The organism is Natrialba asiatica DSM 12278 (assembly GCF_000337555.1).
In the GTDB taxonomy this organism is placed as follows: Archaea; Halobacteriota; Halobacteria; order Halobacteriales; family Natrialbaceae; genus Natrialba; species Natrialba asiatica.
The window spans coordinates 115,344-173,014 of the sequence record NZ_AOIO01000007.1 but is presented as its reverse complement, the minus strand read 5'-3'; the positions used below and the strand labels follow the sequence as shown (position 1 = coordinate 173,014).

44 protein-coding genes and 1 pseudogene (1 of these 45 only partly in view) are annotated in these 57,671 nt (G+C 59.5%); 19 read left to right on the top strand and 26 right to left on the bottom strand.

Going from position 1 to position 57,671, the window contains the following annotated elements; translation table 11 throughout:
* The first annotated feature begins 1,529 nt into the window (after positions 1–1,529).
* Positions 1,530–2,630, top strand: coding sequence for a S1C family serine protease (locus C481_RS02365; protein ID WP_083860873.1), 1,101 nt, complete (start codon positions 1,530–1,532; stop codon positions 2,628–2,630).
* Here the strand turns inward: C481_RS02365 and C481_RS02360 are convergent.
* Positions 2,623–3,420, bottom strand: a complete 798-nt coding sequence (locus C481_RS02360) for a ZIP family metal transporter (RefSeq protein WP_006107275.1) — start codon at positions 3,418–3,420, stop codon at positions 2,623–2,625. The two genes, C481_RS02365 and C481_RS02360, sit on opposite strands and share 8 nt — an antisense overlap.
* A 256-nt stretch (positions 3,421–3,676) precedes the next feature.
* Between C481_RS02360 and C481_RS02355 the strand changes: the two genes are divergently transcribed.
* Together C481_RS02355 and C481_RS02350 are read left to right on the top strand one after the other, a co-directional pair.
* Positions 3,677–4,264 (top strand): AsnC family transcriptional regulator, encoded by a 588-nt coding sequence (locus tag C481_RS02355; RefSeq protein ID WP_006107273.1) that lies wholly within the window; start codon positions 3,677–3,679, stop codon positions 4,262–4,264.
* Between the two features lie 87 nt (positions 4,265–4,351).
* Complete coding sequence (locus tag C481_RS02350) at positions 4,352–7,084, top strand: heavy metal translocating P-type ATPase (protein WP_006107272.1); 2,733 nt, start codon at positions 4,352–4,354, stop codon at positions 7,082–7,084.
* Positions 7,085–7,137: 53 nt separating this feature from the next.
* On the opposite strand, the gene C481_RS02345 is transcribed toward C481_RS02350, so the two are convergent.
* Entirely contained in the window at positions 7,138–8,295 is a 1,158-nt protein-coding gene (locus C481_RS02345; protein WP_006107270.1) for an MFS transporter, read from the bottom strand.
* A 358-nt stretch (positions 8,296–8,653) separates the two neighbouring features.
* Between C481_RS02345 and C481_RS02340 the strand changes: the two genes are divergently transcribed.
* Positions 8,654–10,360 carry a nitrite/sulfite reductase gene (locus C481_RS02340; RefSeq protein WP_006107269.1) on the top strand — a complete coding sequence of 569 codons (1,707 nt, stop codon included), beginning with the start codon at positions 8,654–8,656 and terminating at the stop codon, positions 10,358–10,360.
* Positions 10,353–11,948: a Coenzyme F420 hydrogenase/dehydrogenase, beta subunit C-terminal domain gene (locus C481_RS02335; protein ID WP_006107268.1), complete on the top strand. Its 1,596-nt coding sequence runs from the start codon at positions 10,353–10,355 to the stop codon at positions 11,946–11,948. Before C481_RS02340 ends, C481_RS02335 begins: the two co-directional genes overlap by 8 nt.
* A gap of 155 nt (positions 11,949–12,103) precedes the next feature.
* Here C481_RS02335 and C481_RS02330 read toward each other — a convergent pair whose 3' ends face one another.
* Positions 12,104–12,373, bottom strand: coding sequence for a hypothetical protein (locus tag C481_RS02330; RefSeq protein WP_006107266.1), 270 nt, complete (start codon positions 12,371–12,373; stop codon positions 12,104–12,106).
* 262 nt (positions 12,374–12,635) lie between these two features.
* Between C481_RS02330 and C481_RS02325 the strand changes: the two genes are divergently transcribed.
* A complete protein-coding gene (locus C481_RS02325) occupies positions 12,636–13,868 on the top strand; it encodes a cation:proton antiporter (protein WP_006107264.1) in 1,233 nt (410 codons plus the stop codon).
* Positions 13,869–13,940: 72 nt separating this feature from the next.
* On the opposite strand, the gene C481_RS02320 is transcribed toward C481_RS02325, so the two are convergent.
* A complete protein-coding gene (locus C481_RS02320) occupies positions 13,941–14,552 on the bottom strand; it encodes a TetR/AcrR family transcriptional regulator (protein ID WP_049904354.1) in 612 nt (203 codons plus the stop codon).
* A 540-nt stretch (positions 14,553–15,092) separates the two neighbouring features.
* Here C481_RS02320 and C481_RS02315 point away from each other — a divergent pair.
* Entirely contained in the window at positions 15,093–18,119 is a 3,027-nt protein-coding gene (locus C481_RS02315) for an MMPL family transporter (protein WP_006107262.1), read from the top strand.
* A 138-nt stretch (positions 18,120–18,257) separates the two neighbouring features.
* Here C481_RS02315 and C481_RS02310 read toward each other — a convergent pair whose 3' ends face one another.
* The gene (locus C481_RS02310; RefSeq protein ID WP_006107261.1) at positions 18,258–18,683 is read right to left on the bottom strand and encodes a zinc ribbon domain-containing protein; all 426 of its coding nucleotides are present in this window, start codon (positions 18,681–18,683) and stop codon (positions 18,258–18,260) included.
* 727 nt (positions 18,684–19,410) lie between these two features.
* Between C481_RS02310 and C481_RS02305 the strand changes: the two genes are divergently transcribed.
* Both C481_RS02305 and C481_RS23275 read left to right on the top strand, forming a co-directional pair.
* Positions 19,411–20,019 (top strand): trimeric intracellular cation channel family protein, encoded by a 609-nt coding sequence (locus C481_RS02305; protein ID WP_006107259.1) that lies wholly within the window; start codon positions 19,411–19,413, stop codon positions 20,017–20,019.
* Positions 20,020–20,271: 252 nt separating this feature from the next.
* Positions 20,272–20,523 (top strand): DUF7539 family protein, encoded by a 252-nt coding sequence (locus tag C481_RS23275; protein WP_006107258.1) that lies wholly within the window; start codon positions 20,272–20,274, stop codon positions 20,521–20,523.
* An 875-nt stretch (positions 20,524–21,398) separates the two neighbouring features.
* On the opposite strand, the gene C481_RS02295 is transcribed toward C481_RS23275, so the two are convergent.
* The 5 genes from C481_RS02295 to C481_RS02275 all read right to left on the bottom strand — a co-directional run bounded on the left by C481_RS02295 (position 21,399) and on the right by C481_RS02275 (position 26,351).
* The gene (locus C481_RS02295; protein ID WP_006107256.1) at positions 21,399–22,409 is read right to left on the bottom strand and encodes an alpha/beta hydrolase; all 1,011 of its coding nucleotides are present in this window, start codon (positions 22,407–22,409) and stop codon (positions 21,399–21,401) included.
* 789 nt (positions 22,410–23,198) lie between these two features.
* The gene (locus tag C481_RS20970; protein ID WP_152422131.1) at positions 23,199–24,689 is read right to left on the bottom strand and encodes a formate/nitrite transporter family protein; all 1,491 of its coding nucleotides are present in this window, start codon (positions 24,687–24,689) and stop codon (positions 23,199–23,201) included.
* Between the two features lie 97 nt (positions 24,690–24,786).
* Positions 24,787–25,353: a DsbA family protein gene (locus C481_RS02285; protein WP_006107253.1), complete on the bottom strand. Its 567-nt coding sequence runs from the start codon at positions 25,351–25,353 to the stop codon at positions 24,787–24,789.
* Positions 25,350–25,880 carry a redoxin domain-containing protein gene (locus tag C481_RS02280; RefSeq protein ID WP_006107251.1) on the bottom strand — a complete coding sequence of 177 codons (531 nt, stop codon included), beginning with the start codon at positions 25,878–25,880 and terminating at the stop codon, positions 25,350–25,352. The genes C481_RS02285 and C481_RS02280 overlap by 4 nt, the downstream gene beginning before the upstream one ends.
* A gap of 216 nt (positions 25,881–26,096) precedes the next feature.
* The gene (locus tag C481_RS02275) at positions 26,097–26,351 is read right to left on the bottom strand and encodes a hypothetical protein (RefSeq protein ID WP_006107249.1); all 255 of its coding nucleotides are present in this window, start codon (positions 26,349–26,351) and stop codon (positions 26,097–26,099) included.
* 130 nt (positions 26,352–26,481) lie between these two features.
* Between C481_RS02275 and C481_RS02270 the strand changes: the two genes are divergently transcribed.
* Complete coding sequence (locus C481_RS02270) at positions 26,482–27,084, top strand: sulfite oxidase-like oxidoreductase (RefSeq protein ID WP_006107247.1); 603 nt, start codon at positions 26,482–26,484, stop codon at positions 27,082–27,084.
* Positions 27,085–27,896: 812 nt separating this feature from the next.
* Here C481_RS02270 and C481_RS02265 read toward each other — a convergent pair.
* The 3 genes and pseudogenes from C481_RS02265 to C481_RS02255 all read right to left on the bottom strand — a co-directional run bounded on the left by C481_RS02265 (position 27,897) and on the right by C481_RS02255 (position 31,676).
* A complete protein-coding gene (locus C481_RS02265; protein WP_006107246.1) occupies positions 27,897–29,387 on the bottom strand; it encodes an aldehyde dehydrogenase family protein in 1,491 nt (496 codons plus the stop codon).
* A gap of 658 nt (positions 29,388–30,045) precedes the next feature.
* Positions 30,046–30,504, bottom strand: a pseudogene (locus C481_RS02260) (sporulation protein); the annotation flags it as partial.
* 80 nt (positions 30,505–30,584) lie between these two features.
* Positions 30,585–31,676, bottom strand: a complete 1,092-nt coding sequence (locus C481_RS02255) for a glycerol dehydrogenase (RefSeq protein ID WP_083860874.1) — start codon at positions 31,674–31,676, stop codon at positions 30,585–30,587.
* A 469-nt stretch (positions 31,677–32,145) separates the two neighbouring features.
* Here C481_RS02255 and C481_RS02250 point away from each other — a divergent pair, with 469 nt between their 5' ends.
* From C481_RS02250 to C481_RS02240, 3 genes are all read left to right on the top strand, one after another.
* Entirely contained in the window at positions 32,146–32,901 is a 756-nt protein-coding gene (locus C481_RS02250; protein WP_006107243.1) for a hypothetical protein, read from the top strand.
* 207 nt (positions 32,902–33,108) lie between these two features.
* Positions 33,109–34,224, top strand: a complete 1,116-nt coding sequence (locus tag C481_RS02245) for an MFS transporter (RefSeq protein WP_006107242.1) — start codon at positions 33,109–33,111, stop codon at positions 34,222–34,224.
* Positions 34,225–34,442: 218 nt separating this feature from the next.
* Complete coding sequence (locus C481_RS02240) at positions 34,443–35,870, top strand: sodium-dependent transporter (RefSeq protein WP_049904351.1); 1,428 nt, start codon at positions 34,443–34,445, stop codon at positions 35,868–35,870.
* A gap of 230 nt (positions 35,871–36,100) precedes the next feature.
* Here the strand turns inward: C481_RS02240 and C481_RS02235 are convergent, their stop codons facing one another.
* Entirely contained in the window at positions 36,101–36,823 is a 723-nt protein-coding gene (locus tag C481_RS02235; RefSeq protein WP_049904350.1) for a class I SAM-dependent methyltransferase, read from the bottom strand.
* A gap of 713 nt (positions 36,824–37,536) precedes the next feature.
* Between C481_RS02235 and pdhA the strand changes: the two genes are divergently transcribed.
* From pdhA to C481_RS02220, 3 genes are all read left to right on the top strand, one after another.
* Positions 37,537–38,685 carry a pyruvate dehydrogenase (acetyl-transferring) E1 component subunit alpha gene (pdhA, locus tag C481_RS02230; RefSeq protein WP_006107237.1) on the top strand — a complete coding sequence of 383 codons (1,149 nt, stop codon included), beginning with the start codon at positions 37,537–37,539 and terminating at the stop codon, positions 38,683–38,685.
* Positions 38,682–39,731: an alpha-ketoacid dehydrogenase subunit beta gene (locus C481_RS02225; RefSeq protein ID WP_006107236.1), complete on the top strand. Its 1,050-nt coding sequence runs from the start codon at positions 38,682–38,684 to the stop codon at positions 39,729–39,731. The genes pdhA and C481_RS02225 overlap by 4 nt, the downstream gene beginning before the upstream one ends.
* A 264-nt stretch (positions 39,732–39,995) precedes the next feature.
* Positions 39,996–40,427, top strand: a complete 432-nt coding sequence (locus tag C481_RS02220) for an MOSC domain-containing protein (RefSeq protein ID WP_006107235.1) — start codon at positions 39,996–39,998, stop codon at positions 40,425–40,427.
* 573 nt (positions 40,428–41,000) lie between these two features.
* Here the strand turns inward: C481_RS02220 and C481_RS02210 are convergent.
* From C481_RS02210 to C481_RS02185, 6 genes are all read right to left on the bottom strand, one after another.
* On the bottom strand, positions 41,001–41,801 hold the full coding sequence (locus C481_RS02210; protein ID WP_006107232.1) for a hypothetical protein: 801 nt from the start codon (positions 41,799–41,801) through the stop codon (positions 41,001–41,003).
* Positions 41,802–42,728: 927 nt separating this feature from the next.
* Positions 42,729–43,514 (bottom strand): inositol monophosphatase family protein, encoded by a 786-nt coding sequence (locus C481_RS02205; RefSeq protein WP_006107231.1) that lies wholly within the window; start codon positions 43,512–43,514, stop codon positions 42,729–42,731.
* Between the two features lie 61 nt (positions 43,515–43,575).
* Complete coding sequence (locus tag C481_RS02200; RefSeq protein WP_006107229.1) at positions 43,576–44,757, bottom strand: ABC transporter ATP-binding protein; 1,182 nt, start codon at positions 44,755–44,757, stop codon at positions 43,576–43,578.
* Between the two features lie 11 nt (positions 44,758–44,768).
* Entirely contained in the window at positions 44,769–45,602 is an 834-nt protein-coding gene (locus C481_RS02195; RefSeq protein WP_006107227.1) for a carbohydrate ABC transporter permease, read from the bottom strand.
* Positions 45,599–46,528 (bottom strand): carbohydrate ABC transporter permease, encoded by a 930-nt coding sequence (locus tag C481_RS02190; RefSeq protein WP_006107226.1) that lies wholly within the window; start codon positions 46,526–46,528, stop codon positions 45,599–45,601. The genes C481_RS02195 and C481_RS02190 overlap by 4 nt, the downstream gene beginning before the upstream one ends.
* Position 46,529: 1 nt before the next feature.
* On the bottom strand, positions 46,530–47,915 hold the full coding sequence (locus C481_RS02185) for an ABC transporter substrate-binding protein (RefSeq protein ID WP_006107224.1): 1,386 nt from the start codon (positions 47,913–47,915) through the stop codon (positions 46,530–46,532).
* Between the two features lie 171 nt (positions 47,916–48,086).
* On the opposite strand from C481_RS02185, the gene C481_RS02180 reads away from it, so the two are divergent.
* Both C481_RS02180 and C481_RS02175 read left to right on the top strand, forming a co-directional pair.
* The gene (locus C481_RS02180) at positions 48,087–49,052 is read left to right on the top strand and encodes a D-2-hydroxyacid dehydrogenase (RefSeq protein WP_006107223.1); all 966 of its coding nucleotides are present in this window, start codon (positions 48,087–48,089) and stop codon (positions 49,050–49,052) included.
* 119 nt (positions 49,053–49,171) lie between these two features.
* A complete protein-coding gene (locus tag C481_RS02175) occupies positions 49,172–49,951 on the top strand; it encodes an IclR family transcriptional regulator (protein ID WP_006107222.1) in 780 nt (259 codons plus the stop codon).
* A 928-nt stretch (positions 49,952–50,879) separates the two neighbouring features.
* On the opposite strand, the gene C481_RS02170 is transcribed toward C481_RS02175, so the two are convergent.
* Both C481_RS02170 and C481_RS02165 read right to left on the bottom strand, forming a co-directional pair.
* The gene (locus C481_RS02170; protein WP_006107220.1) at positions 50,880–52,385 is read right to left on the bottom strand and encodes a glycosyl hydrolase family 28-related protein; all 1,506 of its coding nucleotides are present in this window, start codon (positions 52,383–52,385) and stop codon (positions 50,880–50,882) included.
* Between the two features lie 344 nt (positions 52,386–52,729).
* On the bottom strand, positions 52,730–54,004 hold the full coding sequence (locus C481_RS02165) for a M24 family metallopeptidase (RefSeq protein ID WP_006107218.1): 1,275 nt from the start codon (positions 54,002–54,004) through the stop codon (positions 52,730–52,732).
* A gap of 418 nt (positions 54,005–54,422) precedes the next feature.
* On the opposite strand from C481_RS02165, the gene C481_RS22055 reads away from it, so the two are divergent.
* Entirely contained in the window at positions 54,423–54,581 is a 159-nt protein-coding gene (locus tag C481_RS22055) for a hypothetical protein (protein ID WP_006107217.1), read from the top strand.
* 113 nt (positions 54,582–54,694) lie between these two features.
* On the opposite strand, the gene C481_RS02160 is transcribed toward C481_RS22055, so the two are convergent.
* The 4 genes in view from C481_RS02160 to urtB are tightly spaced (each overlapping or abutting the next) and all read right to left on the bottom strand, a layout consistent with a single transcriptional unit that may run on beyond the window.
* On the bottom strand, positions 54,695–55,393 hold the full coding sequence (locus C481_RS02160; RefSeq protein ID WP_006107215.1) for an ABC transporter ATP-binding protein: 699 nt from the start codon (positions 55,391–55,393) through the stop codon (positions 54,695–54,697).
* Positions 55,393–56,172, bottom strand: coding sequence for an ABC transporter ATP-binding protein (locus tag C481_RS02155; RefSeq protein WP_006107214.1), 780 nt, complete (start codon positions 56,170–56,172; stop codon positions 55,393–55,395). The genes C481_RS02160 and C481_RS02155 overlap by 1 nt, the downstream gene beginning before the upstream one ends.
* Positions 56,172–57,266 carry an ABC transporter permease subunit gene (locus C481_RS02150; protein ID WP_006107212.1) on the bottom strand — a complete coding sequence of 365 codons (1,095 nt, stop codon included), beginning with the start codon at positions 57,264–57,266 and terminating at the stop codon, positions 56,172–56,174. The genes C481_RS02155 and C481_RS02150 overlap by 1 nt, the downstream gene beginning before the upstream one ends.
* Positions 57,263–57,671, bottom strand: the 3' portion of a protein-coding gene (urtB, locus tag C481_RS02145) for an urea ABC transporter, permease protein UrtB (protein WP_006107210.1). It continues 482 nt past the right edge of the window; only the last 409 of its 891 coding nucleotides appear in the window; its start codon lies off the right edge, out of view — the gene reads right to left on this strand; its stop codon occupies positions 57,263–57,265. Before urtB ends, C481_RS02150 begins: the two co-directional genes overlap by 4 nt.

Here is a 57,671-nt window from a genome sequence, read left to right as displayed (position 1 = left end):
TCACGTCCCGGCACTGCTGAATCGACGGTCGTTCTACAGCTGCCGCACCACTATGCGCTATTACCATAGGTTCACCCGAGATCTATTATATTTTTCCACTACTTATGAACACAACGACATGATCGAGAGCGAAGCGCACCGTGGATCGTTCGAGCGATGAGGGCAATGAGAGAATAGATCGATGGCTATCAGACTGCCGAGCCGACGACGGTAACTGAGATGACCCTTGATGCGTCGCATAAGTACAGCCATCACAGAGATAGTCTCTATTATGTGTTATTTTTCCATGGGACTCTTCGGAGAAACACCCGGAGTGAGCGGGGCATAAATAACAATAAATCGACGTGTACTCGAGCAACAGACAGATTTCCAACAGTTGGTCGTTTACGTCTCAGGCGGCTTTACGAACGGCCACTCATTTCGTGCCGGTAGCCAGCGGGAGAGTTCAACCTCGGAAGCGGCCGGGGAACCGACGGAACCAGGTCGGGAGTTACTGCCACGCCACGAACTGGCGGCCATACACCAAAACAGCGCTGCGTATGCTTTTACCCATGTACTATTGTAAACCGAATCGGACTCCTTCAAGACCCGTAGTCCGCCGTCACTGGCAGGTCTAGCGCATTCCTCACTCGGGCCTGCGCTGAACTCGTGGTATTGGAACGAAAGCGAGGCCCCGATCCGCTGGAGCGTTGCAGCGTTACCGGTGATCACGAAATTACAAACGCCCCGCTTCTTGTCGCTTCGGAGAACTCGGAGATCCATGGAGAGACGTTCACTATCCGCAGTCGCGATTACGAAGCGTTCAGCGAATGTTTTTAGACCATGATTGTACATAACTCACAATACTATAGTGGGACAACATCAGGGAAGATCGGTCAGCAACTGCGAGATGATTACCGTACCTCTATAGTTCTGTAGTGAATGGGTGGAAGACTAACTATTTTCCAGAGAGAGGAATTATTTATTGTACCCATTCCGTACGGTATAAACTAGCATATGTGGTATGATTTGCTGTTAGTATATTTATCTACTCGGAAAACATCTACTGTATCCAGGGAATGGGGAGACACCGTTTAGTATACACAGATTGATGTCAGATCTCGGCGTAGTATTGTTAATTATATACAATATAGCTGGCAACGAGTCGACTACTCCCTCCGTGAGACGACAGGAAGGCACTGTCTAGTTGAGGATGTTTGAGAAGCGAGCAGATCGTCGTAAATGGAACCCGTGTCACTCACAGGCCACCTACAAATTTGCTCAGAGAAACTGGAGGCGGGGATTGACTCCGCAGGGCGTTCCGTCACTAACTCGACGAAAAACACGCTCCTGTCGAAACAGCGTTTCTCGTCGGTGCTAGCAGCTATCTGACCGTCCTCGTTCTGTAGCGACGGTTTAGACACCACAAGACCGGCACTACCGTCGCACACCCACCTAACGGCTGTTTCAGCAACGTGTCGAATCAAGTGAGTTTCAACAGAGCCTAATATATACAACGAACGGGACCGTAGTTCGAGATTGAGATGTCCATGCAGACATCCACACGTCGGAGATTTCTCGCGTTCAGTAGCGTGTCGCTCGCAACCGGGCTTTCGGGCTGTAGTTCGTCGCTCTTTCGCGCCGACGACGACCCGTCACAATCCGATCCCTCGACGGAGTCAACTAAATCGGAGACCCAACCGCAGGCCGCTGGAAACGATTACACGGCGGTCTACCGAGAAACGATTTCCTCGATCGTGCTAGTTCAGACGAAGACCGGACGGGGAACGGGATTCCAGTACGACGAAGACCACGTCGTCACGAACGCCCACGTCGTCGGAAACGCGGAGACGGCTCAACTCCGGTATTCCAACGGGGAATGGAGCGACGGGAGCGTACGAGGCACGGACCCACACAGCGACCTCGCCGTTATTCGGGTCGAGTCCATCCCGGATTCGGCACGCCCCCTGTCATTCGTAGCGAAAACCCCGGTGGTCGGGCAGGAAGCCGTCTCCATCGGAAACCCGTACAACCTCGACGGAACGGTGACGACGGGGATCATCAGCGGCGCCGATCGATTGATCCCGTCTCCCTCCGGCTATCGAATCCCCGACTCGATTCAGACGGATGCTGCGGTGAACCCGGGCAACAGCGGCGGACCCCTGATGTCGCTGGACGGAACCGTTCTCGGCGTCGTGAACTCGAAACAAGGCGATAACATCGCGTTCGGCATCTCGGCCGCGCTCACCCAACGCGTCGTTCCGAAACTTATCGACTCGGGAACGTACGACCACGCCTACATGGGCGTCGCGCTCGAAAACGTGACGCCGTCGATCGCCGAGGCGAACGGTATGCGCGACTCTCGTGGGCAGTTAGTCGTCCAGACGACTCGAGGCGGGCCGGCGGACGGCGTGTTGCGACCGAGTTCGATCCGCTCCGTCAACGGAACTCGCATCCCCGTCGGCGGCGACGTTATCCTCGAAATCGAAGGAACAGCGATGGACACGTTCGAGGACCTGGCGGGACACCTCGCCCTGGAAACGCGTCCCGAGGACTCGATCCAGGTGACAGTCCTGCGGGACGGAGCCGAACAGACGGTCGACCTGACGCTCGCCGCTCGGCCCGAGCGATCGCAGTCGCCGCTCAGATGAGCGCGAGTGGAATCATGAGCACCACTCCGAGCACGATTCCGCCGACGAGTTCAGGTTTGCCGCCGTTCGGGAGTCGGGTGCCGATCGACAGCGCCTCGGGGACGAACTGCGAGAGCACGAGGTAGATCATCGCCCCGGCGGCAAAGCCGAAGCCGACGGCGAGGAACTCGCGGGCGACGCGAACGAAAGCGAAGGCTAGCACGGCTCCGATCGGCTGGGGCAGACTCGAAAAGACCGCCCACCAGACCAGTTTCCAGTTCGGGACACCCAGCGACGTGAGCGGAATCGAGATCGCCGTTCCTTCGGGCACGTTATGGATGGAGATTGCAACGGTCATGAACACTGCCAGCAGCGGGATCGTTATGCCGAGGATCTCGAACCCGCCGTCGAGGCCGAGGTCGGCGAACGAAACGCCGATGGCGACGCCCTCGGGAAAGCTGTGGACGGTGAGCACGCCTAGAATGAGAACGAGACGTCTGAAATCCGCCTCCTCGTACTCCCGGGGGTCGATATCGGCGTCGACGATGAACTCGTGAGCGACGACGACGAGTACGACGCCGGCGGCTAGGCCGACGAGGATTTCGACGAGACTTCCCTCGGCGAGTCCCTCATCGACGAGGCCGAACACGGAAGCTGCGAGCATGATTCCCGAGGCGAGTCCCCAGAGGATGATGTTTTGGCGGTCGCTGACCGACCCGAAGAAGAAAAACGGAAGGGCGCCGATGCCCGTCGCCAGCGCCGTGATCAACCCGGCGGCGAAGACGAGCGCGAGGTTCTCGAACAGGCCCATTACTCACACTGCTACCGAGTGACCCATATACGTCGGCCCGTCGTGAGCGCGGGTCTGCAGTCTCCTCGTCTCGAGGGTCCCTCTTTCTCTCCCTCCCTTTCTCGGGGACCGAGTCCCGCGATCCCTCGGCGGGCGAGCGGACTGCAGTCCGACCGAAGGAGCAGAAGGAATTAGAATCCAAAGTGAAATGGCGTATCGAATTTGCCTTCGAAAGTCTAACCGACGGCGTATTGAATCTCGAGGCCGAACTCGAGCTATGCGAACGCTCGACGAAACCGACATCGAGATCCTACAGCTCCTCGGCGAGGACGCCAGGCGCCCGTTCAGCGACATCGCCGCCGAAGTCGGTCTGTCCGGGCCTGCGGTGTCGGATCGCGTCCAGCGGCTCCAGGAGGCAGGGGTGATCAATCGCTTTACCGTCGACGTCGACCGCTCTCAGTTACAGGCTGGCGTTCCGGTATTCGTCCAGGCGACGGTTGCCAGCGGCGACGTCGATGACTGCAAAGATCGGGTTGGCGAAGCCGACGCGGTCGAACACGTGTTCGTCACCGCCGACGGTGAACTCTGGTTTTACGCCCGCGCACAGGTTCAAAACGTCCGACGGTGGCTCGATGGCCTGTTCGACGGCCACGATGTTGACTACACGGTGACGTTGATCGACGACGCCGAATGGCACCCCTCCCACGGCGGAACCGAGTTCGCGCTTACGTGCGCGGAGTGTGGCAACACCGTCGACAGCGAGGGGGAATCGACTCGAATCGACGAGCAGGTGTATCACTTCTGTTGTCCGTCCTGCCGAAGCCAGTTCGTAGAGCGCTACGACCGGCTCGAGGAGGGCGTCTAGCTGCTTAGGATTCCAAAGAATCCCTAGGTGTCACCTTTGGATTGCTATCAGAAAAGCGGGTAAGTACGGCACCCGTCTAGTCTGATAATGGACACCCGAACCACGCACCTCGAAATCCAGGGCATGAGCTGTTCGAACTGCTCGCAGGCGATCACCGACGCCCTGGAAGAACTCGACGGGGTTTCGACGGCGAACGTCAACTTCGCCACCGACGAAGGAACCGTCGAATACGATCCCGACGCGGTGTCGCTCGGCGCGCTATACGACGCGATCGACGACGCCGGCTACCACGCCGAGCGTGCGACCGCTTCGGTCGGGATTTCGGACATGACGTGCGCGAACTGCGCCGCCACTAACGAGGACGCACTCGAAGCCGTTCCCGGCGTGATCAGCGCGGAGGCGAACTACGCGACCGACGAGGCGCAAGTCGAGTTCAACCCGGCGGACGTATCCAGAGGGGCGCTCTACGATGCAGTCGACGACGCTGGATACACGCCCGTCCGCGACGACGACGGGGAGCAGTCGGACCAGAAGCGCCGCGACGACGCGCGACAGGCGGAGATACGGCGCCAGCTCCGGTTGACCCTCTTCGGAGCCGTGCTCTCGGCACCGCTGCTCTTTTTCATCGCCGAGAAGTTCCTGCTCGGCGGCGGGGTGCTCCCGAACGAGGTGTTCGGCGTCGAGTTCGGGTGGATCGAGTTCCTGCTCGCGACGCCGGTGCAGATCGTGCTCGGGCGGGAGTTCTACGAGAACTCGTACACGGCGCTCGTGAAGAATCGGCGGGCGAACATGGACGTGCTGATCGCGCTGGGGTCGTCGACGGCGTACGTGTACAGCGTCGTCGTCCTGCTCGGGTTGTTAGCCGGGAGTCTGTACTTCGACACCGCAGCGTTGATCCTGGTGTTCATCACGCTCGGAAACTATCTCGAGGCTCGCTCGAAGGGCCGGGCCAGCGACGCGCTCCGGGCGCTGCTGGAACTGGAAGCCGAGACGGCGACGGTCGTCGACGAGAACGGCGAGGAATCCGAGGTGCCGCTCGACGCGGTGACGGTCGGCGACCGGATGAAGGTCCGACCAGGTGAGAAGATTCCGACCGACGGCGTGGTGGTCGATGGACAGTCGGCGGTCGACGAGTCGATGGTGACCGGCGAGTCGGTCCCCGTCGAGAAGGAAGCCGGCGACGAGGTGGTCGGCTCGACGATCAACGAGAACGGGGTGCTCGTCGTGGAGGCGACGAAAGTCGGCAGCGAGACGGCGCTCCAGCAGATCGTACAGACGGTCAAGGAAGCCCAGTCCCGCCAGCCGGACATTCAAAATCTCGCCGACAGGATCTCGGCGTACTTCGTCCCGACGGTCATCGCGAACGCCCTGTTCTGGGGATTCGTCTGGTTCCTGTTCCCCGAGACGCTGGCGGGGGTCGTCGACTGGCTCCCGCTGTGGGGGCAGGTCGCCGGCGGACCGGCACCGGCCGGTGGAAGCGTCTCGGTCTTCGAGTTCGCGATCGTCGTGTTCGCATCGTCGGTGCTCATCGCCTGCCCCTGTGCGCTCGGGCTTGCGACGCCCGCGGCGACGATGGTCGGAACGACTATCGGAGCGAAAAACGGCGTCCTGTTTACGGGCGGCGACATCCTCGAGCGGACGAAAGACGTCGATACGGTCGTCTTCGACAAGACGGGAACGCTCACCGAGGGTGAGATGGAGCTGACCGATGTCGTCGCGGTAGACGGGGACGGCCGGCCCGCGACTGATGGGGGTGAAGCGGCGGCAGACGGCGGTTTCGCGAGTGACGCGAGTGATGCAAGCGAGACGAGCAGTCCGAACGACCCGTCGGCGGATCGGGTAATGGGGGAGGACCGACTCACCGAAGACGACGTGCTCCGGCTCGCGGCGGCGGCCGAACGCGGCAGCGAACACCCGCTCGCCCAAGCTATCGTCGACGGGGCGAACGAACGCGGCCTCGAGCTCGCAGAGCCCGACGCGTTCGAGAACGTCCCGGGGCAGGGCGTTCGCGCAACCGTCGGCTCCGACGAGGTACTCGTCGGCAACCGCACCCTCCTGCGAAACAACGGCATCGACCCTTCGCCGGCCGTCGAGACGATGGAGCGACTCGAGAACGAGGGCAAGACCGCGATGCTCGTCGCTCGCGTGCCGGCCGGAGCCGACGATGGCAAACCCGAAAGCAACGACGGCAGCGAGAACGACAACGACAGCGACGGTGAACTCGTCGGCGTCGTCGCCGATGCCGACACCGTCAAAGACAGCGCGAGGGCGGCAGTCACTGAACTCTCCGAGCGCGGGACCGAGGTGATGATGATCACCGGCGACAACGAACGGACCGCTCGGTCGGTCGCCGAACGGGTCGGGATCAAGCCGGAGAACGTTCGGGCCGAGGTGCTCCCCGAGGACAAGTCCGACGCGGTCGCGGCAATTCAAGCCGACGGCCGGCAGGCGATGATGGTCGGCGACGGGGTCAACGACGCTCCCGCCCTGGCCGTCGCGCACGTCGGGACGGCTATCGGCTCCGGGACCGACGTCGCCATCGAGGCCGCCGACGTGATGCTGATGCGCGACGACCCACTCGACGTCGTGAAGGCGATTCGCATCTCCGATGCGACGATCCAGAAGATCAAACAGAACCTCGTGTGGGCGCTCGGTTACAACACGACGCTCATTCCGCTTGCCTCGCTCGGATTATTGCAACCGGTCCTGGCTGCGGCGGCGATGGCGTTTTCGAGCGTCTCCGTGCTGTCGAACAGCCTGCTGTTCCGGCGGTATACCCCCGATCACGACTACGAACTGCTCGGAAGAGTTCGGCGCTGATTTCGAGTTCAAGAGTCGAGTTCAGGAGCCGAGTGCTGGAGGTGAAAACCGCGTTAATTCGGGAGTCGGTCCGTCCGCTCTAAGAGGACGAGAGCGAGGATCGTCGCGCCGAGAAAGATCGCAGCGCCGCTGAACACCGTATCGTAGGCGTAGCCTCGTTCGAGGAGGATGCCCAGGGCCGACGAGCCGAGCGCCTGCGAGAACATCCAGATCGAACTGAACACGGCGTAGGCGCTCCCTCGCGTCGAGTCCGGAAGCGTGTCGAGAAGGTACGTGTCGACGGCCGGGTACAACATGTGGACGACGAAGCCGATGAACGCGGAACTCACGACGAGCGCGGGGAGACTCTCGAGTCGCGTCAACACGAGCAGCGTCGCGGAAAACGTCCCGACGATACCGAGCAGATACGGGACGTGGGGGAGGCGGTCGGCCAGATCGCCGCCGAAGTAAAACGCCGGAACGCCAGCGGCGAAGACGATCGTGAGCATCGCCCCTGACGCCTGATCGGAAAGCCCCTTCGACTGCATGTACAGTTCGTAGAAGTTGAACACTCCCTGCCAGACGAAGACGGCCAGCCCGACGATAGCCAGTGCCGTCACGATGATCCGCCACTCCGAAAGCGCGCCGGCGACGAAATTACGGTCGGCCTGTCCCGCGCCCGGCATCTCGGTTCGACTCGCGGCGATCCACGTGTAGACCGTGATCACCGCAGCGCCGACGGCGATGGCCCACAGCGAGAGCCGCCAGTCGACGAGCAGCGTCAGCGCGACGAACGGCGCAGCGATCACCGCGGCGAGCTGATTGGCGGCCCCGTGGACGCCCATGACACGGCCGATGCGCTCCGGATACAACTCGCTCAAAAGCGGGTTTGCCGAGACGAAATACACGCCGGAAGCCATCCCCATGAAGAACGCACCGACCATGAGATGCGGAAGCGTCGTCGCCGTCGCAGCGATAGTGGCGGAGACCGCAAGAATCGCACCGGACGCGATGACGACGTAGTGTCTCGGCACCTTCGTGAGAAGCCACCCCGTCGGAAGGCGGAGCGACGCGCTGCCGACCCACGCGAGCGTCACGATGAGCCCAGCAGTTGCCTCCCCGATCGGAAATTCGGTGATGAAAACGTCCAGAAGCGGGGCGAAGATGATTCTGGCGAGATTAACGAGAAAGACGAGTCCACAGAGAGAGGCAAAGAGCCGAGAGCGAGCCATGGAGTACATTTCTAACGGTGATTCTCAAGGGTTCCGAAACCGGAATTTCTCAGCCAGTTGAGAAGATGTCCCTAGACGTACAGTTGGTATCGGAACAGCCGACGAACGATGTGGATAATGCCCACGGGGCGAAGACGGCCATATCCAGCCGGACAGTGGCAAGCACCATACAGTATCGATGTGGAGGGCTGTCGTCATCTCGTAGTCAGCAGCAATTTCAACCGCAATCGACGAGTATCGTCAGGTCTCGCCGTATCCCGAGAGACAATCACACCCAAGCCCTTCTATCCTGTGCTAGTTCGCTGGGAGAGCCGTTCCCAGGGATTCGTCGGTAGCTAGTAGCGAGAGGGGAATACCAATGAATACAGTCGAACGCTGGAAACAAGAAAAACACCCGCTCGACGTTATCGAGGACGTCAAGGAGTACGCGAACGAGGGCCTCTCGTTCGACGAGATCGAAGACCGCGCCGGCGACGGCGAGTGGGAGCGCCTCAAGTGGGCCGGGATGTACAGCCACGGCAAGCAACGCGGCTATTTCATGGTCCGCACGAAGGTCCCCGGAGGAGCGTTGCGGCCCGAGCAAGCTGCGGTCGTGGGCAACGTTGTTGACGAATACGCCACCGCACCCGAGGAGTACGGCGGCGCACAGCAGAATGACCGCTGGGGCGACGCGTTCGTGGACATCACCACGCGACAAGACTTCCAGATGCACTGGATAGAACTCGAGGATATGCCCGCAATCTGGGAGAAGTACGATGACGTCGGACTGACGACGATTCAGGGGTGCGGCGATTCCGCGCGCAACGTCCTGGGATGTCCAGCGGCGGGTCTCGACCACCACGAGGTCTTCGACGCGCAACCGGTTATCGATGCGGTGTCCGAGTTCTTCACCGAAAACCGGGAGTACGCGAACCTCCCGCGGAAATTCAAGATAACGATCACGGGGTGTCGGGAGGATTGCGCCCAGTCCCAGATCAACGACGTGGGTCTCACCCCCGCCAGAAAAGAACTCGACGGCGAGCCCTACTACGGCTTCCACGCTCGCGTCGGCGGCGGGCTCTCGGACGGGCCTCGGATGGCCTCTCCCCTCGACGTGTTCGTCCGTCCGGAAGACGCAGTCGAGTTCTGTCGCGCCGTCGCCCAGGTGTTCAAGGAGGTCGGCGACCGGCACAACCGCGGCGTCTGCCGGATGCGCTACCTCGTGGAGGAGATGGGTCCCGAAAACTTCGAGCGCGCGATTCGGGACCGCGCTACCGTGCCCCTCCGGTCGCGTGGCGAGGATCTCACCGACGGGTACACCGGCGACCACGTCGGTGTCCACGAGCAGCGCGATGACGACCTCCGCTATGTGGGATTCAACGTCGTCGCGGGCCGGATGGGGGGCGACGAGTTGGTCGAGGCTGCCCGCGCAGCCAACAAGTACGGCACGGACGACACCACGATTCGCCTCGCGACCGATCAGAACTTCCTCATCACCCACGTGCCCGAAGAGAACGTCGACGACCTGCTCGCCGAGCCGTTCGCCGCGGATTACCAGCCCGACCCCGGACCGTTCTCACGCGGCGCGGTGGGCTGCACCGGCAGCGAGTTCTGCAACTACGGGATCATCGAGACGAAAAAGCGCGTCAAGACGTGGGCACGTGAACTCGACAACCGCATCGACACCCCCGACGACCTCGACGTGGTGCGGATGCACATGTCGGGCTGTTCGGCCTCGTGCGCCCAGCCCCAGATTGCCGATATCGGGTTCCGCGGTGAGACCGTTCAGGTTGGCGACGACGAGAACAGCGCCAACGAGGAAGGTGACACCATCGTCGAGGGCATGGACGTCGGGCTCGGCGGGTCGCTGGGCGTCGACAACGAGTTCATCGACTGGGTCGAGACTGCCGTCCCAGCCGACGCCGTCATTCCGGCTCTCGAGCGATTGTTCGCGACCTACGCCGACGAACGCCGCGACGGCGAGCGCTTCTACGAGTGGTGTCGACGTGTCGACAACGACCGGCTTCAGACGGTCATGCGACGGGCTGATGCGAACGTTTCCGGAGGTGTCGCTGCCAATGACTGAGCGAGAGCACGAGAGCGACCGGTCGCTGCCGGGAGTCCCCGACGTGAGCGACGATGGCACGAACGTTCCGCCGGTCAACGGGAGCGGTAACCACCACACGAGCCGACGGACCGGGCGCACCACGAACGAGGCCGATGCCACAGACGGTGACGGACGCTGCACCGACGGGCAGTGTACCTGCGGTGCGCACGGGTCGGACGGCATGGCGAGTGGCCAATGGGCCATCGCTGACGGTGGTGCATCGGCGGCGAACGTCGACGAGAACGGCAGCCTCGGCGATATCGAGTTCACTCGACCCGCCGACGGCGTGAGTCAAGACGTGGAACACGGGGATTCGCCGGACGAGCGCGTCAACGTGCCCGACGGGGTAGCCGTCGATACACCGGCGTATTCGATCCGTTCGGAGATGAACGACATCGAGACGCCCGACGACAAGACGTGGTTCATGGAACTCGATACGGCAGTCATCGACGAGGGCCGGTGCATCCAGTGTGGCACCTGCGTCGCCGCGTGTCCCTCCGATTCCATCGGTATCGGCGACGACGGCCTGCCGGAACTCGTCAAGATGTGCACCGGCTGTTCGCTCTGCTGGGACTTCTGTCCGCGCGGCGGGCTGCGCTACGAGCGCCAGTGGAAGATCACCGGCGGGGAGGACAACGTCTCGGGCGCTGGCGACCCGATCACGGAGTTTTCCGCGCGTGTCGAAGCGAACTGGCGCGAGGGCGCACAGGACGGCGGCGTGGTTTCCTCGCTGCTGATTCACCTGCTCGAAGCCGGCGAGATCGACGGCGCGCTCATCGCCACCGAGAGCGACGAGGAGGCCTGGAAGGCGGAGAGTTTCCTCGCCACCACCCCCGAGGAAGTCACCGACAACGCGGGAAGTTTCTACAACCAGACGATGGCGCTCGGAAACTTGGACCTCGCCCAGTGGGAGCACAAACTCCCGGACAAGGATCACGAGGATCTCTCGCTCGCGCTCGTGGGGACGCCGTGTGAAATCGAGGGCGTGCGTGCTCTCCAGGACTTCGAGTGGGAGTATCAGTCCCAGAACGCGGGCGTGCGCGACGTCGAGTACACGATCGCCCTGATGTGTACGAAGAACTTCAACTACCAGAAACTCATCGGCGAGCAATTAGAAGCAAAACGCGACATCAGTCCCGACGAAATCGGCAAACTCGACGTGCTCGACGGAAACATGTACGTCTACGACGAGGACGGCGAGCGTCTCCTCGCGGAGGACATCGAGAACTTCCACGGGGCTGCGCTGAAGGGGTGCGACGAATGTGCGGACTTCACCGGGTACGCCGCCGATGTGACGATCGGCTCGGTCGGGAGTGCGGACGAGTATTCGAGCGTCATCGTCCGCACCGAGCACGGTCTCGACGCGTGGAAGCACGCAGAGCCCGACCTCGACTACCACGACCTCGAAGACCGCTCAGCAGTCGGCGGACTCCAGTCGTGGGACAAAAAGAAGGCGTTTGAGGCGCTGGAACGGCCGTTCGACCCGGACGCACCGCGCTTCATCGACTACACCGACCATGTCGAAAACTACGGGACGGAACTCAATCCTCACGAGGGCGACCACTGACGCAGCGAAATTCTCACATCGTCAACTTTGGACGGATATTTTGGAGTCACTCTCCAAGTCGTCCGTCCGACCTGCACCGTCTCAGACGGTCTGTTGTACTGATTCCCGGCATAACTGCAGTTCGACGCCTCCGTAAATACGGCAAACAGTAGCGTTCACGACTCTATCTTTTCGACGATTTCACGCGCCTGCTCTTTGGCTTTCTCCTCGCCAACGGACTTCTTGATTAGGACGCTCGTGACTTCCCACTCGTCCTCTCCGTCGATTTTCCCGGTTCGGACCTCACTTCCCTCGGAAACGGATTCTGCTGGATTATCCGCCCAGTCGGGTGTTCGGATCTCGTCGTATCGATCAGGGTCGCGAAAGCGGACGTGAATGTATTCGTCTTCCGTGTCCACCATCTCGATGTCCGGTACGGATGCCATAGGTATTCTATCCAAGGTGGATGCCTAAAGGAACGGCCTGAATGCGCCCAGCGGCTAAAGTAGCAGCAGAGCGTATCCGTACCGACCCAGCTAGCCGAAGCAACGTACTCGAGTTCACCGTCGAAACTTCGACGGAAACAAGAGTTGCTGTGATGTCGGGAGAAAGACCTGAAGTGTTCGAAAGCAATGGGTTGGATATGACTGACGCTCCCGGACGGTATCGATCACGGACTTCACAGTCGATCGAACGGAGAGGCGGATAATGGTCGAAACCGTTAGCATCGATGTTCTCGGGCTCTTGCTCGTGCTTACAGTCGCCTGGATCTTTGGTGGGGTAGCCGAACGAATCGGCTACCCGACGATGATGGGCGAGTTGTTCGCCGGAATCGTCTTCGGCCCGCCGCTTCTCGGGCTGTTACACCCATCGAACCTCCTGGATGTCCTCGCTGAACTCGGCGTGTTTCTCCTGATGGTGTACGTCGGGATGGAGGTCGATCTTCGGGAGTTGTTCAGGCTGGGGCCACAATCACTGTTGATCGCGTTCGGTGCGTTCGTGATCCCGTTCGGATTCGGATACGGCGCGGGCGTCTGGCTTGGAGTATCGACCGGAGCAGCACTCTTCCTGGGCCTTGCGATGGCTGCAACCTCGCTCGCAACGAAATCCCGAATTCTCGCCGATCTCGAGCTACTCGATACCCGTATCGCGAACGTACTACTCGGGGGCGCACTCGCCTCCGATGTCGGCGTCCTAATCGCCTTTGCCGCCGTCGATAGCTACGTCACGGCAGGCGCACTCAACCTGCTGGAAATCGGTGTGATAGTGGCGAAAGCGCTGGGCTTTTTCGTGATTACGATCGTCCTGGGCTATCGGTTCCTCCCGCTCGCCTGGGCGTACATCGAGAACCGCCGCGAACGGTACGGGTTCGTCGATAAAACGACCGCCTTCATGTTCGCACTACTCGTCTCTCTCCTGTTCGCTCAATTAGCGACTCTCGCGGATCTCCACATGATTATCGGCGGGTTTGTCGCCGGCATGTTCCTCCGGCAATCGGATGTCGAGCCGTCTCTGTACGAGCACATACATACGGTCATCTACGATCTCGCGATGGGTTTTTTCGCCCCGGTGTTTTTCGTGATCGTCGGGTTCGATATCACCTTCGACGTCTTCTTCGAGTCGTTCGGGATTCTCGTCGTCCTCGTTGCCATCGCATTCATCGGCAAAATAATCGGGTCGTGGCTCTTTGCACTGCCAACAATGCTCACCTCGCGAGAAGGGCTCGTCGTCGGATTCGGGATGAACGGCCGCGGAACCGTCGAGATCATCATCGCGTCAGTCGCACTTTCGGCCGGCGTCATCGATTCGCAGTTGTTCTCGATCCTGGTCTTTATCGCAATCTTCACGACCGCGTTGGTCCCGATCACCGTCACCTGGGGAGTGCGGCTGCTCGAGAGCGCTGACGAACTCGTCTATGTTGACGCTGAAGAGCCGAGTTAGTCGCTACACCCGCACCTGAGACGCGTTCGACGAACACAGGTGCTGGCGGTCACTGGCGATCCGATCCGCTCGTCACTCCGGACGGAGAAGACGCGCCCGAAGACACTGATCGAACATGGCGCGGCCCTCTCTCAACACGTCGTCGTCATCGCTGGTTACGCGCTGTGTCATTGTGCCGACGAACACGATCTGAAAGAGTGCTGCTGTTTCCTGCGGATCAACCTCCTGGAAGACACCCTGTTCGATACCCGAGCGAATCGTGTGCGCGATGTGTTTTCGGACGAATTGATCACTTCGAGTGAAATACTCGCGATAGTCTTCGTCGTGAGCGGCCTGTGTGCGGAGTTCGAGGAGTGCCTGCGTGAAATGAGGGTTATTTTCGGTATTCCCGAACGCAAACGTTCGGTCGACAATATCTGCAATGTGTTCGTCAGCACTCCCGTCTCGGTATGCCGGCATCTGTCCCTCGAGTTCATCCAGCATGAACTCGAGGAAGTCGAGGAGCAGTTCGTCTTTGCTGTCGTAGTGGTGGTACAACAGTGATTTACTCTTCGGGAACTCGTTTCCGATCCGTTGGATTGTGAGATCGCTGTAGCCGTGCTTACAGAGGGCATCGTACGTGGCCTTCATGATGGCCCCGCGAGTATCGTCAGGTTCGTCAAGGAACGAAGGTAGTTGCGTCATCGGTGGCAGGTAACGCGGTGATCCGACCCGTCACCGGTCTCATCCTGTCGGAGCACCATACGATCATCTCCTGAACGAATAGTCGATAGAGACCCGTCCCAATAGAGTCGTTCGCCCGGAGCCTCCGAGTTGCACAGGTTCCGAACCACTCCTGTAATAGCACCCATTTTAGATAGTGTATCGTATCTCTACATATAAATATTGATTGAATGGTCAATCATATATAAGGACGATACAGCAACGGCCCGACGCGGTAACCGGTATTGTGCTCATCTGAAGTGGGAAGATTGATAAGTGCTAATTGAATATTCAGTCAATAGATGAGCGAGAAACAGCGAGTAGCGATCGAGACGAGCAACCCGACGGGGAGCGTCGTGGACGCTGCGTATTCGGCGCAAAGAGTAGCGTCGAACCCGTCACGAACCGCTCTCAGGCACCGTCGGTACGCGGTCGCATCTCGCCAGCGTGATGGAGAATGATGCTGGTGCAGAACCGACAATGGGGGCGGAGTGAAAGAGCGCACGGAGGCCGATTCGGCAGATGAGTTGGCTCGAGCGCTTCGCAGCGATGGTCACGAGCCACAGTCGGTCCGTGATCGCCCTCATGCTCGTACTCACGGTCATCGCGGGTGCTGGTGCTGGAATGATCGATCAGTCCTCCTCGCTCGATCAGTTCCAGAGTGACACTGCAGAATCGGAGAAACTGAACTACATCGAGGAGAACTTCTCGACCGGAGCGAACAATACGACGACAGCGCAAGTGATCGTCAAAGGGGAAAACACGCTCACTCAGGAGTCGCTGCTCGAGACGCTCCGACTGCAACAGTCGTTCCGGGAGAACGAGACGATCAATCGGACACTCGCCGACGAGCAACCGACGGTCGGCGCGGCGAATCTCGTCGCAATCTCGTCCATCACCGGCGACCAACAGCGCGAGCTCGAGGCGACGGCCGCGGAGTTCGAGCAGTTAAACGCAACCGTTCAGGAGGAACGCGCTGCGCTGGAACAACGACAGAGCGAGCTAAACGCGACACAACAGGATCTCCGGGCGGCGCTCGATACGCTTCGTGCAGACCAGTCGACATCGCCGCGTGCACAGTTCGAAACCGTCCGTGCAAACTCGTCGGTTGAACTCGACGAGACGCAGTATGCAACGTTCAACGAGTCGGCACAGCTCCTTCGGACCGCCGACAACGAGTCCCAGATCGAAACGGCGTACCAGCGCGGCACCCAGGGCGTCCTCGCCGACGAGTACGAGGATCTCGAACAGCGCAGCACGGACCTTGCAGCACAGAGCGATCGGCTGGCTGAACTCGGCAGCCAACTAGAGGCACAACAAGCAGCCCTGGAAAACGCCACCTCGCCCACGCTGCAAGAACAGATCGACGCGATCGATGCGATGAACGCCACGGCGTACGAGCGGACGCTCGAAACCGTACTGGGCGAGAACTCGTCCGGACAGATGAGCGGACAGGCGTTCATGCCGACGAGCTACGACGCGGGTTCGACGAGTTCGAACGCGACGATGCTGTTGGTTACGCACCAGACCGACGGTGGGAGTGGCGGTCAAGGCGGGATGGCATCGGATGAACTCGTCGACGCGCAACTCGCGATGCAATCCCTGGCGAACGACGGCGTCGACGGTGACACATCGGATGTCATCGTCTTCGGCGGCGGAATCATGGGCGAAGAGATCAACAATTCGATGGGCGATAGCCTCGCGATCGTCGGGCCGCTCGCCCTGCTGTTCGTCGTCGTCGCGCTGATCGTCGCCTACCGCGATCTCTTGGATATCCTCCTCGGGCTATTCGGCATCGCCGTCGTCCTCGTCTGGACGTTCGGCTTCATGGGCTGGGCCGATATCGACTTCAACCAGATGTTCATCGCCGTGCCGGTCCTGCTCATCGGGCTCTCGATAGACTACGCGATCCACATCTTCATGCGCCACCGCGAACAGCGTCAGAACGGTGGTGCGTACGGCGACGATGACGCCCGCGGCTCGATGCGAGTGGCACTGGCCGGCGTCGGCATTGCACTCGTGTTGGTGACCGCGACAACAGCGATCGGCTTCCTCTCGAATCTCACGAGTCCGGTCCCGCCGATTCAGGACTTCGGGATCGTGAGTGCAGTCGGTATCACGGCCGCCTTGCTCGTCTTCGGCGTCTTGATTCCGGCACTCAAAGTTGAACTCGACGGGTTCCTCGAAAACCGTGGGTTCGATCGGAATAAGCGCGCGTTCGGGACGGGTGGCGGCCGGTTTAGCCAGGTCCTGTCCACCGGTTCGACGGCAGCACGACGGATACCGATCGTCATCATCCTGGTCGCAGTCCTCGTGAGTGCAGGCGGTGCATACGGTGCGACGCAGGTCGATACCAGCTTCAATCAGGAGGACTTCATCGCAGAGGACCCACCGGAGTGGACGAACAACCTTCCCGGACCACTCGAGCCCGGCGAGTACTCGATGAAGGAGAATCTCGAGTTCGTCAACGAGAACTTCGTTCGGGAGGACTCGCAAGCGCAGATTCTCGTCGAGGGGAACGTAACCGATCCGGAGACATTACAGCAGCTCTCGGACGCCGAGAACGAGACTGCTGACAGCGATGTTGCCGTCACCCTCTCGAGCGGTGAGGCTAACATTCAGAGTCCCCTCGGGACGATGCAGCAGGTCGCCGCCGAGAACGAATCGTTCAACGCAACGGTTGCCGCAGCCGATAGTGACGACGACGGGATCCCCGACCGGAACATCGAACAAGTGTACGATGAACTGTTCGAGGTCGCTCCCGACGAAGCGGCCGGCGTCATCCATCAGACCGATGACGGCGACTACGAGGCCGTTCGGATGGTCGTCTCGACGAGTGGGACCGCGGCCATGAGCGACGTTACGACCGAGATGCGATCCATCGCAGACGGCATCGACGGGAACGGGGTCGAGGCTACGGCAACCGGCCAGACGATCCTGTTCGACATCGTTCAGGGGCAGTTGATGGACACGGTTATCGAGAGCCTGCTGATCACGCTCGTCGCCGTCTTCGCGTTCCTGATGATCGCCTACCGGATCACGGAAGGAAGCGCAACGCTCGGCGCGGTAACGCTGCTGCCGGTCGTCTTCAGCGTCTCGTGGATTCTCGGGACGATGTACCTACTCGGAATCCCGTTCAACGTCATGACGGGGATGATCACGAGCCTCACCGTCGGGCTCGGCGTCGCCTACAGTATCCACATGAGCGAGCGGTATAGCCTCGAACTGAAACGAACCGGATCCGTCTGGGAAGCGATGTCCCGGACGGTCACCGGAACAGGTGGCGCACTGCTGGGCAGCGCGGCGACGACCGTCGGCGGCTTCGGCGTCCTCGCATTCGCCATCTTGCCACCGCTTCAGCAGTTCGGCATCATCACCGGACTGACGATCATCTACGCGTTCCTCGCGAGCGTGCTCGTACTCCCGAGCCTCCTCGTCGTCTGGACGAAGTACCTCGGTCCGGACGTCTCCTTCGACGCCCCGAGTCGGTCAGGCGGTCCCGCAGCCAGCGACGGCGGGCAAGCGATCCAGGACCGCACCGAAAAGTAACCGAACTCGGGTCGTTACGGGCACTTTTTACCGCTCAGTCCGAGGACGAGTTCACCACAGAACGGGTTCGCGCCTTGGCTTTCAGAGACTGTCCGATGATGAAGTCACAAGACGACAGTGGGCAAAACTACCCCGAGTTCAGAAGCGATCGTCCGGCGAAGTATCGAGGTCGGTCCGCGCCGAGCCGTCGGCCGCTGCTGTCGACTGCACCTCGCTTCCACACCAAGGGCAGAACGCGACGTCAGCGTCGAGTTCACGATAGCAGGACGGACAACGGGATTCCTGTGCGACGGCGAGTCGGACGTTGTGTCGTCGAGCGATGAGATACGCGTCGACGACGCTCAGGACGCCGACGACGAGAAGCGGAGCACCATCCACGAGGTCGGCTGATGCGGGGTTTGCGAGTGTCGACTCCGGGACGAGGAATGCGCCGACGAGCACCGCAAAGACCGCCCATCCGAGTGCGCGTTTCCAGCGGCGGAGGTACAGTTGCCCGAGTCCGGTAACAAGCAGTCCGAGTCCTGCTGCAAGCCACGGTCGCTTGCGGGATGTCGACTGGTCCATACCCTAGCTGAATGGCCAGTCAGTGGTAAATCTTCTCCCCCCGCTCCGTGCGTGACGGATCGCAACGACCGTGATCACGAGCAGAGCGTCGATATAGGCATCACTCTGGAACTGAACTCGCGTTACAAGCGGATCTGCCGATCGATATCCACCCGCGCCTTTCGGCGCGAGTACTCTCTTTGCGATTTATAGCTCCGCCGTCGGTCACTGGTCGACGACATCGGCGGTGGTCGAGTCACCAATCCAAACGGCCGCCCGAACGGAGGACGATTTCGAGTGACTGGGAATCGGGTAGAAGTTGATAACGGTGGGGTGGGATGCACTATCCGTCGCGCACCGGTGCGCGACAGCGATCCAATCAGCACCCACTGACGCCTCCCGTTGTCGCCAGCGATGGGTTGCCCCACCCATCGCCTGACCTCCGGCTTTTCACGCCCGGCGCTATTTCGCTTCGGATAGTTGAAAGGTGACCGGAACGAAGCGAGTTCCGTTCGTCTACCCACCTCGATTAAAACTTCAGACCTCTGGCTCTGCTGAACTCGCGACGGGGAGTGGGGTTAAAACTCAAACGGTACGTACAGATCGTACAGCTACCGCACGTACTCCGTCGCAGTGGCTCGAGTAGAAGAGAGTGTTCGATACGGAGCACTCAAGAGACTCGCTCTCATAGGCGAGCGCAGTGAGTCGGGACGTCATCACCCTACTATTCGGCGATCCATTTGCCGTGATGAATACGATCGGCTTGGTTGCGTTCGCACTCGTTGGATCATCAAAGGCGATCCGTGAGGAGTTCGACCTGTTCGGGGTTACCATCGCCGGACTAGCAATGGCGTTTGCTGGTGGAGCGACGCGCGATCTCCTCGTGACACGAGTTCCATTAGCACTCCAGTCACCGATCGAAATCAGTTTGGGGTTACTCGGAGTCGGCTTGGCAATCGTGCTGAGTATCGTTCTAACATCGCCGGAAACGCATCCAGTCACCCTTGTCTCGGATGCTATCGGGCTCGCTGCCTTTACGACGACCGGCGCTATCGTCGCAACTGAGGCGGGTGTTTCAGCGGTTGGCATCGTTGCTATTGCGACGATCAACGCCGTCGGCGGTGGCGCGTTTGCAGATATTCTTCTCGACCGATCCCCGTTCATCCTCTTCGAGGATTTCTATGCGAGTTGTGCAGTCCTCGGTGGCAGTGCATACTGGCTCGTGGGAACGGTAGGAGCGGCCGGGAGTACGGCTGCTGTGGTGTGTGCGGTAGTGACCGTTATGACTCGGTTAGCGGCGGTTGCTTACAACTGGAACCTCCCGACGGTGCAGAGTTCGGGACGACTAAGCAATTAGTCCGATCAGGACGAACGGACGAATCCTTGCTCAGTCCCGTTTCTGTGTAACAGCTGTTTCAGACAAAATCGGATCTGAAGGCGAGGGCGATCGAGACGGCTCGGAAAGTAGTTTCGGACCGGCTCAATGCGATCGATCTCTTTGCGCCCGACGGAAAGCAGCTAGCCGTGAGCAGTTGCTACACCGTCACGGGAACTACTAGCAGCGCGATTGATCGAATTCGGCACAGCCGGATGAAGCGCTCGCGAGACGGTGCTGAACCGGACAGTCCGCGGTCAGTACTGCTCTCCTCGAGCGGAATTCGAGTTCGGCGGTAAACTCGATACCGACACACCGCTGGTCGTGTGTACATATCATCCGGAGATACCCGATCAGGAGTATCGAGGAGCAGCGAGTCTCGACGAGGCAACTCGAGAGACCTTCAACGAAGTGCTCTGGGAGTACTATGAACGTGTTGCCGGATGCATCCAATCAGAACTCGAGGCATTTCTCGAGTTCACTTAACCGGATTGATCACTGTGCAACTTTACTGCACACACCACGCCGACGCAAACCACCATAGATAAGATATCTGTTGATACAAACAGCAATATATATTGTACAGTAGGCACAATAATGGGAAGTCAGAGAGGATTCCCAACATCGCAGCCTTCGGACGACGAGACACTGGTCCAGCCGCCGGGATTCTGCATCAATGAACCGAAAAACACGAGTTCTCCCGAAATACTATTTTTCGTCGACTTCCATGGAGATCTCACTTCTCTATATATCTCTCTCGATTAGGCTTGAACGGTCAGTTCGACTATCTCGACCGAAACCTGATCGAAAAGTGATTGTCTGCCTCGAATATTCGAGGTGGTCGCTTCCACAACTCGTGAGCGGCCAGTCAAGAAAGCAGCGGAGAATATCTTGAATGGATCGGACACTACTCTAACACACAATGCCTATAAGAATCACTAAACAGATATATTCTGGCGGCGATACTAAACTAGACAGTGCTGAAACAATAAAAGATGATCTATCGACTATCACCGAACGGTAATTGGAAGTAACACCGTATTTTATCCGTTTTCGCTTCTTTCTAGACGATGGTGGTATTATTCGAATACTACTACCGTCTGTGTACCCAATAATTACATATGTACTATTGTAATTCCTTTCGTCGATACTGAAGGTGAGAGTGTGACCGCACAATTGATCCCCTGTTGTCATTAGTCCCTCTGTTCCAGTGACCAAGGTGTCGTTGTATTGTCTTTCTAGTGAGCGGGGCAAGTACATCGTTTGCGGGCCGGGAAGCAAAACCCAGGCACTGGCGGAGCGCTGTCGGCCTCCAGCCAAAAATACGGATATTAATCTACCTAGGCACCTGATGAGTACGGTTACTCGAAGGCCTCACGAAGCGCTTTGCCGGCCCGTTCTTGCACATCAACACCTGCTTCGATTGCGGGAAACGGATCCGCAAGCTGGCTCATATTGGCGAAGTCGTGGATCATATCTTCGTAGTGGGTATGGTCGACAGAGACGCCTGCATCGGCGAGCGCTCTCCCGTACGCGAACTGTTCTGTTCGGAGCGGATCGTAGCCGCTGGAGTACATAGTTACCGGAGGGAGTGCAGTGAGAACTCGCTCAGGAGCGCGTAATGGGGAGGCTCGAAGGTTTGCACCGTCGATATCGTTGCGGAGATAATGGTTCCAGAACCAGACCATTCCTCGGGTCGTCAAGAAGTAATTCTCGGCGTTTATCTCGTACGATTCGGTGTCAAAGGAATGGTCGGTGACGGGATAGAACAGTACCTGGTGGTCGATCTCCGGGGCACCGAGATCCTTCTCGACGGCCATCTGTGCGACCACGGTTGCAAGGGTGGCACCCGCACTCTCACCGACGACAGCCAACCCTGCACCCGCACCGAGTGCTGCGGCGTTGTCGGCAGTCCATTTGGTCGCTAAGTAGGAATCTTCCACGGCCCCTGGGAAGGGGTGTTCCGGCCCTTTTCGGTAGTCAACGGAGACGACGACGCACTGACCGTGATTTGCCAATGAACGGGCGACTTTGTCGTGGGTATCGATATTACCGACGACCCATCCGCCGCCGTGGAAGTAGACGACTGCAGGGAGTGTTTGATCCGGGTCCGGATCGTAGATTCTAACCCGGATGTCACGCGCGTACGCCGGGATTTTTCGGTCATCTACCGAAGCGACCGGTTCAGGTTCGATATCTGGAGAGAACAGGTCGCCAAGGAGCGTTCGAGCTTGTTCGGGCGACAATTGCGTAAGGTCGGGCGCACCTTCATCCTCCAGCGTATTTAACAGTGCTTGGGCATCCGAATCGAGTTCTTCAGCTCGGAGTTCGCTGGACTCGGTTTCCGGCTGCGTGTGATTGATCTGCATCATATTTCGCTCACTATTTTGTGACTTACCGTCGTCCAACCGTATAGACTGCATCTAGCGTCGGCTGGCGACTTCGTCAGGCCACTCATCTTCACCGGTGTAAATGGTGGTTGTTATTGTTCCAGGGAAATCGGCAATCTTACCCCAACAATTGCAGGTGAATGCGAGATGTACTTCATACACAGATCCCACGTTACAATATAAGGGTCTTTTTCGTCATTTCCAGCACTCAATTCAGGCTCTCGTTCAAAACCGGTTAGAGAGAAGGGAGAGAGCTGTATCCCGTTAGTACGGCGTGGTAAGCGATTACGAAACGGACCAGCGACCGAAGAGACCGTGAAGCTATGTCGGGATTGTACACCCCGAAATCGCTAGTCGAAGGAGGTGAGTTCCCCGTCAGATGCGGTCTTCGTAGCTATATGTTGGTAGTCAGCGGCTGAGTGCGGGTGAAACGATTCCCAAACCCGGAAATAAGAACTACACCTCGGTCTCCGCTGAAGAGGGGCTTGACAGCGTTCCCGTACTTGTGGCTGGATTCGGAACTCGTGGCGCGAGTGCTGCTTTGAGCCCGCATCCTGAGTCGGGTAGAATGGTGAACAGGTTCTACCGACGATACTGAGAGAACAGCGTCGAGATTCGAAATATCTCGGCGTGAGATCATCACACTCCGTAGGCGAGTTCAGCAACAGCGTCGAGCGGATCAGAAATGCGTCTCCCGATGGCGTAGGTCAGTCGTCTTCGACGTGTGCTCGTCGCAGTTGGAAAGATCAAATCGAGAAAACTCATCAGAGTTCATTCAGAGGGGGTCTCGCTTGTATTGGCATCATCGCGACGCCGTATCGAGGTGAGTCGTTCTATCAAACGAGTTCCAAACACCCATTCTGGCCAGGAGAGTTCACGGCGTTGCTGACCTCGGTCGGGGAAGTGCCGGATTTCGGTCATACTGTAGTTCACAAGAGCGACAAACACGACACCACCGACCGTATTACCGAGGGCAACTGGGACAAAAAATTGAGTGAAAACGGTGAGAAGCCCCGCTTCGCCGGCAAACACCAGGAACAGTACTTCGCAGGCACCGACGACACAGTGAAACAGTTCCGTGGCAGGGACCGTAAACATGATCAAGTACACGATGAAGAATCGCGAGAGCGAATCTCGCGCAGCGTGAACGAGCCAGACCATCGTTGCGACAAGTCCACCAGCGAATGCGCCTTTATAGAAGAGTCCCGACCATGAGACGCTCAGCGCATGCTCGCCGAATTGCTGTGCCGTCTCGGCGGTTTCCGGAGTAAAGACATTCGTGGTAGCGAGGAGATAGGCGACGATTCCCGCGCCGATGACATTCGCAGCAAGAACGATTCCCCAGAGGCGAAGGAGTTGCGGGAGGCTTGCAAATCGCGTCAAGACGAGTGTTACTGGCGTTAATGTATTTTCGGTGAATAGCTGGTAGTTTCCGAGGACGATAATTATGAATCCGATCGGATAAAGAATATTCCCGATCCCGGTTGGGTCGTCCGGATAGGCTGTCGTCATGGCTGCTCGTGCAAGGAACGTCCCCCCGACGCTGATGCCAGCGGCGAGCCCACTGAAAAACAGGAGTTGTTTGCTCCGATCGATATCTTCGTACGCAGTCGCCGTTACTCGCTGGAAAATTTCGTCCGCAGAAAAACGGTCACGAACTGCCTCGCCCGCTGCAGGCGCGCCCTGGCGAGATCTATCGATCGTCTCTCGAAGCTCGCGGTTCTCCCGTTGCATCGATTGTTGGATATCGATGAGATCGCCTGCGCTGGCGATAGTGGCGAGTAACGAGTCGAAAGTGAGCGGCCCATCGTAGCGCTCACCGTTAATGAAAAAGGTTGGAACACCGTTCACACCGCTTCTCACGCCACTTTGAACGTCGTTCTGAATCCGCCTCTCGTACGTCCCGGTGTCTAATTCGTCCGTGAATCGATCGGTATCGAGGGCGAGTTGTTCAGCATACCCAATAAGATCCTCTCGAGCAAGCGCGTCCTGGTGTTGGTAGAGGAGATCGTGCATCTCCCAAAATCGGCCCTGTGCGCCCGCGGCCTCGGCGGCTTCCGCTGCCTGTTGTGCGCGCGGATGCTGTTGAGTTAATGGAAAGTTCCGAAACACGAGTTGAAGCCGAGTACCGATCCGGTTTTGGATCCGCTGGATGATCGGGTAAATATCCCCGCAAGATAGGCATTCATAATCACTATATTGGACGAGCGTCACGGAGGCCCCGTCAGAGCCTCGAATATGATCGCGTCCGCTAACCGGCATCTCTAACGTTTGTATCTCAGTCTCACTCATAGTATTTTACAGTAGTACTGTGTTTGGGACGACTGTACACGCGTTGGTAGAGATATCGGCAGTCCCATCACCGACTAGATGAAAGTACTCGCTGAATTGCAGTCGATAGTGGGGACGGAGACCACGAGCCGTCGTAGCGTTCGCCGTTGATATAGAACGTCGGTGTTCCGTTGACTCCCGAACGAGCCCCGCCGACGAACTGTTCGTGGATTCGATCTTCGAAGGCGTGACTTGCGAAGTCGCTCCGAAACCGTTCGGGATCGAGACCGAGTTGTTCGGCGTACGTAATCAGCGACTCGTCGTCGAGAGCGTCTTGGTTTTCGTAAAGCAGATCGTGCATCGACCAAAATTCCTCTTCGCCCTGCGCACCGGCGGCTTCGGCTGCCTCGGCGGCGTGTTGGGCGTACTTATGTATGGACGTGAGCGGGAAATTCCGAAAGACGAACCGCAGATCGTCTCCGAACTGTTCCTGCACGTCCTTGATGAGAGGGGACGCCTGCCCGCAATGCGAACACTGGTAGTCGCCGTACTCGACGAGCGTGACGGCGGCATCGTCGGGGCCCTGCCGGTGGTCGTCCTCAGTCACGGGAACAACCAGTTGGGAGACGTCAGATCGAGTCGGGTCGCCACTCATCGACTCTCCTCCATATCGACGGTCGTGGAAAGGGCCTCGAGTTCGCGAAGGATACCGTCGGCACCGGGGTTGATTCCGATCGGAGAGACGTAACTCCACTGAATAATACCGCCGGCATCGATAACGAACAGCGCCCGTTCGCTCGTTCCGACGGCATCACGATACACGCCGTAAGCTTTTGCGATGGCACCTTTCGGCTCGAAATCGGCGAGTAGTGGGAAGTGGATATTCCTGTCTTCCTCGAAGGCACGGTGACACCAGACGCCGTCCACCGAGACGCCGAGCAGTTGCGCACCGTGGGCCTGGAACTCCGGGAGGAGCTGGTTGTACAGCGATAGCTGGCCGCCACAGGTAGGGCTCCAATCGGCCGGGTAGAACGCGAGTACGACCGGCTGACCGTGAAAATCGCTCAGCGAAACGGTTTGGTCCGGGGTCGTTGGGAGCGTAAACTCCGGTGCACGCGTCCCCGCCGACAGCGGCTCGCGGTGGATTTCTCCCGCCGAAATAGCGTAATGACCGGTGCTCATACTGAAGCCTCGAGAGCGTTACGTCCGCTGCGTATATAAACTAGTCACTGGTGGCTGTACTGGCCGTCAACGCCGATATGGAATCGGAGACCGTTCCCGCTCTAAGCGCATCGGCGGCCCGTCGAAACGAAGTATCGCAGCCAGAGGCCGTTGTGTGACTGCTCGATCCGGAGACGAGCCCGTTCTTCCGACGGAATAATCTCAACGGGAACGAGATTATGCATCAGCTTCGCTTCGGTCTTTTCCGTGTTCTTCACAGAGGATATCCCCCGTATTCGTATCGAAAAAGAACCCGTCGCCCGGTTTGATTCGTTTCCCATCGGCATCACACCCGTCCGCGTGGTGTAAGAAGTATTTCCCGTCGTTCCGTCCGGTTTCCAGGCGTCCCGATTGGACGGCAAACCGAACGAGTCCCTCTCCGATCTGCGTTCGTTCGGGTGAATCGGCCATTTCGAAGTGAATGAGCGGCATGGTGATTCGGGGCTATTCACGAACGCCAGCAAAAAAATACCACCCCCTGCGACGCCGCACATCGAACGCGTATGAGAGGGTGACGATTGTCGGGCAGGGATTCTTATAGCGTCCGCCGCTGAAACGGGATATGGTGGATAGGAACGTAACGTCCATTTACGAGGAGTTTGGCGAGAATCGGTTACCGCCCGGACAGAGCCGAACGAACCGCTTTCCGGTGCTCTCGAAGAGCGGCACGCCCCCGCAGGATATGGAGACGTGGGAGTTCACCGTTACTGGTGCCGTCGAAAACGAACTGTCGTATTCGTGGGACGAGTTCAACGAGCTTCCCCGAGAAACTCAGCGTCAGGATTTTCACTGTGTAACCGGCTGGAGTCGGTTCGACAACGAGTTCACCGGCGTCCCGTTCCCGACGCTCGCCGAACGAGCTGGCGTTCGAGACGAGGCCGAGCACGTTCTGTTTCACGCGGGAGATGGATACACAACGAACCTTCCGCTCGATGAGTGTCTGCGCGACGAGGTGCTGTTTGCGCTCGAACTCGATGGACAGCCCCTGCCATCGGAACACGGCGGGCCCCTTCGCGTCGTGACGCCGCAGCTATACGCCTACAAAGGTGCCAAGTGGGTGACGGGCGTCGAGTTTCGTTCCGAACCGAAGCAAGGCTACTGGGAGAAACGGGGCTACTCGAATACCGCAAATCCATGGGAGGAAGAACGATACAGTACGTTATAGCCGCTCGAACGTGAAGCAGGGGAAGAACGGATCCGTGCGAACCGGCGCGCCATCGGAACTTGCGTTCCGGATGGGGAGAGACCGAGCAGAAACGGTCGATCTGTGCCGCCATCGACGAGAGTGGAGTTGTTTTCGTTATTTTCCCAATAACACCTCGGAGAATGGATGGCGAACGACAGCTGAGGGTATCAGCCACCGGGGAGGGAAGCGAAGCCGTAGTGACGGCAGCGCACGTATCTGTGACGGATGAATCGATCACAGGCGGCGTTGGTTCACTGTGTTCGGCAGGTGTCTTGCTGCGTATAGCGAGATCAGGAAGTAACGAACAGCAGGCCGAGGATGTTCCCGGTGGCCAAGGCAGATTGTCACTGAGCGCCGCGCTGGTCGCGATGACGAACTCCGGCGGGTTCGTGACGACCGCAAGCGGAATCAGACCACTGAGGCCCTCGACGAGCCACCACCGAACCGCGAGAACGGCGTAGCGTCGGAGAGTGAGAGTGAGATGCCCGCTACGTACACGCTATACCGGCGACAATAAACGTCATAAACGGGAGTAGCAGCGGCACACTTACTGAACTCTATTCCGTTAACGATCCCCTTTTGGGGCCTTATGTGCCGTATTTCGTTTGTAGTACGATTCTGGAGTCGCCAATTCTCGGAGCCTGAAACCGTTCGAAACCGAAGCAGTACGCCGTGGTATCTCGAGAGTCGACGTCAAAAAACGGATTTCTCTCCGGTCGTACTCACACTGCTAGCGAGGGGAGCGATCCAGTGTTCCGAATACGAGAGACGGGATGACGGCCGAGGGCCCCTTAGAAGGGGTAATCTCGAGACTCGTGTTGGATCGAGATCCACTTCGTCTCGGTGATCTCGCGGAGGAACGCATCGCTGTTGTACGTTCCCATCCCGGAGGCCCCGATACCGCTGAAGGGGACGTGAGCTTCGTCGTTGATGGGTTGGTCGTTAATGTGAACGTTCCCCGTTTCCATTCGGTCGGCGATCTCCTTTGCGACCTCGAGGTCGCCGGCGTGGACTGCACCCGAGAGACCGAACTCCGTATCGTTAGCGAGTGCGACGGCCTCATCGATATCCGAGAACGGAATGACCGGGGCGATCGGGCCGAAGTGTTCGTTACACGCGGCGGCCATGTCGTTGGTGACGCCGGAGAGGACGGTGGGCGCGACGACGAGAGAGTCTGCGCCGTCATCGAGGGCGACGGTTTCGCCGCCGGTCTGGAGCGTTGCACCCGCGTCGACGGTCTCCTCGACGTAGCCGAGCATCTCGTCGCGCTGTGACTCGTCGATGATCGGCCCGACGATCGTCTCCTCGTCGTGTGCGCTGCCGACCGGAAGCGCCTCCGCGCGCTCGGTCAGACGATCGACGTATTCGTCGTAGATGTCCTCGTGGACGATGTGGCGATTGATACTGATACAAACTTGTCCCTGGTGGACGAACGACCCGAACGTCGCACCGTCGATGGCGCGGTCGAGGTCGGCGTCGGCGGTGACGACGTGAGCGTTGTTCCCGCCGAGTTCCATCGCGGGGACGGCGAGGTTCTCTCCCGCGAGGCTGGCGACGTGCTGACCGACTTCGGTCGAGCCGGTAAAGGCGACGACGTCGCTCTCGGGATGGCTGGCGACGCGGTCGCCGATGGCGGAGCCGCGACCGGTGACGACGTTCAGCACGCCATCCGGGAGGTCCGTTTCCTCGAAGAGCGTGGCGAAGAGGAGCCCGCCGGTGATGGGCGAGTTCGTCGAGGGCTTGAGCACGACCGCGTTGCCGGCGGCAATGGCGGGCGCGACGGCGCGCATCGAGAGGTTCAGCGGAAAGTTCCACGGCGAAATTACCGTGACGACGCCCGTGGGTTCGCGCTGGACGAGGTTTTCCTTCCCGGGGATGTTAGACGCGACGTGCTCGCCTTTCATCCGACGCGGGAGCGTCGCAGCCTCGCTCGCGTGATCGGAGGCGATCTGGAGGGAGGTTTCGCCCATGATGCGCGAGCCGCCGACCTCGTACTCCAGCAGTTCGATGATCTCTTCCCGGTGCGCTTGAATCACGCGGAGGAACTGTTCGATGACCTCCTGGCGACGTGCCGGAGGGTGGGCCGCCCACTCGGTCTGTGCGTTTGCTGCGGCCTCGTATGCAGCATCGACGTCTGCGTCCGTCCCAGCGGGAACCTCCGTGATCTCCTCACGGGTCGAGGGGTCCTCGACGGAAATCGTTTCACCGCTCTCGCTCGGGATCCATTCGCCGTCGACGTATAGTGTATCCCAGTCCTCGTCGATTGTGATCTCGTCCGACATCGGTATGTTATCAAACGGTCTGAGCAGGGAAAAGGGGCGAGAACGGGGAAATCGGCGCCGGTTTACAGCGCTCGGACAGTAACGGAGACAATAATACGACAAGGCGAGAATCGGCGGGCTACAGCGATCACCACCGGACTCACGCTCGCTCGTTCGCGATCGACGGCGGACGACGTACGAGGAAAACGAACTCGTCTACGCGCGAAGCGCCTGTTCCGAGACGGCGTCGTGATCGCGAGAGATGTTTCTTGACCGCGCTCAAAGATAGCGATCAATACATAACGAAATTCTGATTTGACGTACACTATATAGAGAATTAGATATTAACGAAGAGCAGTGTTTTCGATCGCTCTTCCATAAAGTTTCATTTAATTTACGTCGTATTCCCGTCAGAGAGGCTTCTTAGAGGTGAAATTATTTATATTACTGAATGAAATAATGTTATATAAGTAGACCATACCTAGTACACATACATATAGTAAATACGAGTAGTAGGATGCAACGAACGGTACAAACGGATTATTCAGTACCGAGACGGATATGATCGGACGATCCGCTTGCGGACTTCGCCGGGTGGGCGACAGAGCCGAGACGACGAGTTCAATAAACGCGTCTTCGTCCAGAGTCCCTCCCTACGGCACGTACCTGATAGTCCGCGTCAGGCGTGTGTTTCGATGAGCGCGGCCAATTCGTCACGAATCGTTTTTCGATCCGTTGAGCGAATCGTCGTCCGTGCATTGCGTTCGTCCGTATCAGTCATTTCGCTCAGAAGGCCGCCCCGGCGATCGACCTCGACGAATAATTCGAGTTCATCCGGGCCGGGCTTGGCGATGAGTTCGACTTCGTCGAGGCTGTCGCGGAATCGGCCCGACTCGGGCCGGAATTCGAATTCCTGGACGAACCGACGGCCGCTTGTGTACCGCCCGTATGGATCCGCCTCACACTCTGCACTTCGGAGGGAAAAGCCGAGGTCGTCCATCGCGTCGAAGACGGTCTGAAGGCGGGGTGTGGGCTTGACGGTGAGGTAATCTTTGTCTTCGGGATCGACGGCGAGATCGATATCGAGTTCCGTTTCCGTCGGAAGGACGGTGTCTACAGTGACGTTGCCGATACCGATGCTCGCGAGGACATTCTTCATACTCCGTTTTGACGTGTCTCTCGTTAGTATATAAATACTTCTGAAAGAGAATAACCGAGCTACGCCAGCCGTTTGGAGCCGAGTTCATCGGCCGCGATCATCGCGTCGCGGACCTCGTCGCTGCTGACGTCGAACGCGTTGTGGATGGTTTCCTCGTCGGCGACGGTCGCCTGCGCAACGCGGTCGAGATCGTCCTGTGAGGGGTTGTCGACGCCGAGTTCGGCGAGCGTCACGGGAAGATCGGCGGCTACCGAGAAGTCGATGATGTCCTCGATGAAGGCGTTGCTTCGTCCTTCGAGGACGAGTTGCGTGAGCGTCCCGAAGTTCACCTTCTCGCCGTGGGTTGCGTGGTGAGTATCTTCGAGTTGTGTGAGTCCGTTGTGGATCGAGTGGGCGGCCGCGAGACCGCCGTTCTCGAATCCGAGTCCACTCAGCAGGGTGTTCGCCTCGACGACCGCTTCAACGCTCTCGGTGACGATGCCGTTTTCGACGGCCCGTATCGACGACACGGCGTGATCCCGCAACAGGTCATAGCAGAGGCTCGAGAGCGAGTGTGCGGCGTAGGTGGGATCCTCGTCGAAGAAGTTCGCGCCGCCGGTCCTGTGAACCGCATCGGCCTCAAACCACGTTGCCATCGCGTCCGCGATCCCCGACGTGAGGAATCGAACGGGCGCACCGGCGATAACCGACGTGTCGACGAGCACCACGTCCGGATGCGACTCGTAGAAGCGGTACCGTTCGAACTCGCCGTCTTCGGAGTAGATCACGGACAGGCTCGAGGTCGGCGAATCGGTCGAGGCGATCGTCGGCATCGAAACCATCGCCCCGCCCACGTTCTCCCGAACGGCTTTGGCCGTATCGAGCCCTTTCCCGCCGCCGGCACCGACGATCGCGTCCGCGTCGATCTCCCGGGCGACCTCCGTTATCCGGTCGATCTCCGTCTCGGAGGCCTCCCCACCGAACTCCTCGAGCGTCGCATCGACGTCGCTTTCCTCGAGACTCGCTTCGGCTCGGTCGCCGACGATCCCGAGAACGTCCGAATCGCCGATCACCAGCGCCGTCTCCGCGATCGGTGCGACTTGGTCGCCGAGCTGACGTAGCGCGTCGCGTCCTTGGACGTACTCCATCGGAGATTTAAACGATCGAATCACGAGTTCACCTTCCACGACAAGGACGAAGAAGCGCCTGCTTGCAAAACATACCACGTCGACCGCCCGAATCGGAACGAACTAATCGAGATCGGGTGCCAAAATGAGGAGGTTGCGACGCCGTCTGCGACAAATCAACCAGATCGTTGCTCTGTGTAGCGATTTCGATGAAAGATTATAGAGGCATGTTGATTAGTTAGATTGACCAATTAGTCCAATTAGTTAGCCTAACTCATACGTCTACTGAGCCGAATCGGGTACCAACACGTACTAGCGATACTGGTCAGTCTGCGTTCGCTGCAAGTACTTCCCGTTCACGAGTTCATCAGTTCACTAGTCGTCCGCCACGAAAGGAAGGCGACAAAGAAACCAGGTTACAGGGGTGGGACGACGGAGACGAAGCAGTAGTCCGGCACTAACCCGCATTCGCACCGAAAGAGAGAGCATCACGCACCGCAAAGGGTATCATCCGATGGATGCATCCGCGGTCGCGACCACTACGAGTGGTTCACTCCTTACCGTCCTGCTCGTCATCGGCGTGGCGCTCGCTCATTTCCTGCCCGATATACGCTCGGAAACGACGCGCATCTCTCGGCACAGTATCCTCTCGATAGCCGGCGGCATCTCGCTCGTGTACGCCTTCCTCCACCTCTTTCCTGAACTCGATGCGCACAGAGGGTCGCTCGCCGGCGTCGAACTCGGTATTGCAACGCTCACCGAGCACCACATCTACATCCTCGTTTTCGTCGGTGTTGCACTCTTTTACGGCCTCGAACGGATCGCAACCGTCGTGGATACCCTCCCAGTCGCGTCGAAGGTCGGTATCTCCAAGCCCGTCTTCTGGGTTCACATTGGCGGGTTCGTCGTCTACAACGCCTTTATCGGCTACGTGCTGGTTCAGGGGCAGACGGGAACGGAGAATACGGTGCTGTTTGCGTTTGCGATGGCGTTTCACCTCTTCGGAAACGACGAGGCGCTGGAACAGCACTACCAGATGCTCTACAGGCAGCGGGGGCGCTGGATTCTCGCGAGCGCGGTCGTCGTCGGAGCCGTCATTGGAGCCGTCTATACGATGGATGACGCGCTGTTTACGATCCTCCTCGGACTCCTGACGGGCGGCGTCGTGTTCAACGCGATCAAAGACGAATTGCCACGAACTCGGGAGAGTCGATTCTGGGCGTTCGTCTCCGGGGCACTCGTCTACGCGGCTATTCTAGTCACGTTTTAAGAAGACGTTGGAAGAACGGAGGAGTCTGCGCTCGAGACGGAGAGATCGTTACGGAAGCGAGTACGAATGTAGTTTCGAGACGACGAATGGGACGGAAACGGAAGCTTTTCGCTATCAGTCGACTTACGCGCTGACGTGTCGAATTCGGTAGCAGAAACGCCCGACAGTCCTCGGAGTTGGGGTGTCGCACTTGCCGGCGCGATCGGGATGGTGTTTACGTTCGGAACGCCGCTTTCGTACGGCATCTTCCGACAGCCCTTTAGCGAGGCCTTTGCGGTGTCTCCGGTCGTCCTCTCGGGCGTGTTCTCCGTGATGTTGTGTACGTTCTTCATCGGATCCGGGATCATCGGCGTCTTCTCCGCGCGGTTGCCGATCCGGGGCGTGCTATTCGTCTGTACGGTCGCAACGGGGTTGCTCGCGCCGTCGCTGTACGCGGTCGAGTCGTATCTCGGGTTGACGGTCGTCTTCGCGATACTCGGGCTCGCGCTGGGAACGGTATTCGTGTTGATCGCTTCGGTGATTCCGCGCTGGTTCGAGGAGCGCCGCGGGGCTGCAACAGGGTTGATCTTCGTCGGGAATGGCCTCGGGCTGTTCTTGCTCCCGCCGATCTGGGAGACCGCGATCACGACGCTCGGGGTGCGTCGTGGCTTTCTCGTGATCATGTCAGTGACGGCGCTTGCGTTCTTACTCGCGAGTTCACTGTGCCGGCGGCCGCGGTGGGCGACGCAGTCGACGCCGACGACGGCGGCGCTGCTCTCGTGGGTCCGACAGCTGTCGAGAACGAGAACGTTTCAGCTGCTCTTCGTCGGGTTGGCGCTCGCGTTTGCGTGGTACCAACTGCTGGCGGCCTACGCGATCGATCTGTTCGTTGCCCGGGGATTGACGGGGACGGAAGCGTCGACGATGTTCGGGTTGATCGGCGGGGTGAGCATCATCTCACGGATCGGCGGTGGCTATCTCGCCGATGCGATGGGATCACGGCGGGCGTTTCTCTCGTCGCTCGGCTGTGCGGCGGTTGGAATCAGCCTGTTGCTCGCGCCCCAGTATTCGGTACTCGCAGTCGCGATTTTTCTGGTCGGACTCGGGCTGGGCGGGTGTGCGACGCTTTACATTCCGCTGTTGTTACAGATATACGGCTCCGAGAAGGATACCGCGATCATCGGTATCTTCAACGTCGGCGGCGGGCTCGGAGCGTTGGCGATGCCACCGCTCGGGACGGCGAGCGTCGACTACACCGATGGCTACACCGTCGCAATTCTGCTGACGCTTGCCGTTACGCTCGTCTCGTTCTGGGCGGTCGTTTCCGGAACGTCGTCCCGTTGAGTCGAGCGGGGAGTGGCGACCCGTCCCGGAGGCCGGATATTCGACGATGGTAGTACTGGATTGTGATAGGATCGAAGAGCGATCCGTCGGTCGGTGGCAGTATCATCGGAGACCGCGATACTCCGCCCGAAATATGGCACGGTCGATAATCATCATATATCGATCACACCTACTCGATGGAAGGGCTTATAGCGGTCCAGATGGTCCCATGAGACAGGATGGCACGAGAGACGTGGGCCAGTCGGATCGGATTTATACTGGCCGCTGTCGGGAGTGCGGTCGGACTCGGGAACATCTGGCGTTTCCCGTGGATGACCGCAGAAAACGGGGGGAGCGCATTTTTGGTGATGTACCTGTTGATCGTTCTCGGGGTTGGGGTCCCCGGGCTGATGGCCGCGTTCGTCATCGGCCGCCGATCGAAACGAAACCCGATCGGCGCGTTTACGGTTCTTCGAGGGTCTCGCGGCTGGATGTTGCTCGGCGGTCTGTGCGTCGTCACTGCGGTGGCGTTGCTCTCGTTCTACAGCGTCGTCGGCGGGTGGATTCTGCGATACTTCGTGGAGAGTTTCACCGGAGCGTACTTCGCCGATCCGAGCACTCACTTCGCAGCGATCGACTACGGGCTGGCCGCGTTCGGCTATCAGCTACTGGTACTCGGCATAACTGCGCTGATCGTGATGGCCGGCGTCCGACGCGGGATCGAGACTGCAACGAAGGTCATGATGCCCGGCATCGCACTCTTGCTCGTCGGACTCGCCCTCTGGGCGACACAGCAACCGAACGCAAGCGCCGGATACGAGTTCTTCCTCAGCTTCGACGGCGCGTATCTCACAAACAACTTCCTGTCGGTGCTCGGGGCGGCCGCCGGGCAGGCGCTGTTTACGCTCTCGATCGGCAGCGGAACCATGATCACCTACGCCTCGTACATCGACGACGATCGGTCGCTGCCGTTCGACGCGTCGGCTATCGCCGGACTCAACCTGAGCATCGGAATCCTCGGCGGGCTGGTTCTGTTCCCGCTGCTCTTTTCCTTTGCCGGCGGCCCGACAAGCGGCGGTCCCGGAGCGCTCTTCGTCGGCATCGCCGGCGCGTTCGCGAACCTTCCCGCCGGTGAACTCGTCGGTGCGGTCTTCTTCCTCGTCGTCTTGCTCGCCGCGATTACGAGCCTGATCAGCATGTTAGAGATCCCCGTCGCGTTCCTCGTCGACGAGTTCGACATCGAGCGGCGGACCGCAACGGTCGCACTCTTCGGCGTGATTACCGTCACCGGCGCGTTCAACGCCTTTAGCGCCGACGTGTTCACGCTCTTTGCCGACCAGCTCGTCGACCTGCTGTTGACGCTCGGGCTCACCGGGTTCATGTTCTACGTCGCGTGGGTGCTCGGCCCCGACGGCGTCGAGGAGTTCACGAACGGTGCGGGCGTAGTTGCACGGACGTTGGCACTGCCGTGGCGGTACGCGATCGGCACGGTGTTCCCGACGTTTCTCCTCTTTACGTTCTACGCGGACAGCCTGCTGCTGCTCGGATACGAACCGAGCGCGACGGTACTGATCGCACTCGCGCTCGTGACGGCCGGCGCGTTCGTCGCGCTCATTCACTGGTCCGAGCGGGGCGTCCAGCCGACGAACGCCGAAACCGCGGATTGACGGGAACAGACGGGTTGCTGCTTGTGTGGAGATGTTGAAGTCTTTAACGAGTGAGGTGGCTCCGTTGAAACCCCATTAGATCGGCACTCTCGTCGCTAGAACAGCCGTTCAGTAGATGTGCGAATCTATCGGAGATACGGAGATGAACTTCGGGCAAATATATCGCCGAACGAAGAAGAGAACGAAGTGAGCAATCAGAAACGTCTCTCTTGGTTTACCCCCGCAGTCGGTCACCGTTCGGATGTTGACGCTCGGACACACAGGAACGTCGGGTATTTCAACCGTTTCTCGAAGGATTCCGGCTTCTTCTCTTTGAACGACTCTTTCGGCTTCGGTTCGACCAGTTCGTCCAGTTGGAACCCAGTTTCGATGAGTGGGTTGATGACCTCAGAAAATGGCCGGCGGTAGAACGGGACAGCAATTTCCTCGCCGGAGGCCGACCACGTCATCCGTTCCTGTTCGATTTCGAAGTAGTTCTCGGCCTCGAACGCGACGTACTCATCAACTGGATGTTGGGCCGAAAACACGAGGAATCCACCCGGCCGGAGGATACGAGCGAACTCCCTGAAGGGCCGTCTCCAGTCTTCGACGTAGTGGAGCGAAAGACCGCAAATGACACCGTCGAACTCACTGTTGTCGACAAACGTGAGGGGTTCCGTGATATCGGCTCGGCGAATTTTTGCTCGGTCGCCGATTCGTCGTCTCGCCTGTTCGAGCATCTCGGCGTTCTTGTCAACAGCGAGGACATCCGCTTCCCTCTCGATCAACCACTCTGCGTACCGACCGTGTCCACAACCCGCATCAAGAACTCGTTTACCCTCGATGGGTGGAACGAGTTCCGTCATCGCAGGAAATTCTAGGTCCGCGCAGTAGGGATCCTCTTCTTGCGTCTTGTACGTCTGCGCCAATTTATCGTATGCGTCCGTTACGGTGGGGCTCTCATCAGGTGGCATGAACACGGTTGTGTATCACTCCTCGAGTTAACCGTTGTGATTCCGATTTCGAGCCACTATTCATCGTTACTACCATCGGAAACAGGTCTGTTGAATCGGACGGGCTGAAAGAGACAACGCTGAATTGTGCATCCCCGGTCTAAAACGTTTCGTCAATTTGAAACAGCGGACTCGTACTGCGCGTGAACTACTCTAGCCATCGACGAAGGTACCTTGAACGTTTGGTATTATTCAGAGAAAAACCCAGGTAATGTCCCAAAATAAGCCCACACAGTGTGAGTGAGTCACACAGTACTATTAAGTATATGACTGGAATCTATATTTCGTATGGCACCCGCCAGTACACTGGAGGGACGCAGCGTCAGTGACCGATCCCAACCACTCACTGTCGACTTGAACACGCGGTTCTTCCAGACACTGTTTCCATCTTTTACATTTACAGCGACGCGGACACCCACACTGGCGGGCACCTCGTCGGCGCTGGACGACGGACTACGGTCCTCGCAGCGGACACGAGCGAGGACGGCGACGGTTCCAAATTCGAACTCACACCGGCGTTCACGATCGGGACCGAAACCGACTCGGAGACGGGCACACCGTCCCGCCGACCATCGATAGGACGTTCATGAACTCGTGCCCATGACGGCGGACACAACGCAGCGGCAGCATCACAAGCAGCGGCAGGTCTCTGTACCACGACTACGACCACGACAATGAGCACCCAAAAGGACGCGGAGCAGCACGGGCATAGCGCGACGACCTACGGCGATGACAAGCCGATTCGAATCCTCGATACGGACGGCACCGTCCTCCCGGACGCCGAGGTACCGGACCTCTCGGCCGACGAACTGGTCTCGATGTACGAGGACATCAAACTCGCCCGGAAATTCGACCAACGGGCGATCAGCCTCCAGCGACAGGGGCGTATCGCGACGTACGCGCCGATGACGGGCCAAGAAGGCGCACAGGTTGCGACGAGTTACGCGCTCGACGACCAGGACTGGCTGTTCCCGACCTACCGGGAACACGCCGCCAAGTACGTCCACGGAATGGAACTCGAGTCGCTGTTGAAACCGCTCTGTGGCCATCGAGACGGGTACGCGATCCCCGACGGCGTTCCCATCATGCCGGAGTATATCCCCATCGCGACACAGATCCCGCAGGCAACGGGGATGGCCTGGGGGAACCGACTCCAGGGAAACCCCGAGAGGGCCGCCCTCTGTCACTTCGGCGACGGGGCGACCTCCGAAGGCGACTTCCACGAGGGACTGAACTTCGCCGGCGTCTTCGACGTCCCCGTCGTCTTCGTCTGTAACAACAACCAGTGGGCGATTTCCGTCCCGCGGGACCACCAGACCGCCAGCGAAACCATCGCCCAGAAAGCTGCCGCCTACGGCATCGAGGGCATCCGCGTCGACGGACTCGACCCGCTGGCGATGTACTCGGTGACCAGCGCAGCACTACAGAAGGCGAAAAATCCCACCGAAGACGACCGCCGACCAACCCTCATCGAGTCCGTCCAATATCGTTACGGCGCGCACACGACCGCTGACGACCCCTCCGCCTACCGCGACGAAGACGAGGCAAATGCCTGGCGCGAAAAGGACCCACTCGACCGACTGCAGAACTACCTGACTGCCACCGACATCCTCGACGACGAACTCGAGGCCGAGATCGACGACCGCATCGAGTCACGGCTCACCGACGCCGTCGAAACCGTCGAAAACGCGACGACCGATCCCGACTCCATGTTCGATCACGTCTACGCCGAGCTCCCGGATCGACTTCGCAACCAGCGCGACCGCCTGCGCGCGCTCCGCGAGAAATACGGCGACGACGCCTTTTCCGAGGTGTTAGAGTGAGCTCCACGACGGCGGACGACGGGACCGCCGAAGCCGATACGGACACGGACGCGGAAACAGACGAAACCGACACGCTAACTCTCGTCGAAGCCGTCCGGGACGCCCTCTACACCGAGCTCTCGCTCGACGAACGCGTCATGATTCTCGGCGAGGACGTCGGCGAAAACGGCGGCGTCTTCCGGGCGACCGCCGAACTCGTCGACGAGTTCAGCGCCGAGCGCGTCGTCGATACGCCGCTCGCGGAATCGGGGATCGTCGGCACGGGGATCGGCCTCGCGCTGAGCGGACTGCGGCCGGTCGCGGAGTTGCAGTTCATGGGATTTTCCTATCCCGCGTTCGACCAGCTCGTCAGTCACGCGGCTCGATTGCGAAGCCGCAGCAACGGCCAGTACTCGGTTCCGATGGTGATCCGCATGCCCTACGGCGGCGGCATCCGTGCGCCCGAGCACCACTCCGAGTCCAAGGAGGCCTTCTTCGTCCACGAACCGGGGTTGAAAGTCGCCGTCCCGAGTTCACCCGCCGACGCGAAGGGGTTGTTGATCGCGGCGATCCGCGACCCGGACCCGGTGGTCTTCCTCGAACCGAAACTGATCTACCGCGCGTTCCGGGAAGACGTGCCGACGGCCGCCTACGAAGTGCCCCTCGGCGAGGCGTCCGTCCGCCGTGGGGGGACCGACGTGACGGTATACACGTGGGGCGCGATGATCCAGCCGACGCTTATCGCCGCGGACAACGTCGCCGACGAAGCGGGCATCGACGTGGAAGTCGTCGACCTGCGAACGCTGTCGCCGCTCGATACCGAGACGATCGTGAACTCGTTCGAGCGGACCGGCCGGGCCGTTATCGCCCACGAAGCGCCGAAAACCGCCGGCGTCGGGGCCGAAATCGCCGCAACGATCCAGGAGGAAGCGCTGCTTTACCAGGAGGCCCCGATCAGGCGCGTCACCGGTTACGACGTACCGATGCCGCTACACGAACTCGAGGAGTACTACCTGCCACAGGCGATTCGGATCGAGGAGGCGATCCGCGAGACGGTATCGTTCTAGCGCGGGATCGGGGGTTCATCATCCACCGACAGTCCGACTGTGCCTGACTCACCGGCACAAGAGTTGAGATTGCGGTTCTCGATGCAGACGATTGTGATAGATAAATCCTCGTTCACTAGAACCAACAGTGGTCTCGAATAGGCTTCGCGAATCAGGGATGTCTCCCTCTTCTTTCAAAATGTATAATATCTACGTTCACGAAACAAATGTATGGGAACTGGCAGAGTTACACAGCTCCACATTGCTCCCGATAGTGGTGACCCGATGCAAGCACGACAAAGCGTCGACGCAGTCGCCGAACGCGGGCTCCGCGGCGACCGGTATTTCGAAGGGCGTGGTCTGTGGAACTTTCTCGACGAAGACCCGGACCGAGAGGTACAGGAAGCAAGCGATATTACCTTCATCGAAGCCGAGGCGCTGGCAGCAGTCGAACGGGATGCCGGAATCGAGATCCCGACGGGTGCACACCGTCGAAACGTGACGACTCAAAATGCCCCGCTCAACCACCTCGTGGGCCAAACGTTCACGGTCGGTGATGCCATCTGCGAAGGAGTCCAGCTGTGTGAACCGTGTGGGTACATGCAGTCGCTCGTCGGAGAGGAAAAACTCTCGAAAGCGCTCGTCCACCGTGGTGGGCTGAATGCGAACGTCGTCGAGTCTGGTCCGATCGCCATCGATGACGAGGTTCGGTGGTAACCGTGGTTGTCGTCGAGTTGGAAGGATCCATTTCCGTCGAAATGACGACGGGAGATTCAAAGCCGTGCAAGTATACGGTCATGCACGAGGGAGAACAGGTCGCCCAGTACGAAACCAGCGCGGATCCGCGAACGGCGGGCGGTCGCATCGGGCTTCGAAACATCGTCTGCAGGCATGTATCCGGTGTCGATAAAAACGCGATCGATGAGCGACTCTCGACTGAGATATCGCAAAACGCAGCGGCACTGTCGAACGAATTCGGGACGAGATAATACCCGCCCTCTCCGTAGTAACGTCTGCAAGACGTGATTTTGCCACCTTCTGTATCCATCCGCTTTTTGAACTAGCTATAGTTTCGAACGGTACCCGAGAGATTAGCGCGAGTTCAGTCCGTGTGGGATCGTGAGACAACCCCTGTCGAGTCCGCTTCCAACCGCCGTCACTGTGTCACCAGTTCAATATTGAGTCGGTACCCGACCGGTCTACGCTATGGCGAAGTGGGCATCGACGGTTCACTACAGATCCCAGAAGCACGATTCAGGCGGCTGCGATAGTGACTCACATCGGCGAGCGCTATAGCTCGCGGCCATCGTACGCCTCGAGAATCTCCTGTACGTGCGCTCGGACCGCCGTCGCCCGAGCCGCCGTCTCGCACGGTACCGCCGTCGGCGGCGTATACAGTTTATCCATCGTCCACGAGAGCACCCGTCCGATCGCATCGTCCGGCAGGTCGTCCGGCTCCCAAGCGAGACCGAGACCGGTTCCGTCGTCGCTTTTCCTCGCCTGTCGGAGGTTCGTCAGCCCGTAGCAACTCGCTTTTCGGCTGTCGATCGTCTCGACGCAGAGCGAGCCGCCCGCTATTCGCCAGCGACGCTGTTCGGCCGTCCACTCGAACTTCGTTTCGGTCGGGACCAGGCACGCCGTTTCTCCGGGGAGGTCGACGATTTCGCCGGAGCGAATCCACTCGCCGAGCAGTGTCGCATCGAGTCCGACAGCCGAATGGTGGGGAATCGACTCGAGAACCGGCGCGTCGGTCCGGTGGAGTTCGACTCGAAAGACGAAGTGCGCCCCGGCGACTCCATCGGTGAGTGCGATGAGATCGAAGAGGTGTTCTCGCCCCTGCTCGGTCGTCGTCGGGCATGTCCACGCAACCGTCCCGTTCCGGTCCGCCCCGGGAACGCGATCTAGATGCGGGCGGATCGCACCCCACGCGCGGCGACACGCGCCGCCGTCCGGGTCCATCCCGAGTTCAGCTTCATCGATGTACAGCCGAGCCGTCGTCGTCTCGGGGAGCACCAGCTCGACGACCGAACTGAACTCGTCGGCAAACCGATCGCATTCGAGCGTATGCGTTCGCGTCAGTTCCGAACCCATGTGCGAAAGGGTAGGAACGCTGACCAAATACGTATTTCTGTCGATCTGGTGGGAGAGCCGTCCATTCAAACGGAACTCGACCGCTGTTCTGGGAGCACTGTGATGGCTCTTCTCAGGGAACGGCGACGGAAAGAAGCACAGCACGTTCCGACCACTCACGGTCAACGAGCACGGTATCAACGAACTATTCCGAAACGAGCCCGCTTCGTCGTGAAACGTATCGTTCGGCGTTCTCACCCGAAGAGAAGAAACCGATGGGAAACCAAAGACTGACGCAGTAGTTCGAATACGCGGATCCCGATTGCTAGCAGATACGATGAGGCTTTGAATCGACGCGATCTCGTCTACCGCCTCCGCTATTTTTCACCAAGAATGTTGTATCTCTAGTGATTTTTATTATAGTAGTGTTCTAATTGGACAATATAAAAGTAGATTGTTGCTCGACTTCCTGGCCGTGAGTTCTGGAAGGGATCGGCGAAAACGGGATGGATGTGAAACTAGTTTTAAATATATTTAATTAATATATTTGAAGTTGAAATGGGATTAAGAAACCTTATATAGCTAGTATTCGTCGCTATCGTTGAGAACACGGGTCTCAAGGGGATCGTGGTCCGCGGTCATTTATGTAGAAATACGGCGGCTCGATCGGCACTTGGATGCCTACAGACGACGCCATCGAGGAACAAATTGGACCCACCGTCTATTGCGATATTTACACAATACTAAAGAACATATATAATGACCGGATAGTAGTATCATTCCTACCTGTGGTATGTTTGTCGTCTTCAGAGGGGACCAATTGAGGACAGGTTACACAAGAGTTTTGCCCTCGTGAACGCCCTCGGATCTGGAGAGTTATCAGGTGACTGGAGTACCGATTCTACGCGCCTTGGGAAGGCGTCCTCCGGCGAGAAAGCGAAGGTTTGTTTACGCTACCGCAGCCCGCACGCGTTCGACGATTTCGTCGTGGGCGCTCCCGTTCGATGCGACGAGACCCTCGCAACCCGGCTTCCACGGGTTTCCACCGAGATCGGTTACCACACCTCCTGCTCGTTCGACCAGCGCGATGCCGGCGATCGTGTCCCACGGGTTCGGCTCCGGTTGAGGCGACACGGCCGCATCGAGCGTGCCGCGGGCGACCATTGCAAGCGTCACTTGAGCGCAGCCGAATCGACGCAGATCGCCGAACTCGAGTATCGACTCCCGAAGGAGGTTGCCGAACTGTCGGTCGCGTTCGGACCCGTATCGAAGGATCGGCGCGACGACGAACCGCTCGAGATCCGCCTGATCGCTGACGGAGATGGACTCGTCGTTCAGCGTTGCATCGGCGGAATCCGCCACGAACGTCTCGCCGAGCGCCGGGGCGACGGTCACCGCCGCGACGGTTTCGTGGTCGCGGACGGCGGCGACCGTCGTCGTCCAGAGCGGAACGCCGCGGACGAAGTTCGTCGTCCCGTCGATCGGATCGATCACCCAGGCGTTGCCGTCCTCGGGAACGGACTTCAGCTCGTCCTCTTCCTCGCCGACGATCGTCGCATCCGGGTACGCGTCGCGAACGACCTCGATAACGCGGTGTTGCGTCTCGGTGTCGGCTTCGGTAACGAAGTCCATCTTCGAGTTCTTGGTCGCGACGTCCAAGTCGGTGCGAAAGCGCTCGTGTGCGATCTCGGACCCCGAAATCGCCGCTTCGTACGCTGTATTATATCGTGACATTGTGGGTGGGTCGATAGTCGTGAGGCAGTGTCCTAAACGTTGGTGACTCCACGGGGAGAGATCAGACGATTCGCGTCCCGTCCTCCTCGAACAACCACGCCTCCTCGGTCTGGATGTCGACGTGAACTCGATCGGTATCCCTCGCGATTTCGCCCTGTGGCGTGACCGCCGACAGATCGGTACCGCCGGCGGACAAGTGGACGGCGTCCCGATCGCCGAGCGGTTCGACGACGTCGAGGTCCGCGACGAACGCGCCGCGGTCGATCTGGAGGTCCAGGTACTCCGGGCGGATTCCGTAGATGACCGTCTCGCCGACGAGCGACTCGAGGCGTTCGGCTTGCGTCTCCGTGGCCGGAATCGTGTAGAAGTCGGACGCGAGCGCGATTCCATCGGCCGTCCGTTCGACGGTACATTCGACGAGATTGGGGGACGGAGAACCGATAAATCCGGCGACGAAGCGGTTCGCTGGTTCGTTGTAAATCTCGTATGGCGTGCCGATCTGCTGGACGTACCCGTTGTTCATTACGACGATCTTATCTCCCAGCGTCATGGCCTCCTCCTGGTCGTGGGTCACGAAGATCATCGCCGTGTGCAACTCCCGCTGGATCTTCTTGACCTCGACGCGCATGTGATCGCGGAGGTTCGCATCCAGTGCCGAGAACGGCTCGTCGAGCAGGAACGCCGCGGGCTCCATCACCATCGCACGCCCGAGCGAGACGCGTTGCTGTTGGCCGCCCGACAGCGCTGAGGGCTTCCGGTCGAGGGCTTCGGAAAGCCCGAGCGTCTCCGCGACGTCCTCGACGCGGCGTCGCTTCTCCTCGCTCGAGAGGTCGGTGTTCATGTCCAGTCCGAAGCGGATGTTCTTTCGGACGCTCATGTGCGGGAACAGCGCGATACTCTGGAAGACGAACGCGAGGTTCCGGTCTTTGGACTTCAACCCGGTGATATCCTCGCCGTCGACGGTGATCGACCCCCGATCCGGCTCCTCGAGCCCGGCGATACACCGGAGCGTCGTCGTCTTGCCGCAGCCGGAGGGACCGACGAGCACGACGAACTCGCCCTCGTCGATTTCGATGTTCACGTCGTCACAGGCGACGACCGAACCCTCGTTGAACGTCTTTCGAACGCCGTCGAGTCGAATTCGGTTGCCCGAGACGCTCGCGTCGACGGCGTTCTGGTTACCGCTCGATGCTTCCGATCGCTTCGGTTGGGTATCCGAACTGGTATCTTCTGTCTGTTTCATGGGTTCTCGACTCATACGCTGAACGCACTTTCCAGGTAGTTACGCGCGACGAGGTAGATGATCGTCGGTGGAGTACCGATGATGAGCGTTTCGGCCATCAGTTTCCCCCAGTAGACGCGCTCACCCGACCCGCCGCCGATGGTACCGTACAGTACCGGCACGGCTGGAACCGGCCCCGTGCCGGTGGTCAAGAGATTGGCGAAGAGGAAATCGTTCCATCCCGTGAGAAACGCGAGGAATCCGACGGCGACGATCCCGGGCGCCGCCAGCGGCAGAATAACGCGAACGAACGCCGTGAACTGCGTACATCCGTACACCTGTGCGGCCTCCTCGATGTCCGTCGGGAGGTTTTCGAAGAAATCTCGGAGGATCCAGATGGAAAACGGGGTGACGAACACCTGGTACGCGAGGATCATTCCGAAGATTGTGTTGTACACTCCCAGAGCGGTCCACAGGTCCATGATCGGGATGACCAGGAGAATGTAGGGGAACATCATCGCCGAGATGATCGCGTAGAACCCGGCCGTTTTCCCGTAGAACTCCTTCCGGGCGAACGCGTAAGCGCCGGGGATCGTGATGGCCAGCGCCAGCAACGCGGTGCCCGCACCGATCAGGAAGCTGTTGACGAGATTGCCCCGTAGTTCCTCGAACCCGCTCGTCCACGCTTCCAGCGTCGGCTCGTACGGCACGAGGTGCGGGTCGGTGAAGAACTCGCTCGGCGGCATGAACGACACCGAGAGGATGAACAGAAACGGAACGAGGTTCCCGAGCACGAGAAACGCGACGACGCCGTACGCAGTCGCTTTCAGCGTCACGCCGGTCGCATCGTAGCCGGTCGTACTCATGCTCCCGCCCCCTCACTCGCGCGCTCGAACTCGCGAATGAACACGAAGACGAAGCCGAGGGTCATCACGAGCAAGATGATCCCGATAGCGTACGAGATGCCCATCTGCCCTCGCTCGTAAGCGAACTGGTACAGTAACACCGCCAGGATGGACGTATCGTATCCCGGCCCGCCGTTGGTGAGTTGAAGCACCTGCGAGATCTTCGTCATGTTCCAGATGATTCGGATACTCAGTGCGACCAGGATGGCGCTTTTCAGCTGAGGGAGCGTCACGCGAAGGAACGTCTGGACCGGTCCTGCACCGTACATACGGGCGCTCTCGTACAGTTCCTCCGGGATACTCTCGAGGCTGGCCGAGATGATGAGAAACATGAACGGCCAGAAGGTCCAGGTCGTCACGAACATCACGACCGCGAGCGACATGGGACCGCTGCTACCCCAGTATATCGTCTCCTCGAGAACGTTCAACTCGGTGAGATAGCCGAAGACGGGCCCGAAGTCCGGTTCGAGCAGGTACGCCCAGATAGTCCCGATGACCAGCGGTGGCATCGTGTAGGAGAGCAGAAACGCCGCACTGACGAAGCTCTTTCCGCGGCGGAGTTCCCGCACGGCGAGCGCCGCTGCGAGTGCGACACCCAGCTGAAACACCGTCGTCAGCGAGAAGATCGCGGTCGCCTTCAGGGACGTGTAGAACGGCTCCCAGTTCAGCAAGAACTCGTAATTCGCCGCCCCGATCCACGTCGGATCGCCGCCGAAGGGCCACTCGTTGAAGCTCATGTAGATACCCTGCAGGAAGGGAAGCCACATGAGCACGATCAGGAACAGCAACACCGGCATTATCAACAGATAGGTGAACCAGTTCTCCCTGAGAATCGATCGGTAGCGTTCGGTTCTCCCGTCGATATCGAAGAGGCGTCGTGTCGACATATCAGAGGTCCACCTGGTTGCGTATTTCTTCGGCAGTTCGAGTGCACGCCTCTTCGGCGCTGATCTTCCCACGGATAGCCTCCTGGAACCGCGGACCGGCGATATTGTACTGGATCGCGTTCATCTTGGGGTGGCTCGACCAGCCGTGTTCCATTCCCTCGACGGTCGTCTCGAGCGTCGAGATGTAATTACTCTGGGAGAGTGCCTCGTCCTCTTCGAGGTCCGACCACACGTCCCTTCGAACCGGAAGCGTCGCCAGTGACTTCGGCACCTCCGCCTGGAAGTCCGCCGAGAGCAGTTTGTTAATCCACTGGATAGCCATCTCCTCGCGCTCTTGCCAGGCCTCTTCCGGGACGCCGTCGGGCTTTCGCATGAGCGCGACACACTGCGTGAAGAAGTCGCCGCGATTGCCCGCATCGCCCTCCCAGGACGGACCGAACACGATGGTTCCGTCCCTAATCATCTCCTCCGCGCGGCTCATGAACTGCCCGAAGCCCTTCGTGCTCCCCTGGTACATACTCACCTCTCCCTGAATGAGCATCTGGGCGGCACCCTCGTTCGATGCCGTCGCCGCCTTCTCGGAGGAGAGTCCGTGTTCCCGGTAGAGGTCGACGTACTGTTCGGTCGCCTCCTTCCAGATGTCGTTGTCGTAGTTGACGTCCGACCACTCTTCGTCGAGGTACGTCCCGTCGTACCCGCCCTTGGAGGCGGTCCACGTCACGAGCGCCTCGTCGGTAACGTCTCCGTGCTCGCCGTAGATCTGGAACCCGTACTCGCCCGGACCCTCCTCTTGAAGCTGCGTCGCCACCTGGACGAGATGCTCGTAATTCTCGGGGGGAAAATCGTCCTCGATCGAGAGACCGGCCGCTTCGAAGTGATCCGCCCGGGCGATGAACGGCGCCCCGACTTCGAGACCGATCGGAATCTCGTACAACGCTTCGTCGAACCCGCGATAGCAGCTCCGGGCCATCTCCAGCGCCCACTCGACGTTCTCGAGCGCCTCGTCGTCGAGCCTGTCCCTGTACTCGCTGACGGGCTTGACCCAGCCGGGTTCGATGAACTGACCGGTGAGCGAGTTCGTCGAGTCGTAGAGGAGCGGCCGATTGCCGTTCTGGATGTTGTTCTTCCACTTGCCGCCGTTGATGTCGTCCCAGGTCGACCAGTTCATCTCGAGTTGCGCGTCCTGCTCGCGCTGAAACTCCTCGACGGACGTTTCCATCAACTCCGCGGCGACTTCCGATTGCGAGTGGAAGTACTCCCAGTACTCGTTGGTATTCCCCGCACCGGTTGATCTGTCGACGATATCGCTGAGGCAGCCCGCTGAGCCTGCAGCCCCGACGCTACCAGCAGTTATGATAAACTGGCGTCTCGGCATCTGGCTTGCCATACAGCCACATGCAGTATCGACTCCAATAAACATTTGGATTAGATCATAATCAATTATAGCGGACCGATCGCTCACAGCGCGTGCCGATTGGCCAGAATTAATAACCCCACCGCAAGTTTGGTAGGACGCTGTCGCGGGGTACACTCGATCTCCCGGCGGCGGAGTCTACCAATGAGCAACGATACACCGGACGTTCTCGTCCTCCGCTCCGATACGCACGGACTGCCAGCGCGCGAGTACGCCGACCTGCTCGACGAACAGCTTCCGGATCACGACGTGCGACTCGCCCGGACGCCGGCCGAAGAGCGCGAATACATCGAACACGCCACCGTCGTCTCCGGCGTCGACATCGACGAGACGCTGCTAGAGCGCGCGGAAGATCTCGAACTGTTCGCGGGCATCGCCGCGGGTTACAACCACCTGCCGCTCGATACCCTGCGCGAGATGGACGTCGCCGTCACCAACGCCTCCGGGATCCACGCGCCGAATATCGCGGAGCAGGTCGTCGGATACGTACTGACCTTCTCGCGGCGGCTGCAGGAGGGGCTACGGCGGCAGAATCGCCACGAATGGCGCCACTATCAGGGCGACGAACTGATGGGAAGTACGGTCACCGTCGTCGGCCTCGGCGCGATCGGGACGGCCGTCGTCGAACGACTCTCCGGATTCGACGTCGAGACGATCGGCATTCGATACACGCCCGAGAAGGGGGGCCCGACGGACGACGTCGTGGGCTTCGACCGACGGGCCGTCCACGACGCGCTGGCGCGAACCGAGTATCTGATCGTCGCCGCGCCGCTGACGGAGACGACGCGCGGATTGCTCGCAAGCGCCGAGTTCGAGACGCTGCCGCCGGACGCGAAGGTGATCAATGTCGGCCGCGGGAAGATCGTCGACACCGACGCGCTCGTGTCCGCGATTCGGACGAATCAGATCGACGGGGCCGCACTCGACGTGACCGACCCCGAGCCGCTGCCCGCGGATCACCCGCTGTGGGACTTCGAGAACGTCATCATCACCCCGCACAACGCCGGTCACAGCCCGAAACACTGGGACCGGCTGGCCGATATCGTCGCCGGAAACGTAACGGAACTGTCCGAAACCGGCGACACGGAAACCCTCACGAATCTCGTCTGATCGACGCCGCGAGCCGACGATCGAAGGCGAATTCGGAACTCCGATTCAAATACCCAGGAACACCGTCGCGTTCGTCGCCGAGAGGCATCGTTAAAGGTGTGCGAGTCGATGACGGAGATATGTTCGACAACGCACCCGAGTCGACGAACAACACGCTCGGATCGGTCGAAAAAGCCTTCACCATCCTCGAACAGCTCAGGCGATCGGGGACGATCGGGGTCTCCGAGCTGGCGACGGCACTCGAGATCCCCAAAAGCACGATTCACATCTATCTGCAGACGCTACGGAAGCAGGGATTCGTCGTCCAAGACGACGGCGAGTACGCGTTGAGCTACCGGTTTCTGGAGTATGGCGGCGAGCACAGAAATCGATCGCGGCTGTACGAAGTCGCGCGACCGGAAGTAGACAAGCTCGCGTCCGAAACCGGCGAGGTGGCAAACCTCGGTATCGAAGAGAACGGACTTCGAGTGCTCCTCTACAAGTCGGAGGGGCCGGAGGCGATCCACGACAACGCCCCGATCGGAGAGTACGCGCACATGCACTGGACGGCCCTCGGAAAGGCGATGTTGGCCCACTACCCGACGAGCCGCGTCGAGTCGATCATCGACACCCACGGATTACCGCGTGCGAACGAGCACACCATCACGGATACAGACGAACTCGTCGCGGAACTCGAGGACATCCGCGAACGCGGCTACTCCGTGGAGGATCAGGATCGAAGACACGGCGTGCTCACGATCGCCGCCCCGATCGTAGATCGGCAATCGGACGAGGTCATCAGTTCGGTATCGGTATCCGGACCGAAGAACCACCTGGACGACAACAATCGATTCGAAGAACTCGTCGCAGCAGTCAAGAAGGCGGCGAACGTGATCGAACTTCGCTACTCGCACTATTGAACTCGGGCTTCCCGCTATCTGATATGCGTGATCTCATTGGCTGTTCAACGATATTGAACTCTTACTAAACCGATTCTGCTCACGTCGATATCAATGCACATTCTTTACACTCATACAGTTGTAATTCCCCTGTCCGTACTGTCAATATTCTCAGCACGATCCCACGATTATACGCGACTCAAATCGAAGAATTATTGATATCTACCAATTAGGGGGTGAATTATTCCTACTGTGCATCCCTCGTTCAAGATTGTTGTGTTCCGGCTGGTGTTCACTACTACCGTCCCAAGTGCAGTCTTCATCGGCTCTTCGGGAACATCCCTGACCGTTTGGAACACACTTGGTTCAGAACCACGCAGCTGGTGAGCGGGTGCGGTTCTCCAGTACGAACTTATTCTGAAGCGAGCGGTCTCAAGTTGGGTTGGACACCTGTCTGCTGTAGTATATATCAGCAGTAGGTTGGCTCCTCGAGAGGTCACTAGTAATAACTTTGATTAGAAAGGCACCGAGGTATCTTGCATAAAGCGTGAAATAATATAGTGGACTCGTTTCCAACGGGATACGATTCAAACGGAGCGTCCTGGACCAGACCGCGGTGTTTCCGTATCACTCAGCAGGAAAAAGGCAATATAGAAACAGTATTACCACCGTTTTGTGGCTATTTAATTATTGTTCTTCGATTAATATCGGTTATTTCGACACATATGCTGGAAATAAATCGAAAAGTGATTACATACGTTCGAGACGTGAGGTAACCGGTTCCACAACTCGTAGGTGGATAGTTGGTCGAGTGGGAGACGTATTCATGTACTGTTTGCACACTACTATAATGCGTAACGACCGTGAAAATCACTCGGTAGACAATCGCCAGCAGAAGTCTAAAATAGACAATTTCCCGAGAATTGAGCTGGTCGCAGGGTTCAGATACTCACGAGGTAGCCCATTCCCGAAGTTCTCCATCCGCATCGACCTCGACCCGCCGTCCCACGTCGTCGAACGTGACACCGCCGTAGGAAACACTGCTACCAGCCCCGGCATAGACGGCGGTACTCCCACAATTCGCCGCGCGAGCGGTTGTGAGCGTGACGTCGACGTTTTCACGGAACCGGAACGCCTGGTCGTCCGCGCCGGTTGCAGTTACGGTACTCATCTTCAGGTCGGCCATGTCGTCGAAGATTATCGCGTTCGTGAACGGACCGTCCACGGTGACGTTCGATATCGCAGCGCCATCGAACCCGCTCGCGTACAACCCGGACCCGCCGGCGACTCCACTGTCATCGGTTCTGATCGTCGCGTTACTGATCGTCAGATCGCGCCGTCCACCCTTGCTGTGACCCAGCGTGATTCCTCTCGTGTTGTCGATGCAGGAAACGTCGTCGATGGTCAGGTTCTTGACTTCCTCACCGGGATCGACTCTGATCGCCGTGTACTGACACCCCGTGATATAGCCGTCTTTGATCGTGATCGATTTGTTCGGCCCCCGGTGCAGGTGGATACCGTACTCGGGGCCGTTCGTTGGATCGATCTGGAAGTTCGTGAGAGTGCAATTCTCGGACGGCGTATCGTCGTCGGTAACGAGTTCATCGTCGCTGCCGGTCCAGACGCTATTCCAGCCGGTTCCCGACTGTTGGCTGTCAAACTGTACCGGTGCGTTCGAGTCGCCCTCGCCGCCGCGGGTCGCCCAGTAGCCGTCTACGACGACGTTTTTCGAGGAGACGATGTCGATGTGATGATAGTATATCGCGTCGCCGTAGATATTCTCTATGCTGACGTTTGCCGCGTGAGCGGGCATGATACCGGTCGATTCCGGGGCGTCGATTCGAACGTTGCAAACGCCCCAGTTCGACGCGCCGTCGTAGCCGGTCGCGTCGTAGCCCCGGTTAGAGAGAAGCGCTCGACCCTCGGTACCGTCGGGACGCGGTCCCTCGAAAACGGTCGAGCGACCCGCGCCGAGGAGGATCGTATCGTCACCGATCAGCGGCGTCCGCTCGAAGAGGTATCGACCGGGCGGGAAGTACACGATCCCGCCGCCGGCCCGGGCGACCGTCTCGAGGAGTTCGTGGACGGCCCGTCCGACTTCGGTGGTTCCGTCCCCCTCGATCCCGTGGGCCTCGACGTTCCATACGGGAGTTTCCTCGGTCCGGGCGTGGACGACGGTCGCCGCCTCGAAGTGACTCGTTCCCGGGACCGGCTGTTCCGCGCATCCCCGGCCGCTGAAATAGACCCAGTCATCGCTCGCGGCATCCCACCGCCAAGTGATTCCCTGATCGGTCGCGTGGAAGAGTTCGTCGTCGTACTCGCCCGTCGCCGGGCGGTCGGCGATCGGACCGCGCACGATCGCGTGCTCGTCGACCGCCTCGACCGTGTCGGTGTGGTCCCACGATTCCCCCGCTTCGTACGTCCCGAGTCCGAGACGCGGCGTTTGGTCCCCCATATTATGTAGTGCCGTACCCCCGTCCGTACGCCGTTCCGTATCCGGATCGACTGGCACGTTCAGCTGACTCCGATACGTCGCCGCTCGAACATCCAGCGAGCGCACCGTACCCCCCGGAAACGGCGATGAGGACGGTCCGCCGCCCGATTCCAGAATTACTCATAAATCCGAATTATTCCGGTAATACATAAGAATGATCATCTGATGAGTTCAGCGACTAGGCAGGTACGACGATGCAGGTCGAAAGATTGAGAGACGGGTACGAACGCGAGAAGGCGACTGCTCGTCTGCAACTCGCTGGGACCCAAAAGTCGGTGCCGCCACGAGAGCCGTTCGCAGGCCCATCAGTGATCGATCACCGTAATCTCCTCGACGGGCCACTGGCTCAAGATTTCGACGCCGTTCTCACGGACGACGACCATCTCCTCGACGCGAACGCCCTGTCTGTCGGCCGGTTGCATCGTCTCGACGGCCATCGTCATCCCTTCCTCGATCTCGATCGGGTGGTCGGGCGAGAGGCCGCGCCAGATCAACGGCACCTCGTAGAGCTGTAACCCGAGGCCGTGTGCCCAGTGGTTCGTCGTCATCTGCCAGAACTCGTCGGCGTCGTACCAGTCCATGTGTTCGCCCTCCTCGTCCGGGAATTCCTGGCAGATCTCGTCGGTCGTCGCCCCGGGTTCGATGCGCTCGAGCACATCGTAGAGATCGTTCCGCGCGTTCTCGTAGGCCTCTTGCTGGGCCTGCGTCGGCTCGCCCATCGAGAAGGTTCGATAGTAACACGACCGGTAGCCGAGGTAGCCGATGTTGTAGAAGTCGGCATAGACGAGGTCGCCGGGGCGGATCATCCGATCGGTAGTATTCGCCTGATGTTTGGGCCACGTGTTCGGCCCCGACGTGACGTAGCCGCCACCGACGAACGCGCCGTGACGCCAGAGTTCACGAACGGCTTCGCCCCAGACCTCCGTCTCGCGCATTCCCGGCTTCGCAGTGTCCGTAATCGTCTGGAAACCCGCCTCGCAGATCGCGGCGACCATCCGCAAACACTCGATTTCGTCGTCGGTCTTGATCTTCCGGGCGTCTTCCATCACCGCCTGCGCAGTGGAGACATCGACGGAGACGCCGCGGTCCTCGAACGCCGAAACCAGGCTTCCGTTGCCGATGTCGATCCCGAGCGTCTCGTCGGCGACGCCGTAGTCGTCCATGGCCTCGGTGACGGTCTCGGCCATTTTCGAGCGCAAGAACTCGCGGGCGGAGGAACTCCCGGAGGCCCGCGGCACGTTCCCCAGTCCCGGACAGGCATACCGGATATCGTGGAGCCAGGGACAGTTGAACCGCTGGTTGCTCGCGTGGTCCGCGGTATCCCAGTGGACGATGTCGCCGTTCTCGGTCAACAGCGTGTAATGGTCCGCGCCGCTGCCGCCGGTCATCGCCAGCCCCGTGACGTACCGAATGTTCGGGTCCGAAACGAGCAATATCGCGCCGAGTTCAGTTTCCCGAAGGCGCTCGAGCGCCTTTTCCGTGCGCTCCTCGCGGAGTCGCTGAGTGTCGATGCGCTGTTCCCAGTCGACGGCCTGCGTGCCGCGGGTACCTTCCATGAACTCCCTGTCGTAAAACGTCATGAATAAGTACTGTATTTACCGTAGACGACATAAATCCCGGCGCTGCCGACAGACGCGCGACGTGGAGGGTCCGCAAGACGAGACGGCGCGTACTCGGCCTGCCGGCCTGGACGGCTGTGCCGATCACTACGGGTGGCAGATCGCTCTCGTGAAGCCGACCGGTAATTCCGGAGGCCAAAACCGAATACTTCGGTTACAGACGGCACTTCGACGCGGCCCCACACCGGGTTTCCGGTGAAATACCGCGACTATCCGGGGACGAGACCCGTCTGCTGTTCGAGTGAACTTCTCCGGAAAGACACTAGAAATCCAAATAATAGCCGAATAGAGCGGACAAGTAGCAGGAACCCGTCGAAAGCGGGGTAAATATGACCGTCATCATGATATTAAGGGCTATCATCCGACAGTATACGGGTGGATGATCGATACAGTACTGCACACCGGTTCACAACACCCGAATCTCGTCTGGGTACTCCTTCCGAGCCTCCTCTCGTTCGCCGCGGGCCTCGGTATCGGAGCGGCCTCCGGACGATTGCGCAACGTTTTCGACCACAATCGGACCGCATCGAACGACTGACCGCAGAATCGACTTCGAGCAGCCGCCGCGAACTCGTTTCGCGATCGTAATACCAAACGTGAACGAATCGGTGCTTCCACGTCGGCGTGGAGGGCAGACAATCGCTGCGTCTGCTAGACCGCCAGATACTCCGTGACGGCTTCGCGCGAGTCGAGACGATCGGAACCGAGTTCATCGACGATCATTCCCTTGTCGATGGCGTAACAGCGTTCGGCGAGATGCTGGACGACGTGGAGGTTTTGTTCGACGAAGATGATCGTCGTCTCGAGTTCTTCGTTGACCCGCTGCAGATCGCGAGTGATGTCCTGAACGATCGATGGCTGAACGCCTTCGGACGGTTCATCGAGGACCAGCAGTTTGGGGTTCCCGATCAGTGCGCGGCCGATCGCGAGCAGTTGCTGTTGGCCGCCGCTCAGCGTCCCCGCGGTCTGGGTCCGGCGCTCCGTGAGAATGGGGAAGTAGTCGTAGACGGCCTCATATTGGAGACTATTGTCGGCAGCGTGTATCGTCTCTCCCATTCGGAGATTCTCCTCGACGGTCAGTTCGGGGAAGACGTCTCTTCCTTGCGGAATGTATCCCATCCCACGGCGAGCGCGGACATCTGCGCCGGTCGACGTAACATCGTCACCGTCGAACGTAATCGTGCCCGTATCGACTTCGAGCAGTCCCATGACGGCTTTGATGAGTGTCGTCTTGCCGACGCCGTTCTTGCCCATGATGCCAACGATCTCCTCGGAGTCGACGGTAATATCGATATCGTGGAGGATCGGAGTCGTGCCGTACGAGACGTGTACGTCGGTGAGATTGAGCATTACCTCTCCTCCCCCAGATAGATCCGCCTGACCGCCGGATCGGTTTTGACCTTCTCGATCGTCCCTTCGGTGAAGATGCTGCCCTGATCGAGCACGGTAACGCGATCTGCAATCGTCTCAACGAAGTCAATATCGTGTTCGATGACGATGAACGCGACCCCCTCCTCGGCCTGAATCGTTCGTAACAGCTCTGCAACCTCGGCCGTTTCTTCGACCGAGAGCCCGGCAACCGGCTCATCGAGCAACATGAGGGTCGGCTCGAGAGCCATCGCCATGGCGATCTCGAGGCGCTGTTGCTGGCCGTGCGAGAGGGCCGCCGGCGTCTCGTCGATCTCGGCCAGCAGATCGAACTGCGCTAGAAGTTCACGAGTTCGCGTTTCGAACTCGTCGGCGTCGACGATGCGCTGTAGTGGAATCCGCAGGTTCTGGCGGGCGGTCAGGTCCTCGTAGAGAGTCGGAACCTGGAACTTCATGCTAATGCCGCGATCGACGCGTTCGTGGGAGGGGAGCGGCGTGATGTCGATCCCGTCGTAGTAGATCGATCCCGCGGTCGGTTCGAGTTGGCCGGTAATCAGGTTGAGAAAGGTACTCTTGCCAGCCCCGTTCGGGCCGATCAGACAGCGCAATTCGCCTTCCTCGACGGCGAAATCGACCGTGTCCGTCGCGGTGAGGCCGCCGAACTCCTTGTGGAGGTCGCGAGTCTGGAGGATTCGCGAGGATCGCTCACCCGTCTCGTCGACGGCCCGGGTGGTCTTGACGGTCGGATCGCTCGCCGCCATTAGTCCGTCACCTCCTCAGTCGTCGCAGGCGCCGTCGCCGGCTCGGACGACGATTGTCGGTCGAGGACGAAGGTCCGAAGCCGCGGTGCGATTCCCTCCGGCATGGCGAGGATGACAAATACCAGTAGCGAACCGACGATGACGAGCGCCCATTCGCCGGTGAGTTGGAGTTCGATCCACTGCAGGACGATTGCTGCGGCCATCGTGCCGGCGATCGAGTCGCGACCGCCGATACTGGCCCAGATGACCGGCATCGAGGCGGCCGTAATTGCGAACTGTTGTGGATCGATGTAGTTACCCCAGGTTACGTACAGGACACCGCTGAGTCCGGCAAGTGCTCCGCCGAGCGTAAACGTCACGAACTTGATGAGCGTCGTGTTGTACCCGAACATCTCGGTTCGGGTTTCGTCCTCGCGTGTCGCGACCATCGCGTATCCGAATCGACCGTTGACGAGAACGCGCAGGCCGAGATAGACGGCGATCAACGCGGCGAGTGCGACGTAGTAGTGCATCGCTCTGCTAACGTCGATTCCGACATCGCCGACTCCGATCGCCAGGTTCGGAATGTTGCGCATTCCGTTGAACCCGCCGAGTTCGGCCTCGCCGATGGCCCACTCGCCGCCGGCCGTCTGGTCCATGAACGTTTTCAACACGAGGGCGACGACGAGCGTGATAATCGTCACGTAGACGTCGCGAACGCCGCCGTAAAACATGAAGTAGCCCAGTGCGGCCGCAAACAGCGTGGCGACGGCGATGCCGGCGACGATCCCGAGCGTGACGCCCGTGTACGAGGAGACGTTGAGTCCGACGATACCGAAGGTGTACCCGCTGACGCCGAAGAACGCTACCTGGCCGAAGCTGAGAATTCCGCAGAACCCCCAGACGAAACACAGACTCACGCCCAGGAGTGCATACACGAGAAACACCGCCCGCTCCCCGGCTGCGTACGTACCGAACAGAACCGGATACAGCGCTAGCGAGACGACGCCAACGCCGAAGGTCAGCCAGAAGCCGTTCGAGTTCCCGAGCGTATTCGGTCCCTCGAACGGGGATCGAACGCGCTCGAGCAGCGACGAGTTCGGCTCCGAACTCATTCTGACTCCCTCCATGAGGTACGAACGGACTCGACGAGTCCGCTAAATCCGTCGGGTAACAACCGAATCATGACGATTGCGGCGACGAGCATCGCAACGGTGCCGATGAACTGCGTCCACTGAAAGGTGAAAAACGCCTCGATCAGGCCGAGAAACCCGCCGGCAAGCGGCGTGCCGACCAGTACGGAGGGCCCGCCGACGACGACTGCGACGAACGCATCGACCAGGAACTCCGAGCCGAACTCCGGTGTCGGACTCGCTCTGGCCGGGGCGTACAGCGCACCCGTCAGCCCGGCCAGCGCAGAGCCGATCGCAAACGTCGACATGTACATCCGATCGGTATCGACACCCATGCTCCGTGCCGTTTCTTCGTCCTGAATCGTCGCTCGTGCACGAATTCCAAAT

Excerpts from the sequence above, each read along its gene's own strand:
- C481_RS02365 (WP_083860873.1), top strand. The coding sequence starts at position 1,530 with ATGCAGACATCCACACGTCGGAGATTTCTCGCGTTCAGTAGCGTGTCG.
- C481_RS02360 (WP_006107275.1), bottom strand. The coding sequence starts at position 3,420 with ATGGGCCTGTTCGAGAACCTCGCGCTCGTCTTCGCCGCCGGGTTGATC.
- C481_RS02355 (WP_006107273.1), top strand. The coding sequence starts at position 3,677 with ATGCGAACGCTCGACGAAACCGACATCGAGATCCTACAGCTCCTCGGC.
- C481_RS02350 (WP_006107272.1), top strand. The coding sequence starts at position 4,352 with ATGGACACCCGAACCACGCACCTCGAAATCCAGGGCATGAGCTGTTCG.
- C481_RS02345 (WP_006107270.1), bottom strand. The coding sequence starts at position 8,295 with ATGGCTCGCTCTCGGCTCTTTGCCTCTCTCTGTGGACTCGTCTTTCTC.
- C481_RS02340 (WP_006107269.1), top strand. The coding sequence starts at position 8,654 with ATGAATACAGTCGAACGCTGGAAACAAGAAAAACACCCGCTCGACGTT.
- C481_RS02335 (WP_006107268.1), top strand. The coding sequence starts at position 10,353 with ATGACTGAGCGAGAGCACGAGAGCGACCGGTCGCTGCCGGGAGTCCCC.
- C481_RS02330 (WP_006107266.1), bottom strand. The coding sequence starts at position 12,373 with ATGGCATCCGTACCGGACATCGAGATGGTGGACACGGAAGACGAATAC.
- C481_RS02325 (WP_006107264.1), top strand. The coding sequence starts at position 12,636 with ATGGTCGAAACCGTTAGCATCGATGTTCTCGGGCTCTTGCTCGTGCTT.
- C481_RS02320 (WP_049904354.1), bottom strand. The coding sequence starts at position 14,552 with ATGACGCAACTACCTTCGTTCCTTGACGAACCTGACGATACTCGCGGG.
- C481_RS02315 (WP_006107262.1), top strand. The coding sequence starts at position 15,093 with ATGAGTTGGCTCGAGCGCTTCGCAGCGATGGTCACGAGCCACAGTCGG.
- C481_RS02310 (WP_006107261.1), bottom strand. The coding sequence starts at position 18,683 with ATGGACCAGTCGACATCCCGCAAGCGACCGTGGCTTGCAGCAGGACTC.
- C481_RS02305 (WP_006107259.1), top strand. The coding sequence starts at position 19,411 with ATGAATACGATCGGCTTGGTTGCGTTCGCACTCGTTGGATCATCAAAG.
- C481_RS02295 (WP_006107256.1), bottom strand. The coding sequence starts at position 22,409 with ATGATGCAGATCAATCACACGCAGCCGGAAACCGAGTCCAGCGAACTC.
- C481_RS20970 (WP_152422131.1), bottom strand. The coding sequence starts at position 24,689 with ATGCCGGTTAGCGGACGCGATCATATTCGAGGCTCTGACGGGGCCTCC.
- C481_RS02285 (WP_006107253.1), bottom strand. The coding sequence starts at position 25,353 with ATGAGTGGCGACCCGACTCGATCTGACGTCTCCCAACTGGTTGTTCCC.
- C481_RS02280 (WP_006107251.1), bottom strand. The coding sequence starts at position 25,880 with ATGAGCACCGGTCATTACGCTATTTCGGCGGGAGAAATCCACCGCGAG.
- C481_RS02275 (WP_006107249.1), bottom strand. The coding sequence starts at position 26,351 with ATGCCGCTCATTCACTTCGAAATGGCCGATTCACCCGAACGAACGCAG.
- C481_RS02270 (WP_006107247.1), top strand. The coding sequence starts at position 26,482 with ATGGTGGATAGGAACGTAACGTCCATTTACGAGGAGTTTGGCGAGAAT.
- C481_RS02265 (WP_006107246.1), bottom strand. The coding sequence starts at position 29,387 with ATGTCGGACGAGATCACAATCGACGAGGACTGGGATACACTATACGTC.
- C481_RS02250 (WP_006107243.1), top strand. The coding sequence starts at position 32,146 with ATGGATGCATCCGCGGTCGCGACCACTACGAGTGGTTCACTCCTTACC.
- C481_RS02245 (WP_006107242.1), top strand. The coding sequence starts at position 33,109 with ATGGTGTTTACGTTCGGAACGCCGCTTTCGTACGGCATCTTCCGACAG.
- C481_RS02240 (WP_049904351.1), top strand. The coding sequence starts at position 34,443 with ATGGCACGAGAGACGTGGGCCAGTCGGATCGGATTTATACTGGCCGCT.
- C481_RS02235 (WP_049904350.1), bottom strand. The coding sequence starts at position 36,823 with ATGCCACCTGATGAGAGCCCCACCGTAACGGACGCATACGATAAATTG.
- pdhA (WP_006107237.1), top strand. The coding sequence starts at position 37,537 with ATGAGCACCCAAAAGGACGCGGAGCAGCACGGGCATAGCGCGACGACC.
- C481_RS02220 (WP_006107235.1), top strand. The coding sequence starts at position 39,996 with ATGCAAGCACGACAAAGCGTCGACGCAGTCGCCGAACGCGGGCTCCGC.
- C481_RS02210 (WP_006107232.1), bottom strand. The coding sequence starts at position 41,801 with ATGGGTTCGGAACTGACGCGAACGCATACGCTCGAATGCGATCGGTTT.
- C481_RS02205 (WP_006107231.1), bottom strand. The coding sequence starts at position 43,514 with ATGTCACGATATAATACAGCGTACGAAGCGGCGATTTCGGGGTCCGAG.
- C481_RS02200 (WP_006107229.1), bottom strand. The coding sequence starts at position 44,757 with ATGAAACAGACAGAAGATACCAGTTCGGATACCCAACCGAAGCGATCG.
- C481_RS02195 (WP_006107227.1), bottom strand. The coding sequence starts at position 45,602 with ATGAGTACGACCGGCTACGATGCGACCGGCGTGACGCTGAAAGCGACT.
- C481_RS02190 (WP_006107226.1), bottom strand. The coding sequence starts at position 46,528 with ATGTCGACACGACGCCTCTTCGATATCGACGGGAGAACCGAACGCTAC.
- C481_RS02185 (WP_006107224.1), bottom strand. The coding sequence starts at position 47,915 with ATGGCAAGCCAGATGCCGAGACGCCAGTTTATCATAACTGCTGGTAGC.
- C481_RS02180 (WP_006107223.1), top strand. The coding sequence starts at position 48,087 with ATGAGCAACGATACACCGGACGTTCTCGTCCTCCGCTCCGATACGCAC.
- C481_RS02175 (WP_006107222.1), top strand. The coding sequence starts at position 49,172 with ATGTTCGACAACGCACCCGAGTCGACGAACAACACGCTCGGATCGGTC.
- C481_RS02170 (WP_006107220.1), bottom strand. The coding sequence starts at position 52,385 with ATGGGGGACCAAACGCCGCGTCTCGGACTCGGGACGTACGAAGCGGGG.
- C481_RS02165 (WP_006107218.1), bottom strand. The coding sequence starts at position 54,004 with ATGACGTTTTACGACAGGGAGTTCATGGAAGGTACCCGCGGCACGCAG.
- C481_RS22055 (WP_006107217.1), top strand. The coding sequence starts at position 54,423 with ATGATCGATACAGTACTGCACACCGGTTCACAACACCCGAATCTCGTC.
- C481_RS02160 (WP_006107215.1), bottom strand. The coding sequence starts at position 55,393 with ATGCTCAATCTCACCGACGTACACGTCTCGTACGGCACGACTCCGATC.
- C481_RS02155 (WP_006107214.1), bottom strand. The coding sequence starts at position 56,172 with ATGGCGGCGAGCGATCCGACCGTCAAGACCACCCGGGCCGTCGACGAG.
- C481_RS02150 (WP_006107212.1), bottom strand. The coding sequence starts at position 57,266 with ATGAGTTCGGAGCCGAACTCGTCGCTGCTCGAGCGCGTTCGATCCCCG.